Annotated in this window: 51 protein-coding genes, 1 pseudogene, 1 riboswitch and 1 other annotated feature (1 of these 54 running past the window's edge); of the genes and pseudogenes, 9 read left to right on the forward strand and 43 right to left on the reverse strand. The window is 33.0% G+C overall.

Annotated features, from left to right (window positions below):
- Positions 1-94 precede the first annotated feature (94 nt).
- Positions 95-436: a hypothetical protein gene (locus FH144_RS07405; protein WP_198611586.1), complete on the reverse strand. Its 342-nt coding sequence runs from the start codon at positions 434-436 to the stop codon at positions 95-97.
- Positions 437-511: 75 nt separating this feature from the next.
- Positions 512-1,090: an LPXTG cell wall anchor domain-containing protein gene (locus FH144_RS07410; protein WP_242314750.1), complete on the reverse strand. Its 579-nt coding sequence runs from the start codon at positions 1,088-1,090 to the stop codon at positions 512-514.
- Positions 1,091-1,333: 243 nt separating this feature from the next.
- Here FH144_RS07410 and FH144_RS07415 point away from each other — a divergent pair, with 243 nt between their 5' ends.
- Both FH144_RS07415 and FH144_RS07420 read left to right on the forward strand, forming a co-directional pair.
- On the forward strand, positions 1,334-2,827 hold the full coding sequence (locus FH144_RS07415; RefSeq protein WP_242314752.1) for an FAD-dependent monooxygenase: 1,494 nt from the start codon (positions 1,334-1,336) through the stop codon (positions 2,825-2,827).
- A gap of 45 nt (positions 2,828-2,872) precedes the next feature.
- Entirely contained in the window at positions 2,873-3,706 is an 834-nt protein-coding gene (locus FH144_RS07420; protein ID WP_242314754.1) for an alpha/beta fold hydrolase, read from the forward strand.
- Between the two features lie 80 nt (positions 3,707-3,786).
- Here the strand turns inward: FH144_RS07420 and FH144_RS07425 are convergent, their stop codons facing one another.
- The 9 genes from FH144_RS07425 to FH144_RS07465 all read right to left on the reverse strand — a co-directional run bounded on the left by FH144_RS07425 (position 3,787) and on the right by FH144_RS07465 (position 11,322).
- Entirely contained in the window at positions 3,787-6,417 is a 2,631-nt protein-coding gene (locus tag FH144_RS07425; protein WP_242314756.1) for an AAA family ATPase, read from the reverse strand.
- A gap of 12 nt (positions 6,418-6,429) precedes the next feature.
- Positions 6,430-7,104: a hypothetical protein gene (locus FH144_RS07430; RefSeq protein ID WP_242314758.1), complete on the reverse strand. Its 675-nt coding sequence runs from the start codon at positions 7,102-7,104 to the stop codon at positions 6,430-6,432.
- A gap of 11 nt (positions 7,105-7,115) precedes the next feature.
- The gene (locus FH144_RS07435; RefSeq protein WP_242314759.1) at positions 7,116-7,256 is read right to left on the reverse strand and encodes a hypothetical protein; all 141 of its coding nucleotides are present in this window, start codon (positions 7,254-7,256) and stop codon (positions 7,116-7,118) included.
- 89 nt (positions 7,257-7,345) lie between these two features.
- The gene (locus FH144_RS07440) at positions 7,346-8,056 is read right to left on the reverse strand and encodes a hypothetical protein (RefSeq protein WP_242314760.1); all 711 of its coding nucleotides are present in this window, start codon (positions 8,054-8,056) and stop codon (positions 7,346-7,348) included.
- Between the two features lie 88 nt (positions 8,057-8,144).
- Positions 8,145-8,729, reverse strand: a complete 585-nt coding sequence (locus tag FH144_RS07445) for a cell wall protein (protein ID WP_242314762.1) — start codon at positions 8,727-8,729, stop codon at positions 8,145-8,147.
- Positions 8,730-8,927: 198 nt separating this feature from the next.
- Positions 8,928-9,320: an LPXTG cell wall anchor domain-containing protein gene (locus FH144_RS07450; RefSeq protein WP_242314764.1), complete on the reverse strand. Its 393-nt coding sequence runs from the start codon at positions 9,318-9,320 to the stop codon at positions 8,928-8,930.
- Between the two features lie 64 nt (positions 9,321-9,384).
- Positions 9,385-9,648 carry a hypothetical protein gene (locus tag FH144_RS07455; RefSeq protein WP_242314766.1) on the reverse strand — a complete coding sequence of 88 codons (264 nt, stop codon included), beginning with the start codon at positions 9,646-9,648 and terminating at the stop codon, positions 9,385-9,387.
- A 216-nt stretch (positions 9,649-9,864) separates the two neighbouring features.
- Complete coding sequence (locus FH144_RS07460) at positions 9,865-10,320, reverse strand: hypothetical protein (protein ID WP_242314767.1); 456 nt, start codon at positions 10,318-10,320, stop codon at positions 9,865-9,867.
- A 378-nt stretch (positions 10,321-10,698) separates the two neighbouring features.
- Positions 10,699-11,322, reverse strand: a complete 624-nt coding sequence (locus FH144_RS07465; RefSeq protein WP_242314769.1) for a lysophospholipid acyltransferase family protein — start codon at positions 11,320-11,322, stop codon at positions 10,699-10,701.
- Between the two features lie 170 nt (positions 11,323-11,492).
- Here FH144_RS07465 and FH144_RS07470 point away from each other — a divergent pair, with 170 nt between their 5' ends.
- Positions 11,493-12,776 (forward strand): S1C family serine protease, encoded by a 1,284-nt coding sequence (locus FH144_RS07470; RefSeq protein ID WP_242314771.1) that lies wholly within the window; start codon positions 11,493-11,495, stop codon positions 12,774-12,776.
- Positions 12,777-12,832: 56 nt separating this feature from the next.
- Here the strand turns inward: FH144_RS07470 and FH144_RS07475 are convergent.
- From FH144_RS07475 to tyrS, 3 genes and pseudogenes are all read right to left on the reverse strand, one after another.
- A pseudogene (locus FH144_RS07475) lies at positions 12,833-14,201 on the reverse strand (MDR family MFS transporter).
- A gap of 189 nt (positions 14,202-14,390) precedes the next feature.
- Positions 14,391-14,861, reverse strand: coding sequence for a MarR family transcriptional regulator (locus FH144_RS07480; protein WP_242314773.1), 471 nt, complete (start codon positions 14,859-14,861; stop codon positions 14,391-14,393).
- A gap of 90 nt (positions 14,862-14,951) precedes the next feature.
- Positions 14,952-16,214 carry a tyrosine--tRNA ligase gene (gene tyrS / locus FH144_RS07485; RefSeq protein ID WP_242314775.1) on the reverse strand — a complete coding sequence of 421 codons (1,263 nt, stop codon included), beginning with the start codon at positions 16,212-16,214 and terminating at the stop codon, positions 14,952-14,954.
- 378 nt (positions 16,215-16,592) lie between these two features.
- Here tyrS and FH144_RS07490 point away from each other — a divergent pair, with 378 nt between their 5' ends.
- On the forward strand, positions 16,593-17,522 hold the full coding sequence (locus tag FH144_RS07490; protein WP_242314777.1) for a transglycosylase domain-containing protein: 930 nt from the start codon (positions 16,593-16,595) through the stop codon (positions 17,520-17,522).
- A gap of 85 nt (positions 17,523-17,607) precedes the next feature.
- On the opposite strand, the gene FH144_RS07495 is transcribed toward FH144_RS07490, so the two are convergent.
- From FH144_RS07495 to FH144_RS07545, 11 genes are all read right to left on the reverse strand, one after another.
- Positions 17,608-19,275 carry a formate--tetrahydrofolate ligase gene (locus FH144_RS07495; RefSeq protein WP_107507548.1) on the reverse strand — a complete coding sequence of 556 codons (1,668 nt, stop codon included), beginning with the start codon at positions 19,273-19,275 and terminating at the stop codon, positions 17,608-17,610.
- A 317-nt stretch (positions 19,276-19,592) separates the two neighbouring features.
- Positions 19,593-20,582, reverse strand: coding sequence for a catabolite control protein A (gene ccpA, locus FH144_RS07500; RefSeq protein WP_198611607.1), 990 nt, complete (start codon positions 20,580-20,582; stop codon positions 19,593-19,595).
- Between the two features lie 325 nt (positions 20,583-20,907).
- The gene (locus tag FH144_RS07505) at positions 20,908-21,999 is read right to left on the reverse strand and encodes a bifunctional 3-deoxy-7-phosphoheptulonate synthase/chorismate mutase (RefSeq protein WP_242314779.1); all 1,092 of its coding nucleotides are present in this window, start codon (positions 21,997-21,999) and stop codon (positions 20,908-20,910) included.
- Positions 22,000-22,224: 225 nt separating this feature from the next.
- Positions 22,225-24,108, reverse strand: a complete 1,884-nt coding sequence (locus tag FH144_RS07510; RefSeq protein WP_242314781.1) for a smooth muscle caldesmon — start codon at positions 24,106-24,108, stop codon at positions 22,225-22,227.
- 71 nt (positions 24,109-24,179) lie between these two features.
- Positions 24,180-24,686, reverse strand: coding sequence for a DUF948 domain-containing protein (locus tag FH144_RS07515; RefSeq protein ID WP_107505912.1), 507 nt, complete (start codon positions 24,684-24,686; stop codon positions 24,180-24,182).
- Between the two features lie 76 nt (positions 24,687-24,762).
- Positions 24,763-26,076, reverse strand: a complete 1,314-nt coding sequence (gene murC / locus FH144_RS07520; protein WP_242314782.1) for a UDP-N-acetylmuramate--L-alanine ligase — start codon at positions 26,074-26,076, stop codon at positions 24,763-24,765.
- 20 nt (positions 26,077-26,096) lie between these two features.
- A complete protein-coding gene (locus FH144_RS07525) occupies positions 26,097-29,915 on the reverse strand; it encodes a DNA translocase FtsK (protein ID WP_242314784.1) in 3,819 nt (1,272 codons plus the stop codon).
- Positions 29,916-29,935: 20 nt separating this feature from the next.
- A complete protein-coding gene (gene ytpR, locus FH144_RS07530; protein WP_198611611.1) occupies positions 29,936-30,532 on the reverse strand; it encodes a YtpR family tRNA-binding protein in 597 nt (198 codons plus the stop codon).
- A 21-nt stretch (positions 30,533-30,553) separates the two neighbouring features.
- Complete coding sequence (locus FH144_RS07535; RefSeq protein ID WP_242314786.1) at positions 30,554-31,411, reverse strand: DUF1444 domain-containing protein; 858 nt, start codon at positions 31,409-31,411, stop codon at positions 30,554-30,556.
- A 165-nt stretch (positions 31,412-31,576) separates the two neighbouring features.
- Positions 31,577-31,888, reverse strand: coding sequence for a thioredoxin family protein (locus FH144_RS07540; RefSeq protein ID WP_242314788.1), 312 nt, complete (start codon positions 31,886-31,888; stop codon positions 31,577-31,579).
- Positions 31,885-32,973, reverse strand: a complete 1,089-nt coding sequence (locus FH144_RS07545; protein WP_242314791.1) for a M42 family metallopeptidase — start codon at positions 32,971-32,973, stop codon at positions 31,885-31,887. Before FH144_RS07545 ends, FH144_RS07540 begins: the two co-directional genes overlap by 4 nt.
- 85 nt (positions 32,974-33,058) lie before the next feature.
- On the opposite strand from FH144_RS07545, the gene FH144_RS07550 reads away from it, so the two are divergent.
- Positions 33,059-33,376 carry a PepSY domain-containing protein gene (locus FH144_RS07550; protein ID WP_242314793.1) on the forward strand — a complete coding sequence of 106 codons (318 nt, stop codon included), beginning with the start codon at positions 33,059-33,061 and terminating at the stop codon, positions 33,374-33,376.
- 174 nt (positions 33,377-33,550) lie between these two features.
- Here FH144_RS07550 and trmB read toward each other — a convergent pair whose 3' ends face one another.
- From trmB to FH144_RS07585, 7 genes are all read right to left on the reverse strand, one after another.
- On the reverse strand, positions 33,551-34,201 hold the full coding sequence (trmB, locus tag FH144_RS07555; RefSeq protein WP_242314794.1) for a tRNA (guanosine(46)-N7)-methyltransferase TrmB: 651 nt from the start codon (positions 34,199-34,201) through the stop codon (positions 33,551-33,553).
- A 13-nt stretch (positions 34,202-34,214) separates the two neighbouring features.
- Positions 34,215-35,006: a phosphotransferase family protein gene (locus FH144_RS07560; protein ID WP_107507559.1), complete on the reverse strand. Its 792-nt coding sequence runs from the start codon at positions 35,004-35,006 to the stop codon at positions 34,215-34,217.
- Positions 35,007-35,647: 641 nt separating this feature from the next.
- Positions 35,648-36,496, reverse strand: coding sequence for a D-amino-acid transaminase (dat, locus tag FH144_RS07565; protein WP_242314795.1), 849 nt, complete (start codon positions 36,494-36,496; stop codon positions 35,648-35,650).
- A 3-nt stretch (positions 36,497-36,499) separates the two neighbouring features.
- Positions 36,500-37,909: a Cys-Gly-3M3SH dipeptidase gene (locus FH144_RS07570; protein WP_242314797.1), complete on the reverse strand. Its 1,410-nt coding sequence runs from the start codon at positions 37,907-37,909 to the stop codon at positions 36,500-36,502.
- 152 nt (positions 37,910-38,061) lie between these two features.
- Entirely contained in the window at positions 38,062-38,493 is a 432-nt protein-coding gene (locus tag FH144_RS07575) for a YtxH domain-containing protein (protein ID WP_107507562.1), read from the reverse strand.
- A 20-nt stretch (positions 38,494-38,513) separates the two neighbouring features.
- Positions 38,514-39,206, reverse strand: coding sequence for a pseudouridine synthase (locus FH144_RS07580; RefSeq protein ID WP_242314799.1), 693 nt, complete (start codon positions 39,204-39,206; stop codon positions 38,514-38,516).
- Positions 39,203-40,840 (reverse strand): putative polysaccharide biosynthesis protein, encoded by a 1,638-nt coding sequence (locus FH144_RS07585; RefSeq protein ID WP_242314801.1) that lies wholly within the window; start codon positions 40,838-40,840, stop codon positions 39,203-39,205. Before FH144_RS07585 ends, FH144_RS07580 begins: the two co-directional genes overlap by 4 nt.
- A 270-nt stretch (positions 40,841-41,110) precedes the next feature.
- Between FH144_RS07585 and FH144_RS07590 the strand changes: the two genes are divergently transcribed.
- On the forward strand, positions 41,111-42,373 hold the full coding sequence (locus tag FH144_RS07590) for a BaiN/RdsA family NAD(P)/FAD-dependent oxidoreductase (RefSeq protein WP_242314803.1): 1,263 nt from the start codon (positions 41,111-41,113) through the stop codon (positions 42,371-42,373).
- Between the two features lie 131 nt (positions 42,374-42,504).
- Here FH144_RS07590 and FH144_RS07595 read toward each other — a convergent pair whose 3' ends face one another.
- From FH144_RS07595 to FH144_RS07605, 3 genes are all read right to left on the reverse strand, one after another.
- The gene (locus tag FH144_RS07595; RefSeq protein ID WP_107507566.1) at positions 42,505-42,816 is read right to left on the reverse strand and encodes a rhodanese-like domain-containing protein; all 312 of its coding nucleotides are present in this window, start codon (positions 42,814-42,816) and stop codon (positions 42,505-42,507) included.
- A gap of 20 nt (positions 42,817-42,836) precedes the next feature.
- Positions 42,837-45,251: a leucine--tRNA ligase gene (gene leuS / locus FH144_RS07600; protein ID WP_242314805.1), complete on the reverse strand. Its 2,415-nt coding sequence runs from the start codon at positions 45,249-45,251 to the stop codon at positions 42,837-42,839.
- Between the two features lie 48 nt (positions 45,252-45,299).
- Positions 45,300-45,486: a binding site (T-box leader), on the reverse strand.
- Positions 45,487-45,537: 51 nt separating this feature from the next.
- Positions 45,538-46,722 carry an MDR family MFS transporter gene (locus FH144_RS07605; RefSeq protein WP_242314807.1) on the reverse strand — a complete coding sequence of 395 codons (1,185 nt, stop codon included), beginning with the start codon at positions 46,720-46,722 and terminating at the stop codon, positions 45,538-45,540.
- A gap of 109 nt (positions 46,723-46,831) precedes the next feature.
- On the opposite strand from FH144_RS07605, the gene mnmL reads away from it, so the two are divergent.
- A complete protein-coding gene (gene mnmL, locus FH144_RS07610) occupies positions 46,832-47,791 on the forward strand; it encodes a tRNA modification radical SAM protein MnmL/YtqA (protein WP_242314808.1) in 960 nt (319 codons plus the stop codon).
- Positions 47,788-48,348, forward strand: a complete 561-nt coding sequence (mnmM, locus tag FH144_RS07615; protein ID WP_242314810.1) for a tRNA 5-(aminomethyl)-2-thiouridylate-methyltransferase MnmM — start codon at positions 47,788-47,790, stop codon at positions 48,346-48,348. The genes mnmL and mnmM overlap by 4 nt, the downstream gene beginning before the upstream one ends.
- Before the next feature lie 138 nt (positions 48,349-48,486).
- Here mnmM and FH144_RS07620 read toward each other — a convergent pair whose 3' ends face one another.
- On the reverse strand, positions 48,487-48,888 hold the full coding sequence (locus tag FH144_RS07620) for a transcriptional regulator, SarA/Rot family (protein WP_408642061.1): 402 nt from the start codon (positions 48,886-48,888) through the stop codon (positions 48,487-48,489).
- A gap of 324 nt (positions 48,889-49,212) precedes the next feature.
- Positions 49,213-50,043, reverse strand: coding sequence for an alpha/beta fold hydrolase (locus FH144_RS07625; protein WP_242314812.1), 831 nt, complete (start codon positions 50,041-50,043; stop codon positions 49,213-49,215).
- A gap of 246 nt (positions 50,044-50,289) precedes the next feature.
- Between FH144_RS07625 and FH144_RS07630 the strand changes: the two genes are divergently transcribed.
- On the forward strand, positions 50,290-51,291 hold the full coding sequence (locus FH144_RS07630; protein ID WP_242314814.1) for a proline dehydrogenase family protein: 1,002 nt from the start codon (positions 50,290-50,292) through the stop codon (positions 51,289-51,291).
- A gap of 100 nt (positions 51,292-51,391) precedes the next feature.
- Here the strand turns inward: FH144_RS07630 and ribH are convergent, their stop codons facing one another.
- The 6 genes from ribH to sagB all read right to left on the reverse strand — a co-directional run.
- Positions 51,392-51,850: a 6,7-dimethyl-8-ribityllumazine synthase gene (gene ribH / locus FH144_RS07635; protein ID WP_242314816.1), complete on the reverse strand. Its 459-nt coding sequence runs from the start codon at positions 51,848-51,850 to the stop codon at positions 51,392-51,394.
- 12 nt (positions 51,851-51,862) lie between these two features.
- Positions 51,863-53,044: a 3,4-dihydroxy-2-butanone-4-phosphate synthase gene (gene ribB / locus FH144_RS07640; RefSeq protein WP_242314818.1), complete on the reverse strand. Its 1,182-nt coding sequence runs from the start codon at positions 53,042-53,044 to the stop codon at positions 51,863-51,865.
- A 12-nt stretch (positions 53,045-53,056) separates the two neighbouring features.
- Entirely contained in the window at positions 53,057-53,689 is a 633-nt protein-coding gene (locus FH144_RS07645; protein ID WP_107507576.1) for a riboflavin synthase, read from the reverse strand.
- Between the two features lie 6 nt (positions 53,690-53,695).
- Positions 53,696-54,739 (reverse strand): bifunctional diaminohydroxyphosphoribosylaminopyrimidine deaminase/5-amino-6-(5-phosphoribosylamino)uracil reductase RibD, encoded by a 1,044-nt coding sequence (gene ribD, locus FH144_RS07650; RefSeq protein ID WP_242314820.1) that lies wholly within the window; start codon positions 54,737-54,739, stop codon positions 53,696-53,698.
- A 138-nt stretch (positions 54,740-54,877) separates the two neighbouring features.
- Positions 54,878-55,016: riboswitch (FMN riboswitch) on the reverse strand.
- 146 nt (positions 55,017-55,162) lie between these two features.
- Positions 55,163-56,650, reverse strand: a complete 1,488-nt coding sequence (locus FH144_RS07655; protein ID WP_242314823.1) for an FAD/NAD(P)-binding protein — start codon at positions 56,648-56,650, stop codon at positions 55,163-55,165.
- Between the two features lie 693 nt (positions 56,651-57,343).
- Positions 57,344-57,671: the final stretch of a peptidoglycan release complex glucosaminidase SagB gene (gene sagB, locus FH144_RS07660; protein ID WP_242314825.1), read on the reverse strand. 521 nt of this gene lie beyond the right edge of the window; the window shows 328 of its 849 coding nt (coding positions 522-849); its start codon lies beyond the right edge, outside the window; it ends in the stop codon at positions 57,344-57,346.

Here is a 57,671-nt window from a genome sequence, read left to right on the forward strand (position 1 = left end):
ATTATGTACAAATTATTTCGGGCAAAGAAAAATGGTAACTTCTATCTTATTTAATAGAAATTACCATTTAGCTTATTTTTGTAATTTTAATTGCTTACTCTTTACTTAATTCAAACTTTTCATCACTTTTATCAGGATTTTGAAGAATTAATTTATCACCTTTGACTTTGTAGTCAAATTTTATATCTCCTTCTTCCATATTAAAAGTCATTGTTTTTTTACTTTTATCAACATGTCCTTTTACATTACCATCATTTTTTTCAACACCAAATATACCTCCATCATTTTCTAAATAATCCAAGTGCATTGTAGCGTCATTACTATCTTCGCTAACAGTTACACTCATCTCACTGTTGTTATATGTACCATCTAACTTGCTACCGCATGCTACTAAAATTAAAAGCGCTCCAATACATAATATAAAAATCTTTTTCATAATTTTACTCCTTTTGTTTTATCGTTCATAAATATTTATTAAAATTTTTAAAGAAGTTATTAATCTTAATTAACTTTATTTTTTATAACTTATTCGACGGTTAAGTACTAATAGGCTTCCCATTGCTAATAATACTGAAGCAACCATCACTCCTATATCAGTATTAGTTGATTCCTTTCCAGTCTCTGGTAATGATTGAGCTTCTAATTGTTGTTGAGAATTTGTATTTTCTTGAGCATTTGTGTTAGTTACATTTTCATCATTAGTATTATTATCTACAGTGTTGTTATTTTCCGTTTGTTGAGCAAATTCATACTTACCTACTTCATTGAATTCACCTTGATCTTGTTCTCCGTAAATACCACTGTTGTATTGAACTGTACCGTCTTTATAGACACGTGCACCGCCTACTCCCATGCCAGATTTATTAGTCGTCTGAATAAAATAATAATCGCCTTTATCATAAGTACCATAATAGTTTGTTAGCGTAGGTTCATTACCATAATCTGTAAAAACATCTTTGGCTACTTGAATCGCATTATTTTCATTTACATTAGTTTCTGTACCCATAGCTTTAGCTTGGTTCATGTTTATACCTGTAAATAATAATGTGCTAGCTAATGTTGTTGTTACCATAAGTTTTTTCATTTTCATAAAAAATACCTCCATATACATATTTAAGTTATTTAATATTTCGTACTTTGTATGATGTACAATTGAACTTTATCAAATAAATAAGACATTAAATGTCCGTTAAATTACTTTCTTATTAATCATATAAAGAACGTTTTAAATATATATGTTTAGTACTAAACAATCTGGATTATTTTGATTGTTGTTCGAGGGGCTGTTTTGTATTAGTTTTAAATAAGATAAAGAAAAAAAGGTGGAATTTAAATGAATCTAGATACTGAAGTTATTATCGTCGGTGGAGGTCCATCAGGTTTAATGGTAGGTAATGAATTAGCGCAATTTGGAGTAGATACGTTAATTCTTGAAAAGCGTAAAGAGCCTTCCCTTTCAAGAGCAGGGGTCATACAACCGAGAGTACTAGAGATATTTGATTCTAGAGGATTTGTGGAAACGTTTATCAATAGAGCACAAGAATTCAACCCACATCCAAAATCAAGTGGTGGCGTTTGGGCTGGTTTATCTGGGCTAGATTATTCTAAATTAGACAGTTCATTTCCGTATAAATTACTGTTAACTCAAGTTGAAACTGAAAAAATACTTGCAGAACGAGCAACACAATTAGGATCTAACTTTAAACGTAATATAGAAGTAACAGATGTTAGAGAACAAGAGGACTATGTTGAAGTAGATATATTAGATGAAAATAGTCATAACAAAACTTTAACTTGTAAATATGTAGTTGGAGCTGACGGTGGTAATAGTACGGTGAGAAAGTCATTAGGTATTCAATGGAATGGCTATGAACCTACACATTCTATCGTTAATTTAGAAGTTGAAATACCATTTCCGTGGTCAGAACGTCAGGCAAGAGTAACTGACAATGAACATGGTTGGTGTTTAGTCATTCCAATGGGTAAAAATCTCACACGTTTTACTGTTATTGATGCAGAAGATACGACTGAACTTCATAAAAATCAACCTGTTGATCTTGAAAAAGTTAAAACAAGTATTAAGAATATTTGGGATAGAGATTTCGACTTAGATAATGTTAAATCTTCACTAAGATTTAATGATGCAATGTATATGGCTGTAAAGATGCAAACAGAACGCGTCTTTTTAGTAGGAGAATCAGTTCGTATACACTACCCTGCTGCAGGCGTTGGAATGAATTTTTGTTTACAAGACGCTTTTAACTTAGGTTGGAAATTAGCTTATACCGTTAAGCGTGGTAAATCAAACGGCTTATTAGAAAGTTACGAAGATGAACGTAAACCGGCCGTTATTGCACATTTAGATGGCGTTAATCATCAGACGGCCATTCAATTAAACTTTTCAAAAGATATGATTTCATTTAAACGCTATTTTGAAACTTATTTTATTCCAATGGATGAAGTTAATAAACGACTTTCTAGTGAATTAGCTGGTCTAAATTTTTCTTATGGGGAAAATGAGGAAACACTCGTTGGCAAGCCGATGAGAAATTTAGACATTACCTCTAACAACGGAGAAAAATATACAATCTTTGAATTATTACGAGATCAGAAATTTTTACTTATTGATTTAACTAATACTGAAACTCCTGAAGTTCCAGAATCCGTGACAAATTATATTCACTGCATTTCTGGAAGTGTAACAGAACATGAAGATGTAAAAGGCATCTCTACACTTTTCATCAGACCTGATGGTCATGTAGCTTGGGCTAGTTCTGAGAAATTTAACGCTTCAGATTTTCAAAAAGAGCTTACTAAATGGTTTTAAAATTAATGATGCTATAAAAGACTATTAAAATGGAGGAATTATGTTTTGAATACCTTAGAATTAAATGGAGCGAATATTAATTATAATATTGAAGGCCATGGTCCCCTATTAATCTTAATCCCAGGGGCAAATGGTACGGGAGATATCTTCGAACCATTCGTTGAGCAATTAAAGCATCAATTTAGCGTAGTGACATACGATCGTCGTGGCTATGGTAAAAGTAATTTCACAGAGACTTTACCAGAACGTGCGAAGAATGCTTACGATGACTATAGAATTAAACGAGACGTAAAGGATATAGTCGAATTAGCTAAACATCTAACTGATGAATCAATATATGTTTTAGGTACTAGCTCTGGTGCTATCGTAGCGATGCACTTACTCAAAGACTACCCTGAAATAATTAATAAAATTGCCTTCCATGAACCACCGATTAACACTTTTTTACCTGACGCGACGTATTGGAAAGAGAAAAATGAAGATATTGTAGATGACATCTTTAATAAGGGACTTGAAGAAGGAATGAAGACCTTTTCCAAAAAGAATAATGCTTCTTCAGAAGATATGGAAACTGCATCTCAATTTAACGTTAAAGATAGCGAAGCTCAAAAGCAAAAATATGAACAAACATTATTTTGGGCAAAATATGAGATTAGACAATATACCCATTCCGATATTACACTTGAAGATTTAGCTAAAAACAAATCACTTATTACTTTATTAAGCGGAGCAGAATCTAAAGATACGTTTGTAGATAAAGTGAACAATTATATCGCTGAACAACTTAACATCAACGTGGTGCGTACACCTGGTGGTCATTTCGGTTATGTGCATTCGCCGAAAGAATTTAGTGAGACTTTAATCAATACGTGGAACTAAAATTTAATTATTTGTTTTAGGAAAAATGAAGACGACTATGACGTTAAAATATCACGTCATAGTCGTCTTTTTCAGTATATTTAATTACTAATCAAGTCATGAATCGTCTCATCATCTATATGAGTTATGTCGCTATTAGGGTTTGCTGTGTTGATAATTTTATTTTTGTGTTTAATTAAAAGATCTTGTACAAAATTTCTAGCCCATCGACCATTAGATTTTTTAGAATCCTCTACATTAGAATAGATGCTAATAACTTTTTCTCTTAATAATTGTTCGTTAAATGTCCATTCTTCTTTTTCGAGGGTTAAAATTACAATATCTGCGATTTGTTGTGGCGTATAATCTTCAAAATGTATTTCATAAGGAACTCGGGATTGAAGACCTTCATTCGCTTCAATAAAGCGTTTCATATCATCTTCATAACCTGCAAAAATTGCGATAAATTTCCCTCGATTATTTTCTAATTCGGTTATAAGCGTTTCAATCGCTTGCTCACCAAAATCATTTTCATTCGAGGATACTAATTGATAAGCTTCATCTATAAAGAGCACGCCTCCCATAGCATGTTCCACTGCTGTTTTAGTATTTTTCCCTGTATGACCGATATACTTACCAATTAATCTGCTTCTATCCGTTTCAACTAAGTGTCCTTTAGCCAGAATGCCTAGTTGACCAAATATTTGAGATACTAATCTCGCGACTGTAGTCTTACCTGTACCAGGTGAGCCAGTAAAAATCATATGGTAATTACTATTAGGAACAATTTGCCCTTTATCTTCAAGCATTTTATTAAATTTAACTTCGTTAATTATTGCGCTTACAGTTTCTTTTACGGAATTTAAACCTACTAAGTTATTTAATTCATCTATTAGTTTTTGTAAGGATTGATTTGAGTCGTTATCTTGGTTTAGGAATATTGCTAAGTCTTCGTGAGTAATTTCCATTAATGCATTTTCATCTTCATAATCTCCACTTTCAGCAATTCTTTGCATTTGTTGAGAGGTTAATTTTTCATTAAAATTCCTTACCCAACGGCCATTACTATTATCGAAGTTAAGATTATATTCGCTAGACATCGCTCTATAGTACTCGTTTAAATCGAAGTTGTATTCATTCTTATATAAAGATTTAACTCCAATTTCTTGTAATTGTGGTAAATTATAATCTTCGAAATCAAATGTATGAGGTATTCTAGAAGCTAATCCTGGATTTGAATTTTTAAACTCAATCATTTCATTAGTATAACCTGCAAATATAATCATAATTTCATTTCTATGATCTTCCATAAATTTTAGGATTACATTGATAGCTTCTTGGCCAACACCTCTATCTCCTTCGTTACCAACCAACGTATAAGCTTCATCAATGAACAAGACACCACCTAGGGCATCTTTTAAAATTTCTTCCGTTTGAATAGCTGTTTTACCAATAAATTCAGACACTAAATCTTGTCTACTTACCTCGATAAAAGAATCACTTTGGGTTACTCCCTCTTCATATAAAGCTCTTGCAACTAAACGAGCTACTGTAGTTTTTCCGGTTCCTGGATTACCGACAAATAATGAGTGCATCACTGGAGAATTTTGTTGTAGCCCTTTTTCTTCTTTAACTTTATTTATTTTAGCAATATTTATAAATTTCTTAATACCGTCTTTAACCGTGTCTAGACCAATGAGTTCATTTATTTCATCAATTGCTCTTGTAGCATTTTGAGTATTTTCTTTCTGAGTATTTGAGTTAGTTATTGATTCATTATTTATATAATATTCGTTGTCCTCAGTGGAGTAATCATTTTCAATATAGGATTCGGAAGTTTGATTATAAGATTCCGTTGTTTCAGTATAGTTGACTTCATCCGCGAGTGTTTCTCCTGTAGTTGAATGACTCATTTGTGTTGAATGTGGGGTTACAACGCTAAATCCTTCCCCAACTGCATCTGAAAAGTCATTTACATAAACTCTATAACCGTTAACATTATCAGTATTTATTCCGTTTAAAGATAAATATGAACCAGTAACTAACGCTTTAGAAGTACCTGATATAACATTTATTTCATTAATATATACTTGACTATCACTTAATACTTTAATATCACTTTCTGTTTTAGGATTATCAAAATATAATCCTGTGATTTGTGCCTCACTACTTTTTTGGACACTTAAATATCCTTTTAACATATTCTCTTTCATTTCTATATAAGAATTTTTATATGCTGTAACCGTATCTAATAGTGAATTAATTATTAAAGCTTTTGAATTAGAATTGATAAATATATCTGAACTCATTTCCGTAGAGTGAGGTTCTTTAAGAATCGTGACATTTTCAATTTTTATATTACTATATGCAGTAGCTATAATAGAATTTACTTGCCGATTTGTTTTTATAATAATATTTCTTAAAGTAACATTGCACCTTTCAAACCCTAAGCCATATTCTAAATAATCCCTAGCATCAATAGTTAAATTTTCGATAAGAATATTACTATCTTTACATTTTAGTCCTGTTTTCAAAACTACATCTTCTGGATTATTTTCCCCTCTCAATGTAACTCCTAAATTAGTTATACTTACACCATTTTCAAAGATATGAGGCTCATTTCCCATATTTTCAAATACTATTACACTATCATTTGGTATATTCGTTTCTTTTATTAAATGAGCAAAACTAATTCTTCTAAACCCTTTTCCTACGAGAATTGGTTTCTTCATCTTATACGACTCCTAACCTAATTTTTTTGCCAGTGCATATAAATAGATAATTGCTATAATACCTAAAAAGCATGAGAATCCCCATACAAAGTAATAGAACATATATTTAATTATTACTTTGATGACTAAAGATTTTATTCCCATTTCACTTAAATCTTTTACAAAACTTGAACTACTAATAAGTTTATTTAGTAAATGATCCACGACACACATTAAAAATGGGAATAATATAAGATTTAGTATAACCACGACCCCATATGCACTGAGTCCACCCATAAGTGAGAAAAAGGCAAAGAATATTAATGAAATTATGCCTCTTTGAATCCATTTGCCCGTCGAATCAAGTTTAAATATATTGAGAAAATTTTTCACAAATGAATTTGAACTCTTTTCTGAAGAGGCACCAAAGTTTTCCGTACCAAACTCTGTATTATTATCATTTGTGTGAGCACCAAATGATGAACTAGATTGATAGTCAGTATAGGACGCATTAGAATTAGCTCCAAACTTGTTAGCTAAATCTTCATTACTATTTTGAGTATGATGTCCATAGCTCTGATTTTGTTCTAAATTATCATTAGTTTCTTTTGAATCATCATGGAATTGATTATTTTGATTATTATCTGTTTTTGTGTAAGCTCCGAATTTTTGTGTAATCTCCGAATTTTTTTGTATCCATCTTAGCATCCATTCCTTAATTAAAGATTGTCAAATTCTTTCTTTTCTTTTTCTTTCTTTGTTTTATACTCATCTGTGTCTTCGTATTTCTTAATCTTGCCATCGGATGTGTCTTTATCAAGAACGATTTTAGTGTTTTTAGGGACCTCAGTAATCAACATATATGAATAGCTTAATTCCTTAGGCTCATTCGAATCATATGATCCTTCAGCTATACCAGCATATGTTTTACCATTTAATGTGAAGGGTTCTACAGAGAATTTTTTTTCTTAGGGAAAAATGTATCAGCAAGCATAGGTTGATAACTAGGTTTCCAAATATCCTTAAAATCAATATCAATGTCATCTTTTTGTTCACGCGTATACTTAACTATTTCATAATCCTCAGAATATAGTTTATTATTCTTAGTGTAGTAAATTTTCTTCAAACCTTTAGGACTATGAGGTATACCTATATTCTCTTTTTCAATTAAATTATCATTTTTCTCTTTAATATTTATTTTTAATAATTTTTCAAATTTTCTATGATTTTCACTTATACTATTTTTAGATAATTGATTAAATGTTGTTCCCTCAGGTAATTTATCATCTACCGAATCCGGACTAAACGTATATTCAAACCCTTTATTATCTTTAATATTAAATACTCTTTCAACTTCAAAATCATCTTTCATAATTCTTTTTGCTTCTTTTTTAAATTGCTCTTTAGTATATATATCATTGTTGTAATTTTTTTCGTTTAATTTATAAACTAGATGTTCTTTCCCATCATTAAATACATCACTAAAAGTTGTTTCTTTCATTTCTTGTTTATGAGATTCACTTTTATTATTTTCTTGTTTGCTAGTGCTTTCTGATTTATTCGTGTTATTGGTTTTATTGTTCTCATTTTCGTCTTTATGTGAAGAACATGCACTTAGAATTAGAGCAGAACTTAGAATTTCTATAGCTATTTTTTTCATATTTTCTTCCTAAAATATTTATTTTGAATGATTTATGTAGAGACTTTAATAATATTTTCGATATGTGAAATTTTGAATGATTTTAAAATTAATCGTATGTAAAAATAGTGAAGACGACTAGCGTGATTAGAGTACTATTAGAAGTCTCACCTGTTGTTGGTAATTCTTTAGCATTTGATTGTGTCATTTGGTTCATATTCTCTTCACTAGTTTTATGAGTCATTGTAGCGTTATCTGAAGTTTGTGAAGGTTGTTGGCTATCCTGTGTCATAGTTTGGTTATTATCCACAGTGTTATCTGTAGCTTGTGATGATTCGTTAGTATTGTTTTGATTTTCAGCAAATTGATATTGTCCGCTTACATTGAAATCGCCTTTATCAGAAGAGCCGAAATATCCCGATCCTACCTCGACAGTACCATCTTTATATACTCTTACTCCTCCTGAACCAACACCAGACTTATTATTAAAATCGACGAAGTAGTAATCTCCTTTATCTTTTGCACTATGAAAATCAATATTTTCTGGAGCACTGCCACCTTTTTTCATCACATCGGATGCAATATTCACAGCATTATTTGCATTGACTTCGCTTTCCGCCGCATGTGCATTTACCCCACTAAATAATAATGCACCTGCTAAAGTTGTTGCTCCTACAATTTTCGTTGCTTTCATCAAAACGCCTCCACTTAAGGTATATTTATATCTCTTCAAATCAAACATGTAATACACCTAAAATAATATCAAACGCCAAAGACACATCATGTCTATTTAGACGTAAATTATATAAATATTTTGCATAAATAATGTAAATGAAAGAAAAAGAAGACTACAACGTAGACGATACGTCGTAATCTTCTTAATAATTTTTAATTATTGATTATTTTTTGAAAAGCGTTTAAATGTTAATAAAGATCCAGCTGCTAGTAATACTGAGGCAACTAGTGTTACTAAAGTTCCGTTTGATGCTGTTTCACCAGTTTCCGGTAATACTTTGGCATCTGATTGTGTCATTTGATTTGTTTGTTGTTCATTAGCATTATGATTAGCTACTGCAGTATTATTCATAGCTTGTGTTTGTTGTTGGCCATCTTGTGTCATAGCTTGGTTATTAGCATTATTGTTTACTGTATTATCTGTAGCTTGAGTAGGTTGTTCATTATTTTGAGCCATACCTTGATTGTTAGAATTATTGTTTACTGTTTGGTTTGTAGCTTGTGATGATTGAGTAGCGTTATTATTTGCTTGAGTTTGATTACCATTCAAATAATCTTTACCTTCTTGAGGAACTTTTATATCTACCCAGTTACTATTTTTAGCATAATCTAAATTATGTTTTTACATATTCTGCATAACTCTTATCATAACTATTGATTGAAGTAGGTCCGCCACCTTCTCCTCCATGATTTGGATTTGCAAGTCGACCTTTTAGCATTTCATCATGTTTCTTTTGCCATTTTTCAGGAGTAGCTAAAGTAAGTGTTTCTTTATCTTGTGAATCTGCATGTGCTTCATTAAAATGAGTCGCACCAAAGCCTGTAAATAATAATGTGCCTGCTAAAGTTGTAGATCCTATGATTTTTGTTGTTTTCATAAAAACGCCTCCAATTAAATTAGTATTCACCTATTTGAATATAAAAAGTAATCTTGATGTACGCTTTAATAGTACCAAACAAGCGTGACACATCATGTCTATTTACATAAAATAATTAACTTATTTTAGTTTTTAAACATAAAAAAATTCCCTAACCTCGTAAAAGATAGGGAAATTAATAATTTTAATCGATTTAGTTTTTATAAAAAACTTACTCTAGCTACGTTCAAATTTTAAACTATTCTCAACCGCTTCGCTTTTATTAAATAACAAGATAAATATCCATATTAGTGCCAATATATCTATTATTGAAAAGAAAGTATTAGTTAAACTAATGTTTTGATAAATACTAGATATTATGGCGATGATAACAAGTGGTATAATCACCACTTTGATTACATTAACAATCATTGATAAAACCTTATTTCTACTACTTTTCAAAAATGATGATGAAGCATATATCCATATTAAAAGACATATACTACACGTTATGTATGTACTGAATGAAATACCACCGTCTTTAATCACCCAGTTAAATAAATTTACAGCAAAATCATGACTATAATGTATGTTATTATTTTTTACACTATTAATAGTATATTCAGCAGTAATGCCTTGCACTATTAAAGACATTCCATTTATCAAAAAGTATACTAATCCAAATACTAACATTATGATAGTATTACTGTTTATGTATCCAATTTTAGATTTAAATTTAATAAAGACATATATAGGTATAATCAACCCCAACAAATAACTTATACCTTTAGTTACGTGGTCAAGCCATAGTACCCTTTTAAATGTGAATAGTAAATTAACGCATCAAAAGTTGAACTCACATTTTTAGTTGGTGGATATAGTATACCTTGAATAACAATACTCATTAATAGTCAAAATAATATCAATACAAAAATTGAAATATATGTAACCTTTGCGTATTTCTCTAACTCTCGCAAATCCTCACCTTCTTTCTAATTTAGTTGTTGTTATATAGATATTTATTCATATAAAAAGAAGACTTCTAACGTGAGAAATCTTCTTTGATTAAACTTAGTCATTCAATCCATCTTGAATAAGACGAAGTTCTTTTTGTAATTGAGCTGTACGTGTTTCAATTTCTTTTGTTAAGAAATCGATTTTTTCATTACGTTTTAATTCTTTTGGAATATCTGATGGATAGATAGGTTTACCAAATTTAATTAAAGCTTGGCCTGTGATTAAGCCTTGTAATTTTTTTGGACCTACGTATGCTGCTGGTAAAATAGGTGCTTTACCAAGTAATGCGATAGTTGAGGCACCACGTTTTAAAGGTGCACCTTCAACAGATGTACGATGTCCTGCTGGGAAAATCCCTACAGTTTTATTTTCTCTTAATAAATTCACTGGGCGTTTTAACGTACTTGGTCCAGGATTTTCACGGTTTACTGGAAATGCATTTAAAGACGTTAAGAATTTACCGAACCATTTGTTATTAAATAATTCTTTTTTCGCCATATAATGAATTTCATTTGGGTAAAGTGCGACACCTAACATAATAACCTCGTTATAGCTTTCATGAGTACATGTTACTACATACTTATTATCTTTAGGTATGTTCTCTTTACCTAATACATATAAAGATTTAGCCATTTTCACTAAAATAATATCTAAAAATCCACTTACTAATTTATACATTTTCTGCCACCTGCTTCTTGTTTTCTACGCTTTCTTGATTTTATCACTATCCACATTTTTGAACAAGATTTCACAAAGATACATCTAAAGTCTGATAGTACTTTACTAGCAAATTTTCCAAAAAATATTCATAATTAAGGTAATAATTTATTTAATAATGGAGGTTTAAAATGTCTGACTACAATCAAGATAATCAATCAGCACATTTCAATTACCAACAATCTCAACCAAGGAAACCTAAATTCCCATGGTTTAAAACTATCTTGGTCGCTCTAATTGCAGGTATTATAGGCGCATTATTAGTGTTAGGTGCAAGTAAAATGTTGGGAATGTTTGGCTTAAATGATAATGGCTCACAAGTTCAAGAAGCGACTAATAGTAAAGGTGGCAACGTGCTTGATGGTAAAAGTGAGAAATATAAATCCGTCAATGCGATGATTAAAGACGTATCCCCTGCTATTGTAGGCGTGATTAATATGCAAAAAGCTACTAGCTTCAATGACTTATTACAAGGTAAATCTTCTTCTAAAGCTGAACAAGCTGGGGTTGGATCTGGTGTGATTTATCAAAAGAATGATGATTCAGCTTATATCGTAACTAATAATCACGTAATTAGTGGTGCTTCAGAAATCAAAGTTCAATTACATAGTGGTAAGCAAGTCAAAGCTAAGCTCATTGGTAAAGATGCGGTATCTGATATTGCTGTATTAAAAATTGATAATACTAAAGGAATCAAAGCGATTAAATTTGCCAATTCTTCAAAAGTTCAAACCGGCGATAGCGTATTTGCGATGGGTAACCCACTCGGCCTAGAGTTTGCGAATTCAGTTACTTCTGGTATTATTTCCGCAAATGAACGTACGATTGAGTCTAATACAACTTCAGGTGGTACGAAAGTCAATGTGCTACAAACGGATGCTGCTATTAATCCAGGTAACTCTGGTGGTGCACTGATTGATATTAACGGTAACCTAGTCGGTATCAACTCGATGAAAATTGCTGCCGAACAGGTGGAAGGTATCGGTTTTGCAATTCCAAGTAATGAAGTTAAAGTTACCATAGAACAGTTAGTGAAAAACGGTAAAATCGAACGTGCATCAATTGGTATCGGCTTGCTAAACTTAAGTGATATTCCAAATTCATATAAGAAAGAACTCAACACTGATCGTGAAACTGGCGTTTACGTTGGAAAAGTTGATAGCTCAAGCGATTTAAAAGTTGGCGATATCATCACTAAAATTGACGGTGAAAAAGTTGAAGAAGATACTGATTTAAGAACTTATTTATATCAAAATAAAAAACCAGGCGAAACTGCTAAATTAACAGTGGAACGTGACGGTAAAACAAAAGAAGTTACAGTTAATTTGAAAAATCAAAAATCCACTTCTATAAATTCAGAGTCATCATCCAACTCAGAATTTGGTAGTAATGGTAGTAGTCAATTTATACAATAATACCAATACAGAAAATGCACATCTAGCTATATTTCATAGCCTGATGTGCATTTTTATTATTTTGCTAAATCTTTTCTTTTATGAGTAAGAAAGAGTGATGGAATCACAATAATGATTAATGCGATAACCGACACTAAGAACCCTGCATGGTATGCCGTAAGATTATTTTCAACTGAAGAATCTAACTGATGAACTACCATTACTAAGATTGTAGCAATAAATGCAGTACCGAAACTTGAACCAATATTTTCAATCATATTTACCCCTACACCCGCTTCGGCAATTTCATTATCATCAAGTCCCATATACGCATCGGTAGTTAATCCTAGATTAATGCCTCCTACGCTACATCCACGTATAAATAGAATAAGCGCCAACCAAAGTATACTGGTATGTTGAGTAATCAATAGTAAAGGGATTGAACCAAACATTGCGATAACTAAGCTAATGATAACAACCCATTTAGCGCCATATTTGTCGATAGCTTTACCTATATAAGGACGTGTAAGAAGCATACCAAGTCCTTGAGGGATAAGTGCCAACGTAGCGCCAATTGCTGTATAGTGCTTAAAGGTTTGAAAATATAAAGGTATGATAACCATAGGTCCCATAATACCTACATTAAACAGAAACAAACCGATAAATGAAGCGGTATAATTTCTTTTCTTAAATAAAGATAATGGTAAGATAGTGTCATTCTTAACGATTATAAAGATAATAAATAATCACTAAACCGAGACCTACGCTTACATAAATGATAGTTTCAGTATTTAGAAAATGATGATAATCGGTAGCTTTAGTCAACCCATAAATAAAAACCAAACTTATCAACGCGAGAACTACGACACCTATTACATCGAGTGATTTGTCCTTATTAAGTGGCTTAAAATTGGGTAGAAATTTAATTTGTAGCATGATGGCTATAACCACAACTACTATATTAATAAAGAACATCCAACGCCATGTAGCATAATGAATAATAAAACCGCCAATGACTGGGCCGAGTATAGGGCCTAATATCATAGGTGTACTCACAATTGCCATGACCTTCCCAATATGTTCTTGTCCTGTCGTTTTAATTAACAGACTAAACATAACGGTAGTTATAATGCCCCCACTTAATCCTTGAATAACTCGAAATAATATAAATGTTTCAATATTCCAACTTACACCTACAAATAATGAAGCTACGCCGAACAATATAGAGGCACTAATAAAAACTTGTTTACCATTAAAATGATTAATTAACCATCCAGCAACTGGAATTATCATTGCTAAGGCAAGTACATAACCTGTAATCCCCCATTGAACACTATCTAACGTTGTCCCAAAGGTTTGATTAAGTTGTTTAATTGCTATATTGATCATTGTAGAATCAAGCATTGGTGCTATAGCTCCAAGCGCAATAGCCCATGCAGCCGTCATAGTTGATTTTGAAAGTTGAGTATTATCTGTATCTGTCAAAATCTTACTCCTTAATATTGTTTCTTCGTCAACAAAATATACCCTCATTTTGTTTCCTTGTCAACAATAATAAGTTATAAAAAATTCCCAACTATAATTTAATTGGGAATTTTAGTACTCTAGAATGACAATTCACACATGTTCAAGCCTTTATGGAATACGTTGTTCAACTTGAATTTGATAATCTAAGTGGTGATTATATCTATTAATAAAAGCCATCATATTATCAAATTCCTCATCAGTCATACTATCAAAAACTTCTTGATCCCGTTGTTGAAATTGTTGATGTAATCGTGAATGCGTTTGATAAACTTCTTTACCTTTATTAGTCAATTTAAAGTAAATCTCTTTTTTATTTTCTTCACTTTTAAAACTTTCCACGAGTTCTTTTTGCTGGAGGCGTTTAGTCAACTTACTAATAGCACCACGTGTCATATAAAGTGTATCTGCTAAATAACGTACATTAGGCTGATGGTATTCAGCAATTGCTTCAATACAATGGACTTCGCTTGGTTTATAACCTTGTAGCGCTTCTTCCATTTTATCCTTATTAAGCCATCCAATCTTATTAAATAAATCTCTAAAACTACTCATAAGTATTTCTTCTTTATTTTTAGCCATCTTATCACTCTTTTAATTATGAAAATTAATTCTATTATAGCCTACATTCATCATACGTTTTGATTTGTTATAAGTTAATTTATATAAGAATTATTTGTAGTTAACCATAAAGTATTTTTTCTTACCGCGACGGATGATTGTAAATTCATTGTCAATTTTATCAGCGTCACTTAGTTCATAATCTACTGACTGTTGGCGTTCGCCATTAATATAAATCGCACCATTATTAACATCTTCACGAGCTTGACGTTTTGATGATGAAATACCTGTTTCAATTAAGGCTTCAATAATATTTGTTGTTTCAGATGATAATTCGACTTGAGGTACATCTTTAAAGCCTTCTTTTAGTTCTTGTGCAGATAATGATTTTAAATCACCACTGAATAATGCTTGAGAAATACGAATAGCATCGTTTAAAGCATCTTTACCATGGATAAATTCAGTGACATTTTCAGCTAAGGCTTTTTGAGCTTCACGTAAGTGAGGTTGTCCCTCTTTTGATTGTTCTAAACGATCAATTTCTTCTTTATCTAAGAAAGTAAAGTATTTTAAGAACTTAATTACATCTTCATCAGATTGGTTAATCCAGAATTGATAAAATTCATATGGACTAGTTTTTTCAGCATCTAACCATACTGCACCAGATTCTGATTTACCAAACTTTTTACCGTCTGACTTAGTGACTAATGGAATAGTTAAACCGTAAGCTTCAGTTTGACCGTACATACGACGCATTAATTCAATACCACTCGTAATATTACCCCATTGGTCAGAACCACCTACTTGCATCTTACAATTTAATTCACGGTTTAAGTGACCGAAGTCAATCGCTTGTAAGATTGTGTAAGTAAATTCTGTATAAGAGATACCGTTTTCTAAGCGTGATTGGATTGAATCTTTACCTAACATGTAATTGACGCCGACATGTTTACCATAATCACGTAGGAAGCTAATTAAAGAAATTTGGCTTAGCCAATCTCTATTGTTAACTAATACTGCGCCTTTATCAGTCCCAAATTCAAATAATTTATGCATTTGTGCACTGATACCTTGTACATTTGCTTCAACTTGTTCTTCAGTTTGTAATACACGTTCTTCAGATTTACCTGAAGGGTCACCAATCATGCCAGTGCCTCCACCAATAAGAACGATTGGACGATGACCATGTTCTTGGAAACGACGCAATGTCATAAATGGTAATAAGTGACCAATATGTAAACTGTCAGCCGTTGGGTCAGCGCCACAGTATAAAGAGATTTGTTCTTTATTTAATAATTCTTCGATACCTTGCTCATCAGTTTGTTGGTAAATTAACCCTCTCCATTTTAATTCATCTAATAATGCATTTGCCATAATCAATTCCTCCTGTGTAATTTATAAGATAGTTAATATATTAATTTTCAGAAAATAAAAAACACCCTTACATCGCTAATCAATGTAAGGGCGCTTGTGCACGTTACCACCATACTTAAACAACTACTCAATTCATCATAGTTATTCGCTCTCTTAATGATACGTTCATTAATTAAACGTAGGATAAATACTATTGAGGTGTATTCATATAAAAGCAATTGTTAGTTTACAACCACCACTAACTCTCTATAAATCACAGATATACTACTTCTCCTCTTATCCAATATATATTGAATTGGTATTAATTATAAGTAACACTTCATTAAAAGTCAACTTACCGAATATGATATACTATATTTAAATTTCAGGAGGATTAAGATGAACGACAAACTAACCAATTATAAATCAGATAACAAATTAAATCGTTTTGAAAAAGTCTACAAACGAATCAAGTATATTCTTGTGGGCTTATTTGGCGTTGGCTTATTTATTACACTGATTGCCTTTGTAGCATCGGTCGTTTATTTTCATTCCTTAACGCAACAAGCTTCTCAACTATCTGATAGTGAATTGAAGGAAAGGGTCTTACACTTTGCAGGTGATAATGTATTAAATCACGATAGCAAGAATGTCTTACAAGAGTATGATCAATCTGAAAACTCTTTAATTGTAGGCCCTCACCACGTTAGTCCTAATGTTATAAAAGCGCTCACTTCATCTGAAGATACATTATTCTTCAAACATAATGGTGTTCTTCCAAAGGCGTTAGTTCGCGCTATGGTTCAAGATGTGTTCAATTTAGACCAAAGTACCGGCGGCAGTACCATTACGCAACAATTAGTGAAAAACCAAGTTTTATCTAGTAAAAAGACTTATAGTCGTAAAGCAAACGAACTTATACTCGCTATGCGTCTTGAAAACTTATTATCAAAAGATGAAATTATTTATACATATTTAAATATCGTTCCTTTTGGCCGTGATTATAATGGAAACAATATTACTGGAATAGCGTCTGCTTCTTACAGTTTATTTGGTATGCCACCTTCTCAATTAAATGTGGCTCAGTCGGCCTATCTTGTTGGATTATTGCAAAGTCCTTATATGTATACACCATATGATATGGATGGTAGTTTAAAATCTTCTAGTGAAGTTCAATTAAGTATTTATCGTCAACATTATGTATTAAAGAGAATGTTAATTGAAGAAGTTATTAGTAAAAAAGAATATGAACAAGCTAAGCAATTTAATATTTATAAGCATTTACTTACTAATCCAAATTTAAAGGGTCATGCTAAACAATCAGCATAAAATGTGGTGATATATCTCTGGACTTTTTTCAAAATAAAAAAAGTAGTAGAGCTTATCACCCTACTACTCTTATAACATATCCTAATTAGAATAAACCTACAGCGTGGCCGTCATCTGTAACGTCCATGTTTAATGCTGCTGGTTTTTTAGGTAAACCAGGCATAGTCATGATTGCACCTGTTAACGCTACGATGAAACCTGCACCTGTTTTAGCTTCTAATTCTCTAATAGTGATATCGAAACCACTTGGTGCACCTAATGCTGTGGCATCATCACTAAATGAATATTGTGTTTTTGCCATACAGATTGGATATTTGCCCCAACCGTTATCAGTGAATTCTTTAAGTTGTCTTTTAGCTTTTTTACTGAAAGTAACTGATGAACCACCATAGATATCTTTAACGATTGTTTCGATTTTTTCTTCTAATGATTGATCTAAATCATATAAGAATTTGAAGTCGTTTGGTTGTTCGATAACTTCAAGTACTTGGTTAGCAAGGTCTACGCCACCTTTACCACCTTTTTCCCAAACTTCAGTTAAAGCGATACGTACATTATTTTCTTTAGCCCAAGCTTTAACCGCTTCAGTTTCAGCGTCTGTATCGTGAATAAACGCATTTAAAGCGATAACTGGTTCAACGCCGAATTTACGGATATTGTTAACGTGACGTTCTAAGTTCACAATACCTGCTTTAACTGCTTCAACGTTTTCTTCTTTTAAGTCATCTTTAGCTACGCCACCATGCATTTTAAGGGCACGAACTGTTGCGACTAAAACGACTGCTGATGGTTCAAAGCCTGCTTCACGTGCTTTAATATCGATGAATTTTTCAGCACCTAAGTCTGAACCAAATCCTGCTTCTGTAACTACGATATCTGATAAATCACGAGCAGTTTCAGTTGCTAAGATTGAGTTACAACCATGTGCAATGTTAGCGAATGGTCCACCATGAACTAATGCTGGTGTGCCTTCGATTGTTTGTACTAAGTTAGGTTTAATAGCATCTTTTAAGATCATTGCTAAAGCACCTTCAACTTTAAGGTCAGCAACTGTAACTGGTTTACGATCACGTGTATAACCAATTGTAATACGGCTGATTTTATCTTTTAAGTCGTTAATATTACGTGCTAAACATAAGATAGCCATAATTTCTGATGCAACAGTGATGTTAAATCCGTCTTCACGTGGTACACCGTTTGTTGGTCCACCTAGACCTACTGTAACGTGACGTAAAGCACGGTCATTCATATCTAATACACGTTTCCATTCGATACGACGAACATCGATACCTAGGTCATTACCTTGGTGGATGTGGTTGTCAACGAATGCTGATAACGCATTGTTTGCTGTTGTAATGGCATGGAAGTCACCGTTAAAGTGTAAATTAATATCTTCCATAGGTAACACTTGTGCGTAACCGCCACCTGTAGCGCCACCTTTAATACCGAAAGTTGGTCCTAACGCTGGTTCACGTAAAGCAACCATAACGTTTTTATTTAATTCATTAAATGCATCAGCTAAACCTACTGTTACTGTTGATTTACCTTCTCCGGCTGGAGTTGGGCTCATTGCAGTGACTAATACAACTTTCCCTTTGTTTTCTTTAGGTTTAACTTGATTAATATCAATCTTCGCTTTGTAATGTCCATATTGTTCAAGTGCTTCTTCTGGAATTCCAGCGTTTTTAGCAATTTCTCCAATAGGTTTTAGTTCTGATTGATTAGCAATATCTAAATCTGATAAATGTGCCAACTTATTTCAACCCCTTGTAAATATTAGTTATTATTTTTATGTAAGAATGAGGTTGTGACAAATTCGGTTAATGTCTTAACCTCTTCTTTAAATCTTACATACTAATAATAACTAACTATGAAAGCGATGTCGAATTTTTGAGAGCGTTTCCAATGATTTGTGTAAAATTTAACTAATTTTAGTAGGATAATTGCATAAAAAAGAAGCGACGACAAAATCTTATTTAATTTCAAGATTTTATCATTACGCTCCTACGATTGTTATTAAAAATGAAAAAGTATATTCATGCTTTTTCAAGTTAGCCTATTATTATCAAATTATTTAGTTGTACCTCTATATTCAATTCTATGAGGTAATATAACGTTTGGTTCTTCAATTTCTTCATCATTCATATATTTAGTTAATAAACGCATGCCTACTGCACCAATGTCATATAGTGGTTGGATGACACTTGATAATTTAGGTCTAACCATTTCTACTAAACGTGTATTATTAAAAGTAATAATTTGCAAGTCTTCTGGCACTTTAACTCCAGCGTCTAAAGCACTGTGCATAATTCCTATAGCCTGTTCATCACTAATAGATAGAATCGCATCAGGTAAATTATCTTTGATTTCTTCAAATACTCTAATACCATCTTTATAACTTTCTGAACCTGAAAGTTGAACGGTATCATTTAATTTAAGTTGATGTTGATTTAATACTTCTTTCAAGCCACTAAGTACATCATCTTGTGCTTTTTTAGAATAATCACCACTTACTAATGTAAACTCTTTAGCACCAGATTGGATTAATTCTTCGGTAATTTCCTTAGCTGCTTCTTTAAAATCAATGTTTACAGAAGCGATGTTATCATCTTTACCATTAGTGCCTGATACTACAACAGGTACTGATGATTGATTAATTAAGCTTTTAATTTCATCAGAAATAGTACCGCCTAGGAAGATAATGCCATCCACTTGCTTACTTAATAAGTTATTAAAGATTTCTTTTTCTTTTTCAGGATCATTATCTGAATTTGAAATAATTGAATGATATTTATACATTGTCGCAATATCTTCAATACCACGCGCTAATTGAGAATAATAAATATTAGAAATATCTGGAATAATAACGCCTACTGTTGTCGTACGTTTACTAGCTAGTCCTCTTGCCACAGCATTAGGTCTATAATTTAATTTTTTAATTACATCATTAACCTTTTTACGGGTTTCAGGTTTCACGTTCTGGTTACCATTGACTACTCGTGAGACAGTTGCCATTGACACTCGAGCTTCTCTAGCAACATCATATATAGTTACTGTCATAATTTCCTCCTTGTAAGCGCTTTAGTATCTATTATAAAGTGTTTTCATTTTATTTTCAAAGTTTATCATAAAATCTATTCGTACGAAATACGTTAATTATTAATTCACATTTATGTCAATATTTTACGCTAAATAATTGTTTTAGTCGCAAACTCACTTATGTCATAATTAAATTTAATTAGATTTATATAATCAAATTATAGTCTTCAAACTATAGAAATAAAAAATAGCTATCCATTTTCCCAGAAATAATAGTATAGAACATTTATCTCTTTCAGTAAAATGAATAGCTTGATATTGGTCATTATAATAATTTTAGCGTGAGTTATTTTAATTTTTTTGAATTATATAATTCAGCGAGTGGCTTTAATTCACTATAAAACTCATTAAATTCATTTAAATCCATTTGTTGACCACTATCACTTAGTGCTACTGCTGGATTCGGATGAACTTCTGCCATTACTCCGTCTGCGCCTACTGCTAGAGCTGCTTTAGCTGTTGGGAGCATAATATCTTTACGTCCAGTACTATGTGTCACATCGACCATAACAGGTAAGTGTGTGCCTTGTTTTAGAATTGGTACAGCTGAAATATCGAGGGTATTTCGTGTCGCTTTTTCGTACGTACGGATACCGCGTTCACAAAGAATAATATTTTTGTTGCCTTGAGATGCAATGTACTCGGCAGCAAATGTAAATTCTTCAATAGTCGCTGATAAGCCCCGTTTTAATAAAATAGGTTTATTGGTACGTCCTGCTTCTTTCAATAATTCAAAATTCTGCATGTTACGTGCCCCAATTTGGAAGACATCTAAATAGTCATCTGCCACTTCAAAATCTGCAGGATTAACTATTTCACTAACCACATTTAAGCCAAATTTATCTTTTACATTCTTCAGTATTTTAAGTCCTTCAAGACCTAAACCTTGGAAATCATACGGAGATGTACGTGGTTTAAATGCACCACCGCGAATGAATTTTTCTCCTTTAGCTTGTAAATCTTTTGCTACAGCATCTACTTGTTCTTGAGATTCAACTGAACATGGGCCAAATACAAACGATTTATTACCATCTCCAATTATTCCACCATTGTCAAATTTAACTATTGTATCTTCAGGTTTAAGTTTTCTAGATACATATAAATGTTTTTCATGTTCTGATTTCTGTAAATCAGTGGAGGCTTTAAATATCTCTTTGAATAATTGTTTAATGACATTATCATTGAATGGACCTTGGTTACGATCCATTAGATGATTAATCATTTCTTTTTCGCGTTGTGGGTCATAAACTTTTGTACCTTGTTTAATCTTCTCTTCGCCAATTTTTTGCGCTAGTTCCCCTCTTATAGAGAGTAAATCTAAGATTTGATTATTAATAGAAATGATTTCACTTCTATATTGTTCTAACTTTGTTGACACTACTGCTCACCTCAATAAATTTTACTTACTTATTTATATTACTTTAAAGCGATAAAATAATTGTATTTAGATAATATTTTAACAATTACATTCCGAATGTTCAACCGTTCAACGCATTTAGTTTTCAGAATTTTGAGAATTCTATCTTTATATAAATCTTATTTTACATTAAAAATTGAAAAAAGAGCAATGCAAATTCAATCGCATTGCTCTAAATATTAGTGATTAATCATTAAACGTACGTTTGTCTATTTTACTTTTAGCTTTTTCAGTTCTTTGTTTTTGCTTAGCTGTTTTATTATTTTGAACATTTTTCTTATTTTGAGATTTTGGCTTGTTACTATTTGATTGTTTATTGTTTGATTGAGATTTAGTCTTTGATGCTTGATCTTTAGTATCATGAGTAACAACACCATTGTCAAATTTAGCTGAAGAATGTGCTTGATTATTCTTAGATTTAACTTCACCTTTGTTAAAATCTTTTGTTTCTTTTGTAACTAAATTTGGCACTTTTTTATTAGTAGATTTCGCAATTGGTGTTTCTGCTAATAAAGATTTTGTTTTACTAGCTACTGATTTATCATTGCTTAATTTTTCTTGTTTAGCTTTTGCTGCTGAAGCTAATCTATCAGCAGATGATTGTTTAGCATTTCCTGGTGTTTCATTAGTTACTGATGGGTCTGCTAAGTTATTTTCAGCTGCTTCTGTTTTCACTGCATTTTGTTGTGCAGTTAATTCAGATTTGCTTACCTCTTTTGAATCTTTAGCATTTTGAGTGTTATTTTTAGAAGCTGTTTCTGCTTTAGCTTCTTGAATTTCTTGTGCTTGTGGTGATTGATCAGCTAAGTCATCTGATGTTTCTGCTTTTATTGCATTTTGTTGTGCAGCTAATTCTGTAGCACTTGTGTCATTAGAATTATCAGTTGTTGCTTCCGCTTTAGCTTCTTGGATATCTTGCGCTTGTGGTGATTGATTTGCTAAATCATCTGATGTTTCCGCTTTTATTACATTTTGTTGTGCAACAATTTCTTCTGCGCTATTCTCTTGATTATCTTTTTGGTGATTATTTGATTCTGTTGCTTCTGCTTTAGCTTCTTGAATTTCTTGTGCTTGTGGTGATTGATCCGCTAAATCACTAGATGTTTCTGCTTTTATCGCGTTTTGTTGTGCAACAATTTCTTCTGCGCTATTTTCTTGGTTATCTCTTAAATGACTGTTGTCAGTTATTGCTTCTGCTTTAGCTTCTTGAATTTCTTGCGCTTGCAGTGATTGGTCTGCTAAATCATCTGATGTTTCTGTTTTAATTGCATTTTGTTGTGCTTTAAGTTCTTCAGAAGAAACTTTAGCATCTTTTTTATTTCTAAAATCTTCTATTTTTTGTTTAACATTTTCAATGCTACCTTCAGCTTGTTGTTTAATGTCGTTATAACGTGTTCTAAACTCTTCTTCTTTTGCTTTAGCTTGGTCTACTTTTTCTTCAGCTTTATTTTTATAAAATAAGCCTACTGCAGAACCAATTAAAGCACCTGTTATAAAGCTAACTACAAAGTCTTTACGTGAGCTATGAGAGCTATTTCTATGTTGGCTATATTGAGAATGTTGAACATGGCTACTGTTTTGTTGATTTACGCCTTTGCCATGTAAATCTTTACCAGTATTATTTGTTTCCATCTCATCTCTATTGTAATGTTTTGTATTTAAGCCTTGGCGTGCTTTTCCATTAACTTGGTTAACGCCATTATCACGTAAATCTTCACCTGTGTTATTTGTTTCAAACGCATCTCGGTCGTAATGTTTTGTGGCATTTGACTGTGCTGCATCATCTTGTTGGTTTGCGCCTCTACCATGTAAGTCATTGCCTGTATTATTTGTTTCGAATGCATCTCGGTCATAATGTTTTGTGGCATTTGATTGTGCTGCATCATCTTGTTGATTGGCACCATAACCATGTAAGTCATTGCCTGTATTATTTGTTTCGAATGCATCTCTATCATAACGTTTTGTGGCATTTGACTGTGCTGCATCATCTTGTTGATTTGCGCCTTGCCCATGCAAGTCGTTGCCTGAGTTATTTGATTCATATGCATCTCTATTATATTTCTTACTCATGCTAATTCCTCCTATAAGAAATGCACTTAAACAAGTACAAACCTCATTTAAGTGCATATGTTTAAATCGTATTAAAAGTTTTTATCTACGTTAGTAGTGTAATTCTGTGTTGAATGATTTGCATCATTACCTACAGAACCACTTCTGTAGTTTGCACTTCCTCTACGGTAGTGTCTATTTTGCCATTTGTCAGCAATTTCCATTGCAACATTTGACCATTGTACTACTTGAGAAATCTTATCTTCATTTTGAGAAATGTTGTGTGTAATTGAGTTAGTTACACGGTCAACTGAACCATTTAAAGTTTGAACTGAGTCGCCGATACCTTTAACACCATCAACAACTGAATTTAAACGTTCAACTTTGCCTTGGATATCCTCAGTTAAGCGATTTGCTTTGTGAAGTAAATCCGTTGACTCACGAGTAATACCTTGTATTTGACCTTCAACACCATCAAGTGTTTTAGCCACGTGATCTAAATTCTTTTTAACTGAAAGTAAAACCACTACGATTCCAATACATAATACTAAGAATGCAATCGCGGCAATAATTCCAGCAATTGGTAAAATCCAATCCATTAAAAACGCCTCCTAATTACCTTTTAATATAAAAGTCATTAATTATAAATACCCAGCATAATTATATATAAACATATTAAAATTCATTTGTCATGCCGACTTTTTTTTCGTAGGCACGTTGAAGTTTTTGAATGTCTCCTGCGCCCATAAATAAAATTACGGCATTTTCAAATTCTTCTAATACGTCAATATTATTTTCATCGATTAAAGTAGATCCGTCAATACGATTTATTAAATCTTGGATAGTTAATTCTCCATTATTTTCACGAATTGAACCAAAAATCTCACATAAGAATACTTGGTCAGCTTTACTTAACGATTCAGCAAAATCGTCTAAGAAAGCTTGTGTTCTAGAAAATGTATGCGGTTGAAAGACAGCTACAATATCTTTATTAGGGTATTTCTTACGTGCTGTTTCAATTGTAGCACTAATTTCTCTTGGATGGTGAGCATAATCGTCTACAAGTACTTGTTTAGACACAAATGTTTCATTAAAGCGACGTTTTACACCGCCGAATGTTTCAAGTGCTTCTTTAATGTTGTTGACGTCCATTTTTTCTAAATAACTAATTGTAATCACGGCTAATGCATTTTGAATATTATGATCACCGTATTGAGGTGTTAAGAAATGATCGTAATATTCTCCATCAATATAAACATCAAATTCTGTACCTTTATCAGTGATTTGAATATTTTCAGCGTAAACGTCGTCTTTATTATTTAAACTGTAATAATAAATGGGTACGTCTGTTTGTAATTTTCTTAAATGTTCGTCATCGCCCCATGCAATAATTGCCTTTTTAACATTGTGCGCCATACTTTGGAAAGCACTTGCTACGTCATCTATATCTTTAAAATAGTCTGGATGATCGTAATCAATGTTAGTCATAATCGCATAATCAGGGTGATAACTTAAGAAGTGACGGCGATACTCACATGCTTCAAACGCAAAGTAATCACTCGCTGGTAATCCCATACCAGTACCATCACCGATTAAGAAAGAAGTCTTTTTGTCTCCGTTCATAACGTGAGACAACAATCCCGTTGTTGACGTTTTACCATGTGCGCCAGTTACGGCTACAGATGTGTACTGATTAATAACATGACCTAAGAAATCATGGTAACGAATAATATCTAATTTTAATTCATGAGCTTTAACGATTTCTTCGTGTATATCAGGAAACGCATTACCTTGAATAACTACCATGCCTTCTTTAATATTATCAGCACTAAATGGTAGAATTTTAATTCCTTTATTTTTTAATGCTACTTCTGTAAATACATATTTTTCAATATCTGAGCCTTGCACTTCATGCCCTAAATCATGCATGATTTGTGCTAAAGAACTCATTCCTGCACCTTTTATACCAACAAAATGATAATGCGTCATATACATAAACTCCTTTTAAATTAATCTTTCTGTAAATCTGCCTCAGTAATAAATACATCTCTTGGTTTAGACCCATTAGCGCCAGATATATAATCTAGTTGTTCTAATTGATCCACAATGCGTGCAGCACGATTATAACCAATTTGGAAATGTCGTTGAATTAATGAAGTGGATATATGTCCTTCATGAACCATAAATTCGCACACATCATCAAAAAGTTCATCCTGTGCTTGAGTTTGGTTCTTCTTCAATAGTTCCTTTTCCTCAAATAAATAATTCGGCTCTCTTTGATCTTTAATAAAGTCAACTACATCATCAATTTCTTCATCAGAAACAAATGTGCCTTGTACACGTATAGGCTTGTTCATTCCACTACCAAGATAAAGCATATCGCCGTAACCTAATAAGCGTTCAGCGCCGCCACTATCTAATATAGTTCTAGAATCAACACTAGATGAAACCATAAATGCTATACGTGTTGGAATGTTAGCTTTAATTAAACCAGTAATAACGTTTACTGAAGGTCTTTGTGTAGCTACTAACATGTGTATACCACAAGCACGTGCTTTTTGTGCAATACGTGCAATGGATTGTTCAACTTCTTGAGGTGCCATCATCATTAAATCAGCTAACTCATCAATTACAATAACAATTTTTGGCATTCTTTGCTCATATGAAGCTTTCTTATTAAATGCTGTGATATTTCTAACATGATATTGCGCAAATAATTTATAACGGCGCTCCATCTCATCCACAGCCCATTTCAAGCTTTGCGTAGCTGCTTTTACATCAGTAATCACAGGTGATACTAAATGTGGTAAATCATTATAAGGAGCAAGTTCCACCATTTTCGGATCAATAAGTAATAATCTTAACTCTTCAGGGTGATTCTTATAGAGTAATGACATTAAGATACTATTGATACACACTGATTTACCTGAACCTGTGGCACCAGCGATTAAGGCATGTGGTGTCTTCGCAATATCCATTAATAGTGGTTCGTTATTGATACGGTTACCCATGGCTACAGTTAATTTAGAATCGGCATTTTTAAATTTCTGAGTTTCAAGTATCGACTTCAAATTAACTTTAGTCGGGTTCTGGTTAGGAACTTCGATGCCTACAAGACTCGTTCCAGGGATTGGCGCCTCAATTCGAATATCCTTAGCTGCTAAAGCCATTTTAATATCATCTTGTAACGCTGTAATACGCGACACTTTTACGCCTTTTTCCACTGCGAGTTCAAATCTTGTTACACTCGGTCCTCTAGTCACATTTTGAACTTCTGCTGAAACGTTAAAATAATAAAACGCGTCATTCAATTCTTGTTTTTTCTCATCTATCCATGTTTCATCGACATCATATTCTTCAGGCGCTTCTAATAAATCTAAACTTGGCAATTTAATATTAGGCCCTCTTCTAATTATACTTTTAGCACCAGTTTGAGGTGATGTTTGGACAGAATCTTGTTGTTGATGTTGACCTGTTTCACTATGATTTATAGATGTCTCTTCACTTTCATTTTGAAAATGACTCTCTTCAACTTCATCATGAGGTTGAGCAATCGTATCTGAGATTGTTTCTCCCTCATTGTTATCTTCTTGTTCAACGTGATTTTCAATAATATTAGAATCATTATCCATTAAATGATTATCTTCATGTGATGTTTCTAACTGATCATTTAATATATGATTATCCTCATTATTTAACGATTGTGTGTCGATGTCTGCAGTATCATCTTTAGCAGAAGATGAAGAATGTGATTTAGTATCTGTAGATGCATGAGTAGAATTAAATTTAGTTTCTGGTTTTAACTCGGGTACATCAACTTTAGAACGTGTTCGTTTATCTTTTTTTGCATCCATCATTTTTTTCTTATCAGATGGTGTCATCACGACATTAAATGGTTTACTTCCTGGTTTAATATTACGTTTAGGTGTACTTGTTTGTTCTTTTACTTCAGACTCATTATTTTTAATGTCGTTAGACTCGCTATCTTCATTTTGATTTGCCATATTCTCTTCGCTATCTACACTAATACTTTCTTCTTTATTAAGTTCAGCACTAGATGTTGCGTGGTTAATATCAGCGTCTTGTGAGTAATCGTCTTCCGCTTCATCATGATATTCACGATTATCGACACTATGTTTAGGTTGATGTCTATCTTCAGTAACAGCTGCTTGTTCTTGATGATTCATTTCTTCACGGTGTTTAGGTGCATATTCAGTATCTGATTCAACCGCATTTTGCACAAAATCAACGTTAGTATCGGTAGTATCAGTAGATGAAGGATGGGATTGAACCTCTATATCTTCATCCCTATTCTCTTCGCTATTTTCAATTTCACGATAGTTCGCCTCATCGATATCACTGTGGGACTGTTCATGTTGATTTGTTTCATTATCAAAATCTGTAGCTTCAACAATATCTTGATTATCTTCAACGTCATCAGATACTGAGTCAGTTGTTTCAAGTGAGTTATATTCCTCATTATGCTCATCTGCCGATTCAGTTGCATTGACATCACTAACTTTTACATCTTCATCATTCACTTGTTGTACACTAGTAACTTGATTCAAATCAACTTCTTCATAATTATAGTGTGCGTCATCTTCACTGTCTTGTTGTAAATTTTCATCGTGGTTATTTTCATTGAGTTGCTCAGTATCCGTACCCAATGCATTTTCATGTTCTTCATCAAAATGACTCGCATTATCTTCATCATGATCTAGAGAACTTTCACCAATGTACTGTTGGGCTTGTTTCGCGTACATTTCATCAATAGCTTTTTGAATACCATCTTCTTCATCAACTTGTTGGCGCTTATGTTGTAACGCTTGCTTAAATCTAAGTTTCTGTTGAGCTTTACGCTCTCTCTCACGTCTAATTTCTTCAACAATTTGGGAAGCATAGATATTTTCAATATTAACCTTGTTATCTCTTTGAGAGTAACTTGGTGTTTTACTTTTAGATGACTCAATTTCATTGTTAACATCATTCTGATGTTCAACTTTACTACTATTACTTTCCTGTGTAGAAGACGTAGAGTCCTCGTTCAATTGTGCGTTATTCTTTTCATAATTATGACTATAAGAAGATAACGTTACATTGTCATCCTTTTTAGATGATGTTGACTCATTATTGATGTCATTGTCAGCTGGAGGAATAACTCCGTTTTCAATTGGTCGTCGTTTTTTAGTTCCAAATATCGCTGAAGGTACTTCAGACGTTTTAAAGCTTGGTCGATGATATGTAAAATCAGAATTCATTTTATAATCTGATTTAAAGCGCTCTGATTGTAATTTAAAACGATTATGATTTTGAGAACTTCCTGAGTGCTTTGTATCTTTTGTCTTCGATGCACTTGTACTAGTTGTATGAGTATTATAATCGCTCCTACGTGAAGACGAAGTACGACTTTGAGGTGTTCTATTTTTAAATGAAGGTATGCCAGTATCATCATGATTAGTGTGTGTTCTTCTACGTCGTCTACGCGTCTCATTTGAATCATTGTCATAATGACTAATATCATTATCCTTACTCGAATGATGAGAAGCATAATTATTATCATAATCATCAGTACGTTGATGTGACTCTGTAAAATCTGGTTCTTCACTTTCACTATCATAATAAATAGCATCTTCGTAATCTTCAGTATCTCTACCGATATCTATCGGAAAGCGAAACTTGCCCTTAGGACGATCATAAATATCATTATTTTCAGGAAGTAGTGCATCATCATCTTGCATTTTTGAGTCTTGACGTCGTTTGTTCTTACGTCTTAGTAATTCTTCATCAGAATCATTATTGTTGTTAAATAAATCGTCAAACCAACTCATACACTTACCCCCTTCCTTTTTTATTCAAAAAATGCTTTGCCGACTTCATAGTCATCAGATAAAACCATAATACCTTTTTCTTGAGGTGCATTTGGTAAGTCTAATTCTCTCATTGAACAAATCATACCACTTGAATCAACGCCTCGTAGTTTAGCATCTTTAATCACCATCCCACTTGGCATTACAGCACCTACTTTAGCGACGACTACTTTTTGTCCTTCATCTACGTTTGGTGCACCACATACAATTTGTAATGTTTCAGTACCTACATCTACTTTAAGCACACTCAATTTATCTGCATCTGGATGCTTTTCTTTAGTGTTCACATATCCAACTACAAATTTTGGTGATAAGTCTGCATCAAGTTTAAAGTCGATACCGGCTTTTGAAATTGCTTGTTGTAATGCTTCTACAAGTTCAGAAGTTAATTTAATATGGCCGTTATTTTCAATTTGATGATAGTTAGAAAAATTAAAAATGTTAAAACCTACAATTTTATCTTCATGGGTAATTGTAACTACATCATTTTTAGTGTTGTACTCAAATGGACCATCAGTAGGCTCAATTTGTAAAAACGCAACGTCGCCTACGCCTTCTTTATTGTAAAATAAATTCATTGTTATTCTCCTCTATTTGCTTTATTTCTTATTATTATATTTTTTACGATTCGCTTCCAAACGTTGAATCACATTAGGATCACGTTTTTGTTTATTATTTTTACCTAAGATGAAGATAGGTTCGAAATGACCTTTTTCATAACCAAATGATAAGGAAGTAATTGGTACAAGTCCTTTAGTAAAGAACTCCATAGTTAAATGGGCCATCACGTCGTAACCTGTTTTATTGCGAATATCTGCAACGACTAACACATCTTGGTGTGGCACGGCTACTAGCATTTCACCTTCACATTGTTGATAGATATCATCTAAAAACTTAGTGTTTAAAATACGACTCGCGTCATATCCATCATTCGAATTCACAAAATAGAAAATATTACCTTTTACTTCATCTGTTTTAAATTTATTTTGTAATTTGCGCACGTTGAATAAAGACATTTCTTTCACTTGTTGCGCAGTTAATCCAAGTGTTTCAAGCATACTTTCATCAATCAAACGATAGGATTTTCCTAAATCAAGTGCGTAGTAAATGTTAGTTTCAGCAGTATGCTCATCTATAATAAATTTGTGACCTTCTTGCGTCTTTTTATCAAAACTAGTTGCTCGAATAACAGGCATGACTTGGATATCACTCATGCGTGAAAGTCCCTCATCATCCATTTGAGCTACAACTTCTTCGACGTAATACACAATTTCATCAACGATTTTTTCTTTTTGTTCTTCATATTTAGCAACAATCGCGTTTAACTTAATTGTTACACCTTTATGATTGTCTTGTCTGTATATACGTAAGGTTTCTTCCTCACGGTCGAACTTAAAATCGACGTTTAAATGGCTTAAACATTGCTTTAATTTATCTCTCATTTGAAAGACGTTCATAATTAACAACACTCCTATATTCGCACCTTATCATATTTTACAATAAATAAGCATTCAATTACAGAAAAATTCATCTAATATACGAATTCATTTTAATCAATTAAAGTACTAAAAGGTTTATCGCATATAATTTCTGAAATAAAACAATACTATTTCGAATGAAAGTTAACTATATTGATTTAAGAATTCATCAATTTGTTCAATTGATTTACGTTCTTTACCAATATAACTTCCTACAAGTTCTCCTTGTTTATATACTAAAAAACTTGGAATACCCATAATATCATTTTCAATAGCTAAATCTATAAACTCATCTCTATCAACTGATACAAATTTAAAATCTGTGTATTTTTCTTCTAATTTAGGTAGATCTGGTTCAATTACGCAACAGTCTGGACACCATCCCGCAGTAAATTCAAATACTGTGTGACCCTGTTTTAAATCTTCAAATTGTTGTTCAGATTCTAATTTAATCATAAATTTTCTCCTTCATTTTGAAATTGTAATGTATTAATTTGATTATCATCTAAGTTAATTATTGCTTGTTTTAATAACTGACGGGCTGAGAAGTAATCTCGAATATCAAAAATCGCATTGGTACTGTGAATATATCTTGCACATACCCCGATAACAGCTGTTGGAATACCTTGGTTTGCTTTATGAATTTCTCCGCCGTCTGTACCACCTGGAGAAATATAATATTGATGGTTGATATCATAGCGTTCTGTAAGATTTAATAAGTAATCTCGGAACGTAGGTTGAAGAATCATTGTACCGTCTTTAATTCGAATTAATGTCCCCTTACCTAATTCTCCAGATAATTGTTGTTTACCTTTAATATCATTCGCTGGAGAACAATCGACAACAAATGCCACATCGGGTTGAATTAATTCAGCTGCAGCTTTAGCACCTCTTAAACCTACTTCTTCTTGAACATTAGCTCCTACATATAAATCAACATCTAACTCAACATCTTTGAGTAATTCTAATATTTCAATTGCAATGACACAACCATAACGATTGTCCCATGCCTTAGCACTAAAACGATGCTCAGTTAATTGTGTGAATGGCGCATAAGGTACAATCGTGTCACCGATTTCGATACCACGTTCTCTTACTTCATTATCACTTTCAGCTCCGATATCTAACATTAAGTCTTTAATTTCTGGCGCTGCTTCGTTACCAGTTCTAAAATGTTTAGGAATATTAGCAACCACTCCAATTACATTTTGGCCTTCTCTATTTTTAACCTGTAATCGTTGACCTTGCCAAATATCATTTGCTACGCCACCAAGATTGGTAAATTGTAACATCCCATTAGAAGTAATATTCGTCACCATGAATCCAATCTCATCCATATGTGCAGCAATCATTACACGTTTCGCATTTGCCTTCTTAGACTTCTTAATACCGAAAAAACCACCCATGTGATTCGTCACAAACTCATCTACATAAGGTGTCATTTCTTTTTTCATAAACGCACGCACTTGTTCTTCAAACCCTGGTGCGCCATGCAATTCTGTTAACGTTTTAATACGTTCTAAAGTTTTGTCATTTTGCATCTTATAAACACGCTCCTTAAATGTATTATATCATTTTGATTATGGTAAACTAATGATATGAACTAATTATAGAGAGGTAAGGATTATGACACGTCAAACTTATAAATACATCTCCATTCCTGTAGCTCTAACACTTGGTTTATCTACAGCGATTGTGTTTTATTTTCTTTTTGAAAATAACAGAGTTAAAGACCCTGGCAAAATATTAGAAGAAGCGAAATCTTATTTCATGGACATAAAAGGCTCGTACATTCTTCATCAGCCATTTGTCGACGATAACCTCTATTCAGAAAGATTAATTTACCAAGGTGGCATTACACAAAACAAACATAATAAGATTATTGAATACGTGTTCTACGCAGACGCTAAAACAGGTGAAATCTTAAATATTCAAGAATTATAATTATCGATATCTTTTAAAAGCAAAATATAGAGAGAAATGCTAAACAATCAAAAAGCACCAAGCAACGATCTATAGTTGCTTGGTGCTTTTACTTGTTCTCTTAAAACTATAAAAAATAAGCTAGTACATTAATCATTGGCGTCTTCCAATGTAATTAATGTGAGTCTAGCTTAACTAACGTTTAATATTATCATGAAACTTAGCTTCCATACGATAAATACGTGAGCCCTTATCAGAGAATTTCTTTTCATATTCAGTTAAGATATTATCTTCGTCATCTTCATCGTGAAGATTTAAATTTAATTTAGTAAAATACATACCGTATTGCGACATACTTTCTAAACTGAAGGCAAACAATCCTCGATTATCTGTTTTAAAATGAATTTCTCCATCTTCTTCAAGAATTTGTTGATACAACGCTAAAAACGTATGATATGTTAAGCGACGTTTAGCGTGTCTTTTCTTAGGCCATGGATCTGAGAAGTTTAGATAAATTCGAGATACTTCATTATCTTTAAAATATTCATTTAATTCAATTGCATCGTTACAAATCATTTTTAAATTTGTGAGGTTTTGTTCTTTCACTTTGTCTAGAACTTTATACATAACGCTTTTTTCTCGTTCCATAGACACGAAATTAATCTCAGGATATTTAGCAGCTAACGTCGTAATAAATTGTCCCATACCAGAGCCAATTTCAATATAGATAGGTTGTTGTTTATCAAACCATTCCGTCATTTTTCCTGCATGTGTACCGTCCATATCCACTAAATCCGGATGCGATTTTAAATAATCTTCCGCCCATGGTTTGTAGCGAACTCTCATACGTGATATCTCCTTAAATAAATAAGTTACTATTCATAACTTCATTTAAAAATTTTAACCAAGTGTTCATATCTTTAAATCTCTTTTGTTCTTCATACCATTGCACCATGCCAATAGATTGAATAACTGTATACCATTTCATACGTTTGTTTAAATCAATCGTTTCTTCGACACCATACGTGCTAAACCATTGAGACCATTTCTTCTTGGGAACGTAGTTGTAGAGCAACATGCCTATGTCTATCGCAGGGTCAGCAATCATTGCGCCTTCCCAATCCACTAAGTACAATTCATCTCTGTCAGATAACAACCAATTATTATGATCAACATCACCGTGAACTACTGTAAAGAAACGTGGATCTAAATTTGGTATATGCTCTTCTAGATAAGTTAAAGCTTTACGCACGATATGATGAGTTAACACCTCTCTGGATAATGAAGTATTAATTTTTTTCAACATAATTGTCGGCGTAATAGGTTCCATTTCCATGCGTTTTAGCATATTAAGTAATGGTTTAGAACCATGTATTTTCTTCAATAATTCAGCTACTCTAGTTTGATACATTTCAGAAGGCTCTAACTCTCTACCGTTCTTCCAATGTTGAGCTGTAACGACTTCGCCTGTTTCAATACGTTTCGTCCATACTAATTTAGGTACAATGCCTTCTGCTGATAACGCTGCTATAAATGGATTAGAATTACGTTTTAAGAATAACTTCTGACCATCTTGTTCAGCCATATATGCTTCACCTGAAGCTCCGCCAGCTGAGTCAAGCGTCCACCCTAACTGATAAAACTGCTCCAACTCGTTCACCTCACTTTCAATTAGAAAATGGCTCGAGAAATATAGTTTTCAAGAGCCATATATTCTAATTTGTTATATCCCGTTGTTGGAATAACGCGATTACACTATGTTTTCATAGATATTAATTTTAAAATAATTAGTTTTTATTGTCCCTTAGACGTTTAAATATTAATGACGTCTCTTTAATCACTCATTGATGATTTTATAATTTTTAGCCTTATTTTTCAACTGAAAATGAGAAACAAAAAGATACATTTTACTAGTCTGAGATGGCTAAAATTCCGTTAAATCTTTAAGTAACAGTATATCATATTATTACCCTATTTGCCGGACAATTTTCGTTTAAAACCAATAAAAAATAATCATCTTATTCAACTCGATTTAAACTAGCAGCAAAAGCTTAGTCTCTCGCTAGTTAAATCAAAAAGTTAAATAGATGATTATTTTAAAATTTATTCATAATTATGGGCGCGGAACAAAAATCCAAAGTAATTTCGAAGATGTCTTCGTTTCGCTCCTGTAACGTTGGCTGAAAATGAATAAAGTATAATTATAGATTAGGAAATTACATTCAAGTTTTTGCTTATTATTGAGTTTTGCCTAAACCCTAAAAACTTTTGTCCAAATCTTTATATGCTTAATTAATTACTTCTAGTCTCAATGTATTTATCGAACCCTTCTTGTAATTTACGAGTAATAGGTCCTACATTGCCATCCCCAACAGTTTCACCGTCTAATTTAATCACAGGCATTACTTCTGCTGAGGTACTAGAAATGATGATTTCATCTGCATTTTTCAAGAATTCAACGTCAAATGTTTCTTCGATAAATGGAAGTTCATAGTCTTCAGTAATCCATTTAATCACTTTACGAGTTATACCATTTAAAATGTAATTATTAACGGGATGAGTATAGATTTTACCATCTTTAATCGCATATACGTTGCTTGAAGCACCTTCAGTGACCGTTTCGCCTCTATGTTGAATTGCTTCACTAGCGTTATATTTTACGGCATATTCTTTAGCAAGTACGTTACCTAAAAGGTTCAAACTTTTAATATCACAACGTAACCATCTGATATCTTCAACAGTTACAGCATTAATGCCATTCTTCAAATCTTCATATGGTCGATCATAACTTTTCGCAAAAGCCATTAACACTGGTTTCACTTCTGGAGTCGGAAAGCTGTGCTCGCGTGGTGCAACCCCACGTGTAGCTTGAATATAAACGCCACCACTTTTAATTTCATTAACTTCTAAGAGTTGTCTCACAATGTCGATTAATTCTTCTACTGTATATCCAAGGTCTATTTGGAGTTCTCCTGCACTTCTAATAAAACGTTCAAAGTGCTCGGTAACTGTAAATAATTTGCCATCATAGGCTCTAATATATTCGTAAATACCATCGCCGAATACATAGCCTCGGTCCTCGTACGATACTTTAGCGTCTTCTTGATTAATAAATTCACCGTTAATAAATACTTTTGTCATAGTTTAACCCTCCACACATAGCGCATAAATTGCTTCTAAATAGATACTTGTTGCATTGAATAATTGTTTTTTAGTAATATATTCATTCTTTTGATGCATTAAATCTTCAGAATCTGCAAACATTGCTCCGAATGCTACACCTTTATCAAGGTTTCTAGCATATGTGCCACCACCGATAGTATAAGGTTCTGACATATCTCCTGTTTGATTTCTATACACTTCTACTAGTGTTTGTACAAATGGATCATTTTTATCAACGTAATGTGGTTGTTGAACTTTACCTAATTCAATATCGAAGCCTAGTTCTTTAATTTCTTTAGTAAAACGTTCAATGGCTTCTTCAAATTCAAAACCTTGAGGATAACGTAAGTTGATTCCGAATCTGCCTCCATTTTTGTTGTCATAAGAAATGACGCCTACATTAGTAGTCACATCTCCCATAATATCAGTATGGAATTTCATTCCCATTTTCTCACCAAAATGAGATTCGTGTAGATAACGATTACTGAATTCTGCGAATGATTTGGCAGTTTGATTTAGATTTAATGTTGATAAGAATTCTAATAAGTATAAGCCGGCGTTGACACCTAATGATGGGTCCATACCGTGTACGGCTTTACCTTCAACTGTTAATACTAATTCGCCGCTATCAACGACGCCTTCACCTTGTAATTTATGTTCATCTAAAAATTGTTCAAAGTGTTGGACTACATCTGTCATATTTTTTTTTACAAGCACACGTGCTTTGGCATGATCAGGCACCATGTTATAGCGTTGACCAGATTCGAATGATAATAACTCATCATCTGGTTCATTAGAATCTTCAAACGTAGACGTTTGGACTAAATCGAATGTTGTAATACCTTTTTCCCCATGAATTGCTGGGAATTCTGCATCAGGTGCAAAACCTAATGTTGGCATTTCTTCAGTTTGGAAATATCTTTCCGTACATTTCCAATCAGATTCTTCATCTGTACCTATGATGATATGAATTCGTTTTTTCCAATCTACATTCATGTCATTTAAAATCTTAACTGCGTAATATGCAGCAATTGTTGGACCTTTATCATCAAGTGTCCCTCTAGCAACTATAGCGTCATCTGTGACAACTGGTGTAAATGGATCAGAATCCCATCCGTCTCCAGCTGGCACCACGTCGACATGGCATAATACACCTAAAACATCATCCCCATTGCCCGCTTCAATTCTTCCTGCTATATGGTCTACATCATGTGTAGAAAAACCGTCTCTCTCGGCAATTTTATACATATAGTCAAGTGCTTCACGAGGTCCTGGGCCAACTGGCGTTTCACTAGTAGCTTGTGAATCATCTCTAACACTCTCAATTGAAAGTAGACCTTTTAAGTCATCAATAATCTGACTTTCATATTCTTGAACTTTTTCTTTCCACATTCGAGATCAACTTCCTTTTCAATAGATTTACACTTTATTTTACATAACTATGACGATAAATTACAGTGAGATGTCAGAATATTTATTAGTTTTTATAAAAAAAGAGCGAGAACATTACGTTCTCACTCAAAAACATCTTCGCTATAATAAGATTAATCTTTATCTTCTAATGCATTTTTATTATTTTTTAAATCTTCTTCAGTGACAACTCTTAAATTATTATTAACAGTTGTACCACCTTCATCATCAAATTTACCTTCTTCTAAATCATCCGTTTTATTAGGATTAGAATTTAAATCAGTAAATTTTGATTTTTCTTGTTCTATAAATGATTTAGGATCATTTTTTAAACGGTTAGCATAGTCTTGAGGATTATTTCTTACTTCTTGAATCGTTTCATTCGCTTTTGAACCGATTTGATTTGCTAAACCTCTAGCATTTTCTTTATAACCTTCTGGATCTTCTTTATATTTATTATATTGTTCTTTTAATTTATCTCTGCTTTCTTTACGAGATAACACGACAGCTGCAGCTGCTGCTCCAACTCCAGCAACAATTCTTAATAAACCTGTACTTTTAGCCATAGTTAACACCTTCTCCTTTATTATTGCTGTAATAGTTTTAATTCTTCATCAGTGAGTAATCTATACTCACCTGATTGAAGTTTTTCATCTAACGCTAAATTAGCGATTTTAAGACGTTTTAATTCTAATACCTCATTTTCGATAGCATGAAACATCCTTTTTACTTGATGGTACTTACCTTCATAGATTGTCACATGTGATAGGTTCTCGTTAACTTTAACTAATTCTGCTGGTTTAACCGGCCCGTCTGATAGTTCTAGACCATTTTCAAAAGCAAGAATATCATCATCGGTAATTGGAGTTGCTGATACAACTTCATAAGTCTTCGACACGTGTTTAGATGGGCTCATCAAATCGTGATTAAGTTGGCCGTCATTGGTGATTAAAAGTAATCCTTCAGTATCTTTATCTAATCGTCCAACTGGAAATATATCTAAATGTTGATATTCCGGAATCAAATCGATAACAGTTTGAGCTGAATTATCGTGTGTGGCAGAGATATATCCTTTAGGTTTATTTAACATCACATAAACATTATTGATATACGCAATTTTTTCACCATTCACGTAGATAACATCAATATCTGGATTAATTTGAGTTTTAGGTGATTTTTCTATTTTATCATTAACGGTTACGCTACCTTTTTTTAAAATTTGTTTAACATCAGTGCGCGTACCTACACCCATATTGGCCAGAAATTTATCTAATCTCATCGTAAGAACCCAACTTTACGACGAATTTTACCAGGTAAGTCCCCTAAAAATTCATCTGCTAAACGATTCTTAATCGTGATTGTGCCATAAATTAAGCCACCGACAATGACACCTAAGATTAAGATGATTAAAGCGCCAAATTTACGTTCTACTGGAATAAATAAACTTAAGATTAGATATACTACTTCAACGCTAATCATCATGATTAAGCTATAAATAAATATCTTAGCGACTTGAACAAATGTATCTGTAAAATGATATTTTGCGTGAACTTTTAAAACCATTAAATTTGCAATATTCGCTACTAATAAGGCAATTGCTGTACTTAACACAGCGCCTGGCGTGTGGAACAACATGATGAAAGGAATATTTAAAATCAATTTCACTAATACTGCTCCAAGAATAATAAATACGGTTAATTTTTGCTTATTAATACCTTGTAACATTGAAGCTGTAACACTTAATAAAGATATTAAGATAGCGACTGGCGCATAGTAAAATAAGATCTTGTTACCATCTGGATTATATTGATAAAAGACTGTGTATAACGGTGAAGCTAACGCCATTATTCCTAAACTTGCTGGCACAGTTATGTACATTAATACGCCAATTGAAGTTTGAATTTGACGATGCATTTCTGTTAATCGTCCTTCGGCAAATGTTTTTGTGATAAATGGAATTAAACTTACCGCAAACCCAGCTGCTAATGAAGTTGGAATCATCACAATTTTATTAGTTGTGAAGTTTAAGATAGTAAAGAAATAGTCTTTATTTACATGGAATCCAACTGCATCAAGCGCATTATTATGTGTGAATTGGTCTACTAAGTTGAATAGTGGGAAATTCAAACTAACAATAACGAAAGGAATACAATATGAAATAATTTCTTTATACATTTTGGTATAGGAAACTTCTAAACTTGTATGGTCTGATTCAACCATCTTATCTATATGAGGTTTACGTTTCTTCCAATAGTACCAAAGTGTAAGTAACCCGGCGATAGCACCTATGGCGGCTGCAAATGTTGCTACGCCATTTGCGCTTAAATAAGAACCATGGAATACATTGATAACTAAGTAACTGCCAATTAAAATAAAGATAATTCTTGCAAGTTGTTCTGTTACTTCAGACACTGCTGTTGGACCCATGGATTCATAACCTTGAAAGACACCTCTCCATGTAGCTAATAGTGGTATAAAGACTACAACTACACTTATGATTCTAATAATCCATGTGATATCCTGGATAGTCCATCCCCCTACACCTTCTTTTTGGCCTAAGGTGATTCTTGCAATATCAGGTGCCAGCACAAATAAAATTAAAAACCCTATAACCCCTGATATACTCATAATAATAAAGCTCGATCTATAGAGCTTTTGCCCTACTTTATATGCTCCTAACGCATTATATTTAGCTACAAATTTAGAAGCTGCTAATGGAATCCCAGCAGTTGCAACGGCAATAGCAATATTGTAAGGAACATATGCATAGTTAAATGGAGCTAATTTTTCCTCAGCATTGGCGCCCATAATCGCATAGAACGGTATTACAAATAGTACGCCTAATACTTTTGTAATTAAAATACTCAATGTAATCAGAAAGGTGCCACGTACCATTTCCTTATTTTCACTCATATTTAATCTTCCTACCTTTTTAATAATCGATATAATTAATTTACAATCTGCATATTCTAACGGCTTGCATTAATATAAAATATATCACAAAATACTTATTGTTTCCCATATCTTTAACAGTTTCATTAAAATTATTAACTAACACTATATCGAATATACATATATAATTTAATTTACAGAACCAATCTTAAATTATAACTAATTTTATTTAGAATTCAAATTAATACTAAATACTGACGATGAAGACAAATTGCAAACGGAGGTCACGCAATGTATCAAACAATTATAATTGGCGGAGGGCCAAGTGGTCTTATGGCCGCTTTCGCAGCGAGTGAACATAGTGATAAAGTCCTTTTATTAGAGAAGAAAAAAGGGCTAGGTCGTAAACTTAAAATTTCAGGTGGTGGCAGATGTAATGTTACTAATCGTCTCCCCTATGCAGAAATTATTGAAAATATACCAGGTAATGGCAAATTTTTATATAGTCCGTTTTCAGTTTTTGATAATGAATCAATCATTGAATTTTTTGAATCGCGCGGAGTAAAACTTAAAGAAGAAGATCATGGACGTATGTTCCCTATGTCCAACAAGGCTCAAGACGTGGTCGATACATTAGTGAATACGATTAAATCAAATAATGTGGAAATTAAAGAAGAAACAGTTGTTAAGGATGTTGCTATTGCGGAAAATGATCATTTCATAGTTCGCACTCAAAATGAAACTTTTGAATCCACGTCATTAGTTATTGCCACGGGTGGTACTAGCGTGCCTCAAACTGGTTCAACCGGAGATGGTTATGTTTTTGCTGAACAATTTGGTCATTCTATTACAGAACTTTTCCCAACTGAAGTACCTATTACTTCTAGTGAGCCCTTTATTAAATCTAAACAACTCAAGGGTTTAAGTTTAAGAGACGTTGAGTTATCTGTCTTAAAGAAAAATGGTAAAAAACGTATAAGTCATCAAATGGATATGATCTTTACACACTTTGGTATAAGTGGACCTGGCGCTTTACGATGCAGTCAATTCGTATATAAAGAACAAAAAAATCAAAAGAAGCAAGATATAAAAATGCAATTAGATGTGTTTCCAGATTTGAAACGTGCTCAATTAGAAGAAAAAATCTTAAAATTATTAAAAGATGAACCTGATAAATATTTAAAAAATAGTTTAAGAGGATTGTTAGAAGAACGATACTTGCTCTTTATGCTTGAGCAATCAGAAATCGACAATGATACCACATACCATCATCTTTCAAATCAACAATTTACACGCTTGATTGATAATTTGAAAGGCTTTACGTTTACCGTCAATGGTACCCTTCCTATTGAAAAAGCTTTTGTTACAGGTGGTGGTGTGTCTCTTAAAGAATTATGGCCAAAAACAATGATGTCTAAGAAACAAGCCGGGTTATATTTATGCGGTGAAGTACTAGATATTCATGGTTATACTGGCGGCTATAATATCACAAGTGCGCTAGTAACGGGACATGTAGCCGGAAATGAAGCGGGTAAATTCAAACCAGAAGATTAAGTTATTGTTATTAAAAGTTAAATTCAAATTGGGTGATAAATATAAATAGCTCGACGATGTTTTCAAATTTAATTTTGAAGTCATCGTCGAGCTATTATTTTAAATACTATATCATCTAATCGAAGAATCTATTAAATACTTTCTATTTCAGTTCCTTCAGAACCCCATGCATTCATACCACCGTCAACATTGACAGCATTAATTTCTTGGTCTTCTAAATAGTTCACAACTTTAGCACTACGTACACCAGCTGCACAGATAATATAATATGTTTCGTTTTTATTGAAGTGGTTTAAGTTATCAGGAATTTCATTCATTGGAATTGTTTTCGCACCAGGAATGATACCTAATGCAGTTTCTTCGTCAGTTCTCACATCAATGACATTCACAGGATTAGACCCTAATAATTTTTCTTTTAATTGATCTATTGAAATACTTTCCATATATAAAACTCCTTTATTAATTATTTAGCAACGATATTCACTAATTTTTGAGGTACTGCAATTATTTTTTTAATTTCTTTACCCTCAATAGATAGTTTAACATTTTCATCTTCTAATGCTAAATCTTGCATTTCTTCTTTAGATAAGTCTTTAGGAATTTGTAATTTGGCTCTCACTTTACCGTTCACTTGAACTACGATTTCTACTTCTGAATCAACTAATAATGATTCATCATATGTTGGCCATGGTTGGTAAGTAATTGTGTCATTATTACCAAGACGACTCCATAGTTCTTCACCGATATGTGGTGCAATTGGTGCTAACATTTTCACAAAGCCTTCAACATAAGGTTTATAAATACTATCTACTTTATAACATTCATTAATGAAGACCATTAGTTGGCTGATAGCTGTATTAAAGTTAAGTGTTTCAAAATCTTCCGTAACTTTTTTAACTGTTTGGTTGTAGACTTTATCAAGAGATTTATCGTTAGTGTCATCAACTTTGCTAGATAACGTGCCATCTTCGTTAATGAGTAATCTCCATACACGGTCTAAGAAACGTCTAGAACCATCTAAGCCATTTTCACTCCATGCGATAGAAGCATCTAAAGGTCCCATAAACATTTCGTAAAGACGTAACGTATCGGCACCGTGTGATGCTACGATATCATCAGGGTTGACCACGTTACCTTTCGATTTACTCATTTTTTCATTTCCTTCACCAAGAATCATACCTTGGTTGAATAATTTTTGGAAAGGTTCTTTTGTTGGTACTACGCCTAAATCATATAATACTTTGTGCCAGAATCTTGCATATAATAAGTGAAGTACTGCGTGTTCTACCCCACCAATATATAAATCAACTGGTAACCAATGTTTTAATTTTTCAGGATCTGCTAACATTTTGTCATTATGTGGATCGATATATCTTAAGTAATACCAACAACTACCTGCCCATTGTGGCATTGTATTTGTTTCACGACAACCTTTCATACCAGTCTTTTCATCAACGACATTTACAAAGTCATCGATATTTGCCAGTGGTGATTCACCTGTGCCTGAAGGTTTAATTTCATCCGTTTCAGGTAGTAATAATGGAAGTTCTTCTTCTGGCACTGTTGACATAGTACCATCTTCCCAGTGAATAACTGGAATTGGTTCGCCCCAATAACGTTGTCTACTAAATAACCAGTCTCTTAGTTTATAGTTAACCTTTTTCTCACCAGCATTTTTAGCTTCCAATAACTCAATTGCTTTAGCAATCGCTTGTTCATTGTCTAAGCCATCAAGTTCTCCAGAATTAATATGTGCGCCTTCACCAGTATAAGCTTCTTTGGTAACATCGCCACCTTCAATTACTTCAACGATAGGTAATTCAAACTTAGTAGCAAATTCATGGTCGCGTTCGTCATGTCCAGGGACGGCCATTACTGCTCCTGTGCCGTAGCTAGATAATACATAATCTGCAATCCAAATTGGTAATTTTTCTCCAGATAAAGGATTAATCGCATAGGCACCTGTGAAGACACCAGATTTATCTTTAGCTAAATCAGTACGTTCTAAATCAGACTTTTTAGAAGCATCTTCTTGGTATTTTTTAATTTCTTCTTGTTTTTCATCTGCTGTAATTGTATTAACTAATGCATGCTCTGGGCTTAATACTAAGAATGTTGTTCCAAAGATTGTATCTGGGCGTGTAGTGAAGACATCTATTGTTTCGCCGTATCCTTCTACTTCAAAAGACACGCGCGCACCTTCAGAACGGCCAATCCAATTATATTGCATATCTTTGATTGAATCAGGCCAATCTAGTTCTTCTAAATCTTCAATTAGTCGATCAGCGTATTCTGTAATTTTAAGTACCCATTGTTTCATTGGTCTTCTATATACTGGATGTCCACCACGTTCAGACACACCATCTACGACTTCTTCATTAGATAGTACAGTACCTAAAGCTGGGCACCAGTTTACTGCTACTTCATCTACATAAGCTAAACCTTTATTATATAATTGGATGAAAATCCATTGCGTCCATTTATAGTATTCAGGATCAGTAGTATTCACTTCTCTATCCCAATCATAACTAAAGCCTAATTCTTGAATTTGACGTTTAAATGTTTGTACGTTTTGTTTTGTAAATTCTCTTGGATCATTACCAGTATCTAATGCATACTGCTCAGCTGGTAAACCAAATGCATCCCACCCCATTGGATGTAAAACGTTATACCCTTGCATACGTTTATAACGTGAGACAATATCTGTAGCTGTATAACCTTCTGGATGTCCTACATGTAACCCTGCACCTGATGGATATGGAAACATATCTAGCGCATAGAATTTCTTTTGACCTAAATTGTCATTGGCTTTAAACGTTTTGTTGTCAGCCCAATAAGCTTGCCACTTTTTTTCAATTTCATTGTGATTGTAACCCAAAGCATTTTCCTCCTAAAATATAAAAACATCTCAAACTATTACAATTTGTGTAGGGACGACTCAGAGCCGCGGTACCACCCTATTTCACATCAAGATGTGCACTTTATAATAGTAAGAGATGTTTGAAATTTAATTATTTAACGGTAAGTTCACTTAATTCTTAACACTAGTTTACACCACCACTAGCTCTCTTTCGAAAAGTATTTAAGCTACTACTCCAATACATTTTAATATTATGAGATTCGCGTCTTAATTGCAAGTGGTTGAGCTAACTTTTAGCCGTGTGCTAAGAATTTTGTCTATTTTTACCTTTTGGAAGTCCTCTATCAAAAATTGATACAAAGAATAAACCTACGAATAACAGTACGATCATTCCAATGAACATGACGCTCATATTAAAGGCATCAACTAAAATACCACCAATAAGTGGACCAAACGCTTTACCTACTGTAGAAGCGGAGTTGACTACGCCTTGATATTGGCCTTGCTTACCTTCTGGGGCTAAATAATTAGCGATTGCTGGTACAGCTGGCCAGATGAACATTTCACCAAATGTAAGAATAATCATACCAATTAAGAACACTGAAAATTGTTCAGCAAAACTTGTTACTAAAAAAGATAACATAAACACAAAAATCCCAACTATCATTTGAGATTTCAAGTTACCTTTTAATAATGTAATTATAGGTCTGATTAATGGTTGTGCAACTAATATCATAATACCGTTAACAGTCCATAATATACTATATTGAGATAATGAGATATTAAGTTCTTGTGTAAATGATGCAATTGAACTTTCCCATTGAATATAAGCTATCCAACAAATACTAAACATAGCGCATAATAAAAGAAGTGCTACGAAACGCTTTTTATTCTCTTTACCATGAATATCAAGGCTATCTGGCACTCTCACTTTAGCATGATACTCTAAATTGAATTGCGTAGTAGCTACTATACCAAATAATACGTACATTACTAAGTTAGCAATGAAGATATAGTTGAAACTAAATTCAGCTACAAACCCTCCTAAAGCAGCGCCTGCAGCTACACCAATATTTTGTGCTAAATAAATAGCGTTAAATGTCGTTCTTCCTCCGTTTGGCCAAACAGCTCCAGCCATCGCATAAATTGCGGGAACAATCATTCCGCCACCGAAGCCTAATAATACTAACCATACTGCATACCAAGGCCATCCATGGAAGAAGTTTAACAACGTAGTACTTATTAAACATGTAACAGTACCTATCATAATTGTTCGATATCCGCCTAACTTATCGAACAACGTGCCACCTAGTAAATTTCCGACTACCATACCAAATGAATTAATCATTAGAACGATACTAGCAATTGTCAGGCTTTTATCAAGTTCTTCTTTCATATATATCGTGTTTAAAGGCCATAAAAAGCTAGAGCCAGTTATATTTAGTGCCATACCAATAACTAGCCACCATACTGATCTAGGTATATTCATATTTAATGTCCCCTCTTTATATATTTATCGAAGTACAATAAACACTATAACATTAAAGTATGTTAAAATCTTTACTTAGAACTAAGTTAGATAGAAAGGAAAATGTCTTATGGGTAATTATTTCCCGTATGCCTTTGAAAACAAACGATATCATACATGGAACTACCATTTGAAAAATAAATTTAATCAAAAAATATTTAAGGTTGCACTCGATGGAGGATTTGATTGTCCCAACCGTGATGGCACTGTAGCACATGGTGGCTGTACATTTTGTTCTGCAGCCGGAAGCGGTGATTTTGCGGGTAATAGAGCAGATCCTATCGAAGTGCAATTCCAACAGATTAAAGACCGCATGCATGAAAAATGGAGCGAAGGTAAATATATCGCGTATTTTCAAGCGTTTACTAACACACATGCCCCAGTTGAAGTCTTAAAAGAAAAATATGAACCTGTCTTAAAAGAAGAAGGCGTTGTAGGCTTATCTATCGCAACACGTCCAGATTGTTTACCAGATGACGTAGTGGAATATTTAGCTGAACTAAATGAACGTACGTATCTATGGGTCGAACTAGGCTTACAAACCGTACATCAAGAAACTTCAGACTTAATTAACCGTGCACACGATATGAAGACTTATTACGAAGGTGTAGCTAAATTAAGAAAACATAACATTAATGTATGTACACACATTATTAACGGCCTACCTGGCGAAGATTATAATATGATGATGGACACAGCGAAAGAAGTAGCTCAAATGGATGTGCAAGGCATTAAAATTCATTTACTCCACCTATTAAAAGGCACGCCTATGGTTAAACAATATGAAAAAGGTATGCTTGAGTTTATGTCTCAAGATGATTATACAAACTTAGTTTGTGATCAACTTGAAATTTTACCACCTGAAATGATTATTCATCGTATTACCGGAGACGGCCCAATAGACTTAATGGTCGGCCCTATGTGGAGTGTCAATAAATGGGAAGTTTTAAATGAAATTGATAATGAATTAGCACGTCGAGAGTCATATCAAGGTAAATTCTATAAAGCGGAGTCAAAAGTTAAATCATGAAATTAGAACGTATTCTTCCATTTTCAAAAACATTAATAACCAGTCATATACAGGAAGATAGCATTGTTATTGATGCAACGTGTGGCAATGGGAATGACACACTCTTTTTAGCCGAGCACGTACCACATGGTCACATGTATGGCTTTGATATTCAAGAAAGTGCTATTCAAAATACGGCAGAAAAAATTAAAAACTATAGTAATGTCACATTAATTCAAGATGGACATGAAAATATAGTCGAGCACTTAGATGTAACTAAAAGTGGCATGGTAGATGCAGCGATTTTTAATCTTGGTTATTTACCTAAAGGTGATAAATCAATCGTTACTCGTCCTGAAACTACTATTAAAGCAATTGACAGTATTTTTAATGTGCTTAATGTAGAAGGTATTATCGTTTTAGTCATTTATCACGGTCATGAAGAAGGACAAGTTGAACGTGATGCTATTCTCGATTATTTAGAGCAATTTGATCAAAATAAGGCGCATATCTTAAAATATCAATTTATTAATCAAGTGAATCATGCCCCTTTTATATGTGCAATTGAAAAACGTTAAGACATCGCCATTGACTAACATATAGGTTTCAAGCTAAATGCCCTATCGTACTAAATCATAATATATTAAACAAGCTCTGATTGAATTTTAAAATTTCATCAGAGCTTTAAATATATATTCAGTTTAACTTGGAAACATTTACACGCCCATTAAAGAATTTAAGCTATTCTCTAAGGATTCATATTTTTTCTTAATCATTTTAGAAATAAATTCTAATAACTCAGTTTTAAATTGAGACTTTTCTTCATTAAAATGAATAATTACTGTGCGTTCATCATCAAGTGGACGTTCTTTATTTATCCACCCTGCATGAACTAAATTGTTATATGTACTGGTACGTTTGTATGATTTAATGCTCACATAGCTATCCATTTCTTTTAACGTCATGGACCCTTTGTCCCATAAAGTAAGCAAAATAAGTACTTCTTCCTTAGTTAAATCATACGATTCATAAATGACTTTGAAAATAGAGTTGATTTCTTTACACAATTCTTCTAATTGTAATATCATAGTGACGCTTTCTTCAGCTTGATTACTCAATGTTGACCCCTCCCTTACGATTTAGACACCTGTTTAAATAATCAATCACCCATAATATATTAATTATTTACTCATTCTATTTAATTATAATTAAATAGAACTAAATAAATTTATAATTTTTTATATTTAGAATATACCAATATCACAATTTACATTCAACTTTCCTGATTTTCCCGATAATTTTAGCCATTTAAAAGGTTGAATATATTAATTCAATTAATTATCGATGCATGTCAGTTATTAAGCAAAAGTTAAAATAAAAAACAGTTCAGAACATGGATGTATGTTCCAAACTGTATGATTTAAAAGATGACCCTAATACATTTATAAAATATCCTCAATTTCATCTTCTTTAACGATAAATCCCATAGTATTAACGCTATTATTAAGGAAAGTTAAGACATAGCGCATCACTTGATCACGTTCAGGTTCATTGTGTACTTCATGATATAAACCGGGCCAAGCTTTAAAGTATAATTCTGATGTTGCTAATTGAGTTTTTAAATTAGCGATAGCTCTAACGTCTAATAATTTATCTTCAGTACCGTACATTAGTAACGTCGGCATCGGTTTTATGTCTTTGATATGTTGTGACGTTTCTTTCATCGTTTCAATCACGATGTTATACCATTTATATGTGACTTTTTTAAGCATTAAGCCATCTTGTTCTGTTTCTTCAATCACTTCAGGGTTACGTGTTAAATCACTATAATCAATACCTAATTTAAATCGTGCATCCTTATTTCCTTTGCCTATATTTGAAATAAACATGTTTTTACGAGTTTTGTTATTTCTCTTTAATTCAAGCATTGGAGAAATTAGCATCATGCCTTCAATCGGTAATTCTGTCTTTTCAAGCATATTTAACACAATTAACCCGCCTAATCCTACCCCCATAACGAAAGTCGGGATTTTATATTCATTAGCTACACTTACCCATTCGATAAGCTTTTCATGATAGATTTCGAAATTTTTAAGTTGACCTTTATTGGCACGAGAAGTTTGTCCCTGCCCTGGCAAATCACCCATAATAACATGATAGCCATTGCGTCTTAACATTGTAATGACATAAGCATATCGACCCGTATGCTCTAAAATATTATGTAATATAACGACAACGCCTTTAGCGTCGTGTTCTGTTTCCCACTTCCACATGATTATTAATCCCTTCTCACTTATATTTCAACACAAGTATTATATCAAATAATTACATCTAATTGGCACTCATGCGTACGTATGATTCAGAGGAATTTACATTTTAAAACTAGAGATTTTGAAATTAAATTGTAATTCTACCTATTTAATTAGGGTATACAGTAATGGAAACGCTTTCTTATAGCGCTTTTTCGTGCTAAACTTATTAATAAATAATAGATTATGGGGAAGATGGAGGAATTTAGTATGTCACTTTTCAGAAACTTTTTTATTGCCTTATCTAATAGCAGTTATTTAAATGAAACTGCTCGAAAATTAGGTCCAAGAATGGGCGCAAATAAGGTAGTAGCGGGTAACACAATCGAACAATTAATTGATACAATTGAGTATCTTAATGATAAAAATATTGAAGTAACGGTAGATAATCTTGGTGAGTTTGTAGGCACTGAAGCCTTAGCAACTCAAGCTAAAAACGAAATTCTCGAAGTTATGCAAGCCGTTAAAGATCATGATGTAGACGCACATATGTCAGTTAAATTAAGTTCATTAGGTGGAGAGTTTGATACTGAATTAGCCTATCAAAACTTAAGAGAAATTTTATTAAAAGCTGATGAATTTGATAAGATGCATATTAATATTGATACTGAAAAATATGACAGTTTACCACAAATCATCAAAGTACTAGATCGATTAAAAGGTGAATTCAGAAATGTAGGTACCGTAATCCAAGCCTATTTATACGATGGACTAGATTTAATTGATAGATATCCTGAATTGCGCTTACGTTTGGTAAAAGGCGCTTATAAAGAAGATGAAAGCATTGCCTATCAAACGAAAGAAGAAATCGATGCTAATTACATAAAAATCATCGAAAAACGTCTTCTAAACGCGAAGAATTTTACATCAATCGCTACACATGATGATAAAATTATTAATCACGTCAAACAATTTGTGAAAGATAATAATATTGAAAAAGATGCCTTTGAATTCCAAATGTTATATGGTTTCCGCAGTGAATTAGCAGAAGAAATTGCACATCAAGGTTATCATTTCACAGTCTATGTACCATATGGTAATGACTGGTTTGGTTACTTCATGCGTCGACTTGCTGAACGTCCTCAAAACTTAGCACTTGCATATCAAGAGTTTGTATCTACTGAAACGCTTAAAAAAGTTGGCCTAACTAGTGCAATTGGTTTAGGTGCGCTCGCAGCGATTTCAGGTGCCGTAAAATTCTTTAGACGCTAAATTTAAAATAAATTAATAATACTCTTATTAAAAAAGCCCTAAAATGATTTCTAATTTAAGAAACCATCTTAGGGCTATTCATTTATCATTTTCTTCTAAATTAAAATTGTTTTAACAAGTTCGCCATTTCAATTGCGCTAACTGCAGCATCTGCACCTTTATTACCTGCTTTAGTACCTGCTCTTTCAACAGCTTGCTCAATACTTTCAGTAGTTACTACACCAAAGATAACTGGAGTATCAGATACATCGTTCGCTTTTGAAACACCTTTTGCTACTTCATTACATACGTAATCATAATGAGATGTAGCACCTCTAATTACACATCCTAAAGTAATTACTGCATCATATTCGCTTTTTTGAGCTAGTTTTTTAGCAACTAATGGAATTTCAAAAGCACCTGGTACAAATGCAACATCAATATTATTGTCATCTACACCATGTCTAATTAATGTGTTTTTCGCTCCATCTAATAAACGATTTGTTATAAAATCATTAAAACGACTTACTACTATTGCAACTTTTAGATCCGTACCTACTAATTTACCTTCAAAATTCATATTAAAATCCTCCTATAATAAATGTCCCATTTTAGTTTTTTTAGTCATCATATATACATGATTATGAGCAGTTTCCGGCACAATAATTTCTGTGCGTTGCGCTACTTTAATTCCATATTCTGTTAAGCCTTCAAATTTCTTTGGATTATTACTTAATAAATTAACTTGTTGTACATTAAAATAATTTAAAATTTGAGCAGCTATATGATAATCTCTTAAATCTTCATCAAAACCTAAAGCTAAATTTGCTGTAACTGTATCATGACCTTGCTCGATTAATTCATAAGCTTTCAATTTATTAATTAACCCAATACCTCTACCTTCTTGAGGTAAGTAGATAATTAAGCCACCATGCTTATTAATATAATCCATAGAGGCTTCTAATTGAGCCCCACAGTCACATCGTTGACTATGAAAGATATCGCCTGTTAAACACGCTGAATGAATTCGAACATTTTCAGTGGCACGTGGTTCACCTTTCGCAAGTACAACTATTTCCTCATCAGTAAATTCTGATTGGAAACCATACATTTCAAAGTCACCATTATCAGTCGGCATTTGTACACGTGCTTTTAATTTCACTTCATTCATATTATGTTTACGAAATTTAACTAAACTCTCAATTGTAATCATTTTTAAATTATGACGTTCTTTGAAGTGTTGAAGTTCCTCGCCTTTAGCCATAGTGCCATCATCATTCATAATTTCACAAATCACACCTGCTGGCTCAGCATCACTTAATTTAGCTAAATCTACTGCCGCTTCTGTATGGCCTGTTCTTTCAAGCACACCTTTATCTTTAGCGATTAATGGGAACAAATGGCCCGGTCTATGGAAATCTTCCGCAGTAGACTCTGAGTCAATTAAGGCACGAGCAGTGGCCATACGGTCAAAAGCACTAATTCCTGTTGAAGTCTTCACATGATCAATACTAACTGTAAAATTAGTACCGAAGCCATCCGTGTTATGTTCAACCATTGGCATAAGGTTTAAACGTTGAGCAATATGCGTATTGATTGGCGCACAAATTAGGCCACGTCCTTCTTGTGCCATAAAATTTATTGTATTATCATTCATCCACTGAGTAACTGCAATTAGGTCGCCTTCATTTTCACGGTCTTCATCATCTACAACGATAATACTTTCACCGCGTTTTAAAGCTTCAATTGCTTCGCTAATTTCATCAAATTTCATCGGTTAGGCCTCCTAAAATCCAAACGCTTTTAATTTATCAACTGTTAATTCTGAATCATTTCTATTAAGTATAGTTTCTACGTATTTAAATAAAACATCCGTCTCAAGATGCACATTGTCACCAATCTTCTTGGCAGAGAGTATCGTAGAGCGTCTCGTTTCAGGGATTAAATGAATATCGAAGCTATTACTATGTAAGTCGAAAACGGTGAGACTTACACCATCAACCGTAATAGATCCTTGCTTCACCAACTGTTTTATAATCGTATCAGGTGCTTTGATTGTCACAATTCGAGAGTTAGGGGTTTCATTAATATGCGATACCACACCCTTTTGATCGACGTGACCTAATACAAAGTGTCCACCAAAACGTCCATTTCCTGCCATTGCACGCTCCAAATTCACCTCATCATGTTGCTTAATTTGAGATAAATATGTTTTATCCTCCGTACCTTTAATTACTTGTACAGTAAAATAAGTATCTTGGAAGTTGATAACAGTTAGACATGCGCCATTGACGCTAATAGAATCACCAATCTGCATATCTTCTAAAATCTTATGACATGCAATGTCTAGCGTTCTTACGGATTGTTGTGTACGAATGTTTTTCACAGTACCTATTTCTTCAACGATACCTGTAAACATTGTTATTCACTTCTTTCGCATTATCATTTTTATATTTTGATTGATTAACTCAGTAGAAATAATTTCAAATTGTGTGGCCTGGTCTAAATCAATGACATGATCTGTTTGATAAAATTGATGTGTTCCACGACCACCTATTATTTTCGGGGCGTAATAAATAATAAGTTGATCTAAGTATTTAGATTGGAGAAATGCTGAAGTAACACGAGGACCTGCTTCAATTAATAGTTTACCTACGCCTCGTTCGTAGATATCAGTTAAAATATTATCTAATTTACAATCTGCTAAATGTATAATTTTAATATGATTATCTGGACTTGATAGCGATTCATTTTCAGTGTAAATCCAAACTTCACTCAAATTATCATGAAAGATTTGTTTCGAAAAATCAATGTCTCCCTTTCTTGATAAGATGATACGCGTTGGATGTTTTCCATCTTGAATTCGCGTTGTATACTGTGGATCATCCGCTTCAACAGTGCCATAGCCAGTGAGTACTGCATCATGAGTATGACGTAAGCGATAGACATCTTGTTTAACTTCAGGATTAGTAATCCACTGACTTTGTCCATTATCAGTCGCTTGTTTACCATCTAAGGTTACTGATACTTTTACAGTTATTTCAGGTATTTTGTCATTTTTCGCTTTGAAAAAGTCTTCATATAACTGTGCCGCTTCAGTTGAATGTTGATATTCAACTTCAATTCCAGCTTTCTGTAAGATTGCATCTCCTTCAGAAGGTAAAGTAGTGTCTTTGACTGCATATATTACTTTGTTAAGTCCAAATTCAATGATTTTATTGACACATGGCGGTGTTGAACCATAGTGCGTACAAGGTTCTAATGAAATATAAATTGTACCGCCTTTTGCTTTGTCTTGAGCCATATCCAATGCTTGAACTTCGGCATGTTTATCGCCTTGCATCAGATGTGCACCTAAACCTACGATGCGTCCATCATTAACTACTACTGAACCTACTGGAGGATTAATACCAGTTTGACCTTCAACCATTTGCGCAAGTTGTATTGCGTATTGCATAAAATTACTCAACTTATCACCTCTATAACTAAAAACTCCCTATACCGTAATGTAATTATTAGGCATAAGGAGTCTACATATATATTTAAATAAGCTTACGACATTTTGTAAATGTGCACGCTTAACAAACGTCTTTATTCAATGACGTCTTCATTCTTTCTCCCATCCAGACTTTTACTGTCGGCTCTAGAGTTTCACTAGATCAACCGAGCATGTCGTTACCAACAAGCTCGGGTCGCAGGCTTGATTTACTGCCGGTTGGGAATTGCACCCCGCCCCGAAAGAATTACTATGAAATTGTGATTATTGAGTTAATGTAGATTAGTTACTACAAAATAATCATACCCTTAATTTTTATAAATTACAAATGTAGAAACCATGTAAAAGTGAGAGTTCGCTATTTAATGGATAATTCAGCTAAATAAGTGTAAAGATTTACTGTTTGTGGTCAAAATGACTTTGTATTTTGTATAGATAGTCAACTGTACTAACAGCCTGATCAACAATCATTTTCACACCATTACGTAATTTGTTAACACCATTCGTAACATGGCCAATAGCAATCATATTATTAAGCGTGCCATATCTCAGACTTATAACTTGGTTCGTTTCAGGAATGATTTGAATACCGCCCATTGGATGAGGTTGTACGATACGATGATTTTCAAGATTTAAAATAAGTTGATCATCTTCATCTAAATCTGATAAATGCGTTTTTGCACCGGTAGCATTGATAACAACATCATATTGATATTCTGTATCATCGTCTTTAAATTTCAAGTTAAAATGACCATCATAATGTGAAATATCTTCTAATCCTCTTTTTATAATAAGTGAGTCATTATTTATCAATTCAATAATCAATTCTGCAGTTCTCGGTGGCATAGGATTAGAATTTAATTGAATAATCTTTGTAAAACGTTGATCGAATTCTTTTTGGTCTTCGTTACTCAAACTATTCCAAATCCAATTCAAATTCTCTTTAACATTTTCAATTAAGCTTTGGAAAGTCCCCACTTCTTCAGGGTGCTGTAAATCATACTCTAAATCATCAATCGCATTTCCAGTACGACGATGTGCTAAATGTTCTAAATCAATTTTATAATGCTCACAATCTAACTGAAACAGTTCAAACGCACGTTCTAGTGGCACATTGCCATAATGTTGCGCTTTTAATTTGTTAAAATTCTTTTTAGTTAAGTGTTTAAAAGTAATAGGAATCATCTTCCCTCTAACACTAGGCAGATGAGCCGAACGACTCGTCATTGTAATAGGTAATTTCGAATGATGTGCAGTCACATATCGTACAACATCGAGACTTGCTAAGCCCGTGCCAATAATTGCAATCTCATCAGATTGAGATACATCGTCCAATGTATTATATGTAGGATAAGGCGTTGGTATATATCCTTTTTTACCTTTCAATTCATATGGATCATGATATGCAAATGTGCCAGTTGTTAAGAAGATATAGTCATATTCTTTCCATTCATTCATATCTTCTGACGTACACACGTAATATTTGAGTGTCGTTTCATCTACATCTGATTTCGTAAATATCTCATCAACCTCTTTATTGATAATAATGAGATTATTATATATATGTTCATAGTTTAAAAGATACGATTTCATATAATGCCCAAATACAAATCGTGGTAAGTATTGAGGATTGTCAAATTTAAATTTAGTTTGGTCTTGATACCACTTCCAGAACTCTTCATCATCATCTAAATTTAAACTCATATTTTTGGTAGGTAGATTAATCAAGAGCTGACTACTATCATTTTGAAAAGGGACGCCCTGTCCCATGTTTTTAGCATTATCGTATACATCTACTTGTAGATTTTTAAATTCATCATACTTCACCAGTTGTCTAAGCACACTCACTCCAGCTGTGCCCGTTCCAATAATTGCAACACGCATATTTAACATCATCCTTCAGTTGAACTCTATATTTATTTAACTATTCTAGTATTATATCAATAACTTAATACCTATAAAATGAATTATACTTACTATATATAGCCTTTCTATATAATTTTTAACCCATTTAGGATATGTTATTATCTAGATATTGAGGTGAGATAAATGAAATTTTTAATTAAAGTTACTTTAGTCTTTGTGATTGCTTTTAGTTGGTTAAGTAGAAAAAATAAAGCCGAATAACTATAAACATTTAAAAAACCAAGAGTCTGGGACATAAATCCCAAAATAATAGCGTAGAGATGATTCAATCATGAATCGCCTCTACGTTTCTCTTTTTATCAACACTTCGTATTGTTTGGCTCGCATTTCCTAGGGGATGGGTCGAGCCACGGTCTCGACACTCATCCTATTCCCTCAGGAGTCTCGCCAAAAATACTACATTAGTTATACATAATTTCATATTAAAATACTAAAAAATAATACACTTACTCATCATTTAATAAATATTAATAAAATAAATTAAGAAATGTCTTATGATTATAAGACTATAGTCATTTAGATAATCATATAATTATATACTCTATACTTTATATACTTAATCTCTTTAATTGAGCCCAGCAGTCCGATATGACAGAGAGCCTAAAAAAACCAACGTGTCTCTTATAGTAAAGAGACGCGTTGATTTTTGTGTTATTTATGTTTGTTATCGTCTTTATAAACATAAAGTTTAAAATATTTACCTTCAGTTTTCATTTCTTTATAGAAATCTGCGATAATTTGAGCATTACTTTCTGCCCATTTAATATCAGTTGCGTATTGATGTTCACCTGGGTTCTTAGGATTCCATCTCATGCTATATAATGTATTTTGGTCATTATGTGATAAGAAATGTTGATGTATAAAATCGGCTCCACCTTTAATTGCTTTTTCAGGTGTATCCCAACCATGCTTTTTAGCGTATTCTGCACCAGTTTTAATTGGGTCACTATCTAAAGCGCCGACACCATAGAAGTTATAA

Source organism: Staphylococcus sp. acrmy (assembly GCF_022690565.1).
Lineage (GTDB): Bacteria > Bacillota > Bacilli > Staphylococcales > Staphylococcaceae > Staphylococcus > Staphylococcus caledonicus.

Coding starts and splice junctions, on each gene's coding strand:
- FH144_RS07630 (WP_242314814.1), top strand. CDS start 50,290: ATGTCACTTTTCAGAAACTTTTTTATTGCCTTATCTAATAGCAGTTAT.
- FH144_RS07545 (WP_242314791.1), bottom strand. CDS start 32,973: ATGCAAAATGACAAAACTTTAGAACGTATTAAAACGTTAACAGAATTG.
- FH144_RS07480 (WP_242314773.1), bottom strand. CDS start 14,861: ATGGCTAAAAATAAAGAAGAAATACTTATGAGTAGTTTTAGAGATTTA.
- FH144_RS07575 (WP_107507562.1), bottom strand. CDS start 38,493: ATGGCTAAAAGTACAGGTTTATTAAGAATTGTTGCTGGAGTTGGAGCA.
- FH144_RS07435 (WP_242314759.1), bottom strand. CDS start 7,256: ATGTTGATTACTGAGGTCCCTAAAAACACTAAAATCGTTCTTGATAAA.
- FH144_RS07405 (WP_198611586.1), bottom strand. CDS start 436: ATGAAAAAGATTTTTATATTATGTATTGGAGCGCTTTTAATTTTAGTA.
- FH144_RS07430 (WP_242314758.1), bottom strand. CDS start 7,104: ATGCTAAGATGGATACAAAAAAATTCGGAGATTACACAAAAATTCGGA.
- FH144_RS07595 (WP_107507566.1), bottom strand. CDS start 42,816: ATGGAAAGTATTTCAATAGATCAATTAAAAGAAAAATTATTAGGGTCT.
- ytpR (WP_198611611.1), bottom strand. CDS start 30,532: ATGAATTTATTTTACAATAAAGAAGGCGTAGGCGACGTTGCGTTTTTA.
- FH144_RS07510 (WP_242314781.1), bottom strand. CDS start 24,108: ATGAGTAAGAAATATAATAGAGATGCATATGAATCAAATAACTCAGGC.
- FH144_RS07455 (WP_242314766.1), bottom strand. CDS start 9,648: ATGAAAACAACAAAAATCATAGGATCTACAACTTTAGCAGGCACATTA.
- FH144_RS07570 (WP_242314797.1), bottom strand. CDS start 37,909: ATGTGGAAAGAAAAAGTTCAAGAATATGAAAGTCAGATTATTGATGAC.
- tyrS (WP_242314775.1), bottom strand. CDS start 16,214: ATGGCAAATGCATTATTAGATGAATTAAAATGGAGAGGGTTAATTTAC.
- FH144_RS07410 (WP_242314750.1), bottom strand. CDS start 1,090: ATGAAAATGAAAAAACTTATGGTAACAACAACATTAGCTAGCACATTA.
- FH144_RS07460 (WP_242314767.1), bottom strand. CDS start 10,320: ATGTTAGTATTTGGATTAGTATACTTTTTGATAAATGGAATGTCTTTA.
- FH144_RS07585 (WP_242314801.1), bottom strand. CDS start 40,840: ATGAGTGAAAATAAGGAAATGGTACGTGGCACCTTTCTGATTACATTG.
- mnmL (WP_242314808.1), top strand. CDS start 46,832: ATGGGTAATTATTTCCCGTATGCCTTTGAAAACAAACGATATCATACA.
- FH144_RS07415 (WP_242314752.1), top strand. CDS start 1,334: ATGAATCTAGATACTGAAGTTATTATCGTCGGTGGAGGTCCATCAGGT.
- dat (WP_242314795.1), bottom strand. CDS start 36,496: ATGACAAAAGTATTTATTAACGGTGAATTTATTAATCAAGAAGACGCT.
- ribH (WP_242314816.1), bottom strand. CDS start 51,850: ATGAATTTTGAAGGTAAATTAGTAGGTACGGATCTAAAAGTTGCAATA.
- FH144_RS07645 (WP_107507576.1), bottom strand. CDS start 53,689: ATGTTTACAGGTATCGTTGAAGAAATAGGTACTGTGAAAAACATTCGT.
- ribB (WP_242314818.1), bottom strand. CDS start 53,044: ATGAAATTTGATGAAATTAGCGAAGCAATTGAAGCTTTAAAACGCGGT.
- FH144_RS07445 (WP_242314762.1), bottom strand. CDS start 8,729: ATGAAAGCAACGAAAATTGTAGGAGCAACAACTTTAGCAGGTGCATTA.
- FH144_RS07580 (WP_242314799.1), bottom strand. CDS start 39,206: ATGAGATTAGATAAATTTCTGGCCAATATGGGTGTAGGTACGCGCACT.
- FH144_RS07465 (WP_242314769.1), bottom strand. CDS start 11,322: ATGTATAAATTAGTAAGTGGATTTTTAGATATTATTTTAGTGAAAATG.
- FH144_RS07625 (WP_242314812.1), bottom strand. CDS start 50,043: ATGTGGAAGTGGGAAACAGAACACGACGCTAAAGGCGTTGTCGTTATA.
- FH144_RS07655 (WP_242314823.1), bottom strand. CDS start 56,650: ATGCGTGTTGCAATTATTGGAACGGGCACAGCTGGAGTGAGTGTGCTT.
- FH144_RS07590 (WP_242314803.1), top strand. CDS start 41,111: ATGTATCAAACAATTATAATTGGCGGAGGGCCAAGTGGTCTTATGGCC.
- ccpA (WP_198611607.1), bottom strand. CDS start 20,582: ATGACAGTAACTATATATGATGTTGCTAGAGAAGCTCGAGTGTCAATG.
- FH144_RS07440 (WP_242314760.1), bottom strand. CDS start 8,056: ATGAAAAAAATAGCTATAGAAATTCTAAGTTCTGCTCTAATTCTAAGT.
- mnmM (WP_242314810.1), top strand. CDS start 47,788: ATGAAATTAGAACGTATTCTTCCATTTTCAAAAACATTAATAACCAGT.
- FH144_RS07535 (WP_242314786.1), bottom strand. CDS start 31,411: ATGAACGTCTTTCAAATGAGAGATAAATTAAAGCAATGTTTAAGCCAT.
- FH144_RS07490 (WP_242314777.1), top strand. CDS start 16,593: ATGAACGACAAACTAACCAATTATAAATCAGATAACAAATTAAATCGT.
- FH144_RS07550 (WP_242314793.1), top strand. CDS start 33,059: ATGACACGTCAAACTTATAAATACATCTCCATTCCTGTAGCTCTAACA.
- FH144_RS07515 (WP_107505912.1), bottom strand. CDS start 24,686: ATGGATTGGATTTTACCAATTGCTGGAATTATTGCCGCGATTGCATTC.
- trmB (WP_242314794.1), bottom strand. CDS start 34,201: ATGAGAGTTCGCTACAAACCATGGGCGGAAGATTATTTAAAATCGCAT.
- FH144_RS07525 (WP_242314784.1), bottom strand. CDS start 29,915: ATGAGTTGGTTTGACGATTTATTTAACAACAATAATGATTCTGATGAA.
- FH144_RS07425 (WP_242314756.1), bottom strand. CDS start 6,417: ATGAAGAAACCAATTCTCGTAGGAAAAGGGTTTAGAAGAATTAGTTTT.
- FH144_RS07605 (WP_242314807.1), bottom strand. CDS start 46,722: ATGAATATACCTAGATCAGTATGGTGGCTAGTTATTGGTATGGCACTA.
- FH144_RS07540 (WP_242314788.1), bottom strand. CDS start 31,888: ATGATTAAATTAGAATCTGAACAACAATTTGAAGATTTAAAACAGGGT.
- FH144_RS07470 (WP_242314771.1), top strand. CDS start 11,493: ATGTCTGACTACAATCAAGATAATCAATCAGCACATTTCAATTACCAA.
- murC (WP_242314782.1), bottom strand. CDS start 26,076: ATGACGCATTATCATTTTGTTGGTATAAAAGGTGCAGGAATGAGTTCT.